Source organism: Tardiphaga robiniae (genome assembly GCF_001618955.1).
GTDB lineage: Bacteria > Pseudomonadota > Alphaproteobacteria > Rhizobiales > Xanthobacteraceae > Tardiphaga > Tardiphaga robiniae_A.
The window spans coordinates 227,268-284,441 of the sequence record NZ_LVYV01000045.1; the positions used below are offsets into that span (position 1 = coordinate 227,268).

Genomic DNA, 57,174 nt, shown 5'->3' on the forward strand with positions numbered 1-57,174 from the left:
CGACCGCTTCCAGTATGGCTACTGGCACCTTGAACCGATCCTCGCGCTGATCAACGGCACGGTGCTCAGCTTCGCCTGCGCCTATGCCTTCATCGACGGCCTTAACGGACTGATCACCGGCGGGCGCGCCATCGAATTCGGCCCCGGCGCGATCTTCGCTGCGGTGGCGGGCGCGATCAGCTTCGGCATGAGCATCTATATCCGCCGCTCGGCCGGCGAACACGGCTCGCAACTGCTCGACATCGATGCCCGTGCCTGGCTGATGGGCGGCGTACTCAGTCTGGCGGTCTGCATCAGCTTCCTGCTCGGAGCGGTGATGGCGAAGACTCCGGCAGCGGCCTATGCGCCGCTGGTCGATCCGCTGATCCTGCTGGTGGTTGCGATCTGCCTGCTGCCGTTTCCGCTTTCGACTATCTGGAATGCCGGCCGTGACATCCTGCAGGTCGCGCCGAGCGATCTCGACGAAGAGGTTCGCGAACTCGCGCAATCGATCGCGCACAAGCATGGCTTCAGCGACTACAGCTCGCACGTGATGCGCTCCGGCCGCCAGCAATTCATCGAGATCGGGCTGGTCGCGCCGTCAGGCGAGATCAGCAAGAGTTTCGCCGAACTCGATGCTATCCGTGCCGAGATTGCTCTAGCCATGGGCGGGCTCAGCCCGGGCTACTGGTTGACGGTGGATTTCACCGCCGACAAACGCTGGGTGTAAATTACGCCCGCCCCTTGCGCTTGGTACGCCAGACAATGCCGACGGCGAGTAGCAACGCGAGCACCGCGCCCAGCGTGATCGCGCCGGCGCGGAGCCGGCCGCCGGGACGATCGATGTAGAGCGATCGCAGCGATGGCGCCTCACCGTCGCGCGCAAGACGAAATGCCACAACGCTGTCGCCGATCGAGGTGCCGGATTCTGAATGGCCACCGGCAGCGATGACCACGTACTGCTCTCCACCGATGGCGTAAGTCATGGGATTGGCGATGCCCGGCACCGGCAGCCGCCCCTGCCAGAGTTCAGAGCCGGTCTTCGCATCATATGCACGCAGGTAGGCATCCATCGCGCCGGTGAAGATCACGCCGCCGCGCGTCGCCAGCAAGCCGTTGACCAGCGGCGTACCGGTGGCCAGTGCGAGACCCAATGGCGCGATGTCCTCGGTGGTGCCGACTTTCGACTCCCACAGCACTTTGCCGGCCTTGAGGTCCACAGCAACCATAGCGCCCCAGGGCGGCTTGTTGCAGGGCATGCCGAGCGGCGACGTCACGAGCGCCCGCCTCATGGCAAAAGGCGCGCCGCGCTGCGCGCCAAAATCGGTACCGGCCGGCGGCTTGTAGTTCTGCGCCTTGGCGCGCGGGATCAGCGTGACCCGATGCACCGCGCGGCTCGTATTGGCATAGAGCACCTGCCGGACGGGATCGAAGGCAACACCGCCCCAGTTGACGCCGCCGCCGGTCATCGGAAACAGCAGCGTGCCGGCCCCCGTGGCAGGTGGCGTGTAGAGGCCTTCGTTGCGTCCACTCGCCAGTTCATCCCGGCACTTGCCGCGATCCCAGAATGTCACGCCGAACGCCTCATCCGGGATTACCCGCTGCGGCACCAGTGTCGGAAGATGCGTCGGAAATGGCTGCGTCGGCGACAGCGCTTCGCCCTCGACGCCGCCTTGCGGAACAACTCTCTCCTCCACCGGCCAGATCGGTTGCCCGGTCGCACGATCCAGCACGAACAGGAAGCCCTGCTTGGTAGCCTGGATGACGACGTCGCGCGGACCGCTTGCAAGATCGATGCGGGCAAGCGTCGGCTGCGCCGGCACGTCGTAGTCCCAGACATCGTGATGCACGGTCTGGAACGACCAGACCATCTCGCCGGTGCCGATCTTCAGCGCAACAACCGAATTGGCATACACATTGTTGCCGGGCCGCTTGCCGCCCCAAAAATCGGGACTCGGCGAAGACGTCGGCAAGAACAGCAATCCGCGTTCGTCATCCACCGACATCGGCGCCCAGACATTGGCGTGGCCGGCTTCGATACCGTCATGGACCAGCGGATCCCACGACCATCGCGGCGCGCCACTGCGCACATCGAAAGCGCGGACGGTCCCCTTGGGCGCGCTCACACGCCGATTGTCGGCGAGTGCAGAACCGACCACGACGACGTCGCGCCCGACCACCGGCGGCGATGTGATCTGAAATTCACCGGGGCCATCAAGCGGCATTCCCGGGTCGAGCTTGACCTCACCCTGCGCGCCGAAGTCGGCACATGGCAGTCCGGTCGCAGCATCCAGCGCAACGATACGGGCATCGTTGGTGCCCATGAAGATGCGGCTGCGACAGGTCGCGCCGGATGTTGCGCGATCATCACGCCAATAGGTCACGCCGCGGCAAACCCAGCGGTTGGCGGGGCGCACATCTGGCGCGACCCGCGGATCGAACCGCCACTTCTGCCGGCCGCTGGCGGGATCGAGCGCGATTACCTCGTTGAACGGCGTGCAGAAGATCAGGCTGTCTTCAACGAACAACGGCGTCGCTTCGAACTTGGTGCGCGCCATCTGCGCAGGTGTGCGACGCAGGAGATCGCCGGTCTGGAAGCGCCAAGCCTCGATCAGACGGCCAGTGTTGTCAGGGTTGATCTGGTCCAGCGGCGTAAAGCGTGAGCCGCCACGGTCGGCGCCCCAATGCTCCCATCCAAGAGCAGGTGCTACCGACAGGGCTATGAGCGCCAGGATCCCTCCAATCCAGTTCCTCATCGAAGCACAGCTCCGCAAATCCCGACTGACATGACCTGATGTTAGTCGTTGAGCCCGCCCTGTCCATGTCGCACGCATAGTATCGAACGCATAGTGAAAAGGCCGGCTGCGTAACAGCCGGCCTCTTTGAAACCTGAAAATGTTATAACGATAGTTACGCGATGTCCTCGACTGCCGTCTCGCCGTCATCCGGGCGCTGCTCAAAGCGCGACAGCTTGTTTGCTGTATTCTCCAGCACGCCGGCGACAAAATCGGACACTGAATTCTCGATCGGCGCCGCATCCGCGATCTTCTGAACGATCATCTCCACAAAGGCTGGTATTGCATTTTCCTTATTCGATGGTGCAATGCACGTGCTGCCATTTCGTTCCGGCTGAGACCTTCTTCATTCCATTTCCGACTTAGGAACATCCCCAACGGTGGTGGATTGCCCTTTTTGGAGGAGGAGAAAGAGCAATGCCAAAATATCATTTCGAGATTGTCGATGGTTTCCGGCTTGAGGACCCCGTAGGTCTGGACTGTAGCGACGACACGCAGGCCAAGGATGTGGCCAAGAATATTGCTCATCAAATCGCGGTTGATATAGCAGGCGACCGTGACCGGAAGGTCGTTGTCATCGATGACAACGGCGATGAAGTCTACAAGACGAAGGTCAAGCCCTGACGCGGCGTGACGTATGCTCATAACAAAAGCAATGGAACTACATTTCTCAGGAACATCCCTCCACCAGTGTCGTTGTACGGCGGGCAATGCATCGCGAGGAGAACCAAGATGAACAACCGTTTATTGATGAGCGTCGCCGCCGCTGCACTGATTGCAGGTTCGGGTTTCGCTAGCGCGCAAAATCCCGGCGGCGCAGGAGCCGCAACGTCGGGTGGTGGCGCCGGAGGTGCCGGAATGACCCGTGAAGCACCGGCGGGCGGTGCTGCGCGTAGCGGCGCAACGAGTGCGCCCGCAGGCGGTGCCTCTGCGGACCGCGCTGCGCCGACGGAACGCAGTGCGCCTGTCAACAAGGACGAAGCGACCGACACCACCAACAAGTCCGAGCAGAAGCCGGCGGTGAAGTCTACACAGTCCGACGACAAGATGCAGCGTGACGACAAGCGTGCGACCGACTCGACCCGCGACAACGAAAAGGCCGGCAAGGACATGAAGGCCGATTCCAAGTCGACCGATTCCAAGTCGGGTGCCGACACCAAGTCGACATCGACGGAGACCAAGTCAACCACCACCACCGGTCAGGCCGGCGCGGGCGCCAAGCTCACCACCGAGCAGCGCACCAAGGTCACCACGGTCATCAAGCAGCAGAACATCCAGCCGGTGACCAATGTGAACTTCTCGATCTCGGTCGGCACCCGCGTGCCGCGTGAAGTTCGCTTCCACCCGCTTCCGGCCGAGATCATCACCGTCTATCCGGATTGGCGCGGCTATGAGTTCTTCCTGGTTCGCAACGAGATTATCGTCGTGAACCCGCGGACACTCGAGATCGTCGCAGTCCTCGATGCCTAAGGCGGCGCATCTGATGTGACACCCGGGCGGGCTCGAAAGGGTCCGCCCGTTTGCTATCCGGCACGCTCCGCCCCTGTCGTGAGCCGGCAGATTGCCGGAAATGGCGTCAGTGGCTTTAACCTTGGTTAATAAGCACTTTCCATAGGTTACATCGGGCTTTTTATGAATTGGGTGAGGTATTTGGCTGGGGGAACCGGGGGTCTAGAGGCTTCCCCTCAGCGGTTTGGTTACCTATAACCCCCGGCAGAACGGCGCCCGCCCGCGCCCATTGCTGATACGCCCGGGATGTCCGATGGCCAACACCACGACCAACACCATCTACGTGCTCAACGGCCCCAACCTCAACCTGCTCGGAATCCGCGAGCCGGAGACCTATGGCCACGCGACTTTGGCCGATGTCGAAAAGCTCTGCGCAGCCGCCGCCGCGCAATATGGCCTGACCGCAGATTGCCGGCAGTCCAACAGCGAAGGCGAGTTGATCGGTTACATCCATCAGGCCCGCGAGAAACACGTGGTCGGCATCGTGATCAACGGTGGCGCATACTCGCACACCTCGATCGCCTTGCACGACGCCATTGTCGGCGTGCGCATTCCCACCGTGGAAGTGCATGTCAGCAACGTCTACACCCGCGAAAGTTTCCGCCACCATTCCTTCATCGCCAAGGCGGCCTTTGCCAGCCTCTGCGGCTTCGGCATCGAAGGCTATCGCCTTGCCATCAGCGGCCTCGCCGCCAAAATCGGTGCCAACGCCATCGCGTGACGCGCCCGCTTCGCTCTTTATTCGTCTTTCACTTCAGACATTGGATTGCCCATGGCCCGCAAGCCTGACGACACGCAGAACGCAACGCCGAAAGCCAGCAACGATAGCGGCATGATCCGCGAACTGGCGCTGCTGCTGGATGAAACCAACCTCACCGAGATCGAAGTCGAGCGCGCCGGTCTGCGCGTGCGCGTCGCGCGTAACATCAGCGTCGCTGCCGCCGTACCCGCCTACGCGCCGGCGCCTGTCGCCGCCCCCGCGCCGGTCGCGGCGGCTACCGCGCCGGTCGCCGACATGGCCAAGCATCCGGGCGCTGTGCCCTCGCCGATGGTCGGCACCGTCTACCGTGCCCCGGAGCCCGGCAAGCCGGCCTTCGTCGAAGTCGGCACCAAGGTTGCTGCCGGCCAGACGCTGCTCATCATCGAGGCGATGAAGACCATGAACCAGATCCCGGCGCCGCGTGCCGGCACTGTGACGCAGATCCTGGTCGAAGACGGTTCGCCGGTCGAATACGGCGAAGCGCTCGTCATCATCGAGTAACACCACAACGTCCTCTGACTTCGGAACGCCATGTTCGAGAAAATCCTGATCGCCAACCGCGGCGAGATCGCATTGCGCATCCTGCGGGCCTGCAAGGAGCTTGGCATCGCGACCGTGGCCGTGCATTCGACTGCGGACGCCGACGCCATGCATGTGCGCCTTGCCGACGAGAGCGTCTGCATCGGCCCACCGGCGTCGAAAGACAGCTATCTCAACGTCCCCTCATTACTCGCCGCCTGCGAGATCACCGGCGCAGATGCGGTGCATCCCGGCTACGGCTTCCTGTCCGAGAATGCGCGGTTCGCCGAGATCCTCGCCGACCATAATCTAAAGTTCATCGGCCCCAAGGCCGAGCACATCCGCCTGATGGGCGACAAGATCGAAGCCAAGAAGACCGCCAAGCGGCTTGGCATTCCCGTGGTACCCGGCTCCGACGGCGGCGTCGGCCCCGAAGACGATGCCATAGCGATCGCCCGCGAGATCGGTTTCCCGGTCCTCGTCAAGGCAGCCGCCGGCGGCGGCGGCCGCGGCATGAAGGTCGCGCAGACCGAAGCCGATCTGCTGATGGCGCTCTCGACCGCTGCAACCGAAGCCAAGGCGGCTTTCGGCGATGCGTCGGTCTATCTCGAAAAGTACCTGCAGAAGCCGCGCCACATCGAAATCCAGGTGCTGGGCGATGGCCGTGGCGGTGCGCTGCATCTCGGCGAACGCGACTGCTCGCTGCAGCGCCGGCACCAGAAGGTCTGGGAGGAAGGCCCCTCGCCGATCCTGTCACCGGAAGCGCGCGCCAGGATCGGCGGCATCTGCGCCAAGGCGATGCAGGACATGCAGTATCTCGGCGTCGGCACCATCGAATTCCTCTACGAGGACGGTGAGTTCTATTTCATCGAGATGAACACCCGCATCCAGGTCGAGCATCCCGTCACCGAGATGATTACCGACATCGATCTTGTGCTGGAGCAGATCCGCATCGCCGCCGGCGGCGACCTGCCCTGCACTCAGGATGAGGTCAACATCATCGGCCATTCCATCGAGTGCCGTATCAATGCCGAGAACCCGGAGACCTTCCGGCCCTCGCCCGGCACGATCACCCAGTATCACGCCCCCGGCGGCCTCGGCGTCCGCATCGATTCAGCGGTCTATCAGGGTTACAAGATCCCGCCTTATTACGACTCGCTGGTGGGCAAGCTGATCGTCCACGGCAAGAACCGGCCGGAATGCCTGATGCGACTGCGACGGGCCTTGGACGAGATCGTAGTGGACGGCGTCGAGACGACCCTGCCGCTGTTCCGGGCCCTGGCCCGGGAAAGCGACATTATCGAGGGCGACTACCACATCCACTGGCTGGAGCAGTATCTGGCCGGCAAGGCTCCCAAGACCTGAAACATTTGGGATCAGTCTGGAACCAATCGCCTCGATCCGCGTTTTTTGTGCTGCCGGGAGACGTACGGCGGCGGGGGCCATATTGAAGTTCAGTCTGCAATCCAAGCGAGTATTACGTGACCGCTGACGCCGCCCGGAGGCGAGCGCTCTGGCAAATCCTGCTGCTCTTGGCGGGATTGCTCGTGCTTGCCGCCATCAGCGCGGCCTCCGTCATCCTGGTGAACCAGGCGCGCGACGATTCCAGGTGGGTTGTCCACACCGTCGAAGTCCAGAACCAGATATCGAACCTGCTGTTGGAAATCCGCCGTACCGAAAGCGCCACCCGGGCCTATCTGCTATCCGGCGGTTCGCAGTTCCTGACCGAGTACGAGACCTCGTCGGCCACTATCCTGCCCGCGGTCAACAAGCTGGTCGCGCTGACGAGCGATAATCCGGTGCAGGTCGAAAACGGCCCCAAACTGCGCAAGGCTGTCGAACAGCGACTGGCGGAATTCGCCAACGGCGTCAATCGTATCAAGAACAACGACGTGCAGTCGAGCATCGAGATCCTGCGCCGCGGCGATGCCAATCAGGCAGTGCAGGACATTGCCAACGTCACCCGCGCCATGCGCGCCGAGGAAGGCCGCCTGTTCGTCGAACGGACCCGAACGGCGGACCAGAGCCAGCAATGGGCCTCATGGGTCACCGTGGCCGGCTCCGGCTTGGTGGTGCTCCTGGCGGCGCTGTCGATCTTCCTCGTGCGCCGCTCGTCAAACGCCCGCGATGAGGCCGAGGCCAGTTTGCGCGACAGCAACATCAACCTCGAAGCCGCCGTTGAGGAACGCACCGCCGACCTGCGCGAGGCCAACGAAGAGCTGCAGCGCTTCTCCTATATCGTCAGCCACGACCTGCGCTCGCCGCTGGTCAACATCATGGGCTTCACCAGCGAACTTGAGGAGCTGCGCGGCGACATCTTCAAACGTATCGCGACGCTCGCCAATGCAGAGCCCGTCGTGCCCGATGTGAACGGCGAATTGCCGGAGCCGGCGCTGCCCGAACAGGACAAGCAACTCTCCGCCGATTTCACCGAAGCGCTCGGCTTCATCAAGTCGTCGATCGGGAAGATGGATCGCTTGATCAGCGCCATTCTCAATCTGACCCGCGAGGGCCGGCGGGAGTTCAAGCCGGTGAAGATCGACACCCGCGAACTCATCGAAGGCATTGCTTCCACCGTGGCGCATCAGGCAGCCGAGACCGAAACCCAGATCCGCATCGAGCCATTGCCAAGCATCGAGAGTGATCGCCTCGCAATGGAACAGATCTTCGGCAACCTGATCGACAATGCGCTGAAATATCTCAAGCCCGGCATCCCCGGTGATATCCTCGTCAAGGGCCGCACCAAGATGGGCTTTGCGATCTTCGAGATCATCGACAACGGTCGCGGCATAGATCCCCGGGACCATCAGCGCATCTTTGATCTTTTCCGCCGTGCGGGTACACAGGACAAGCCGGGCCAGGGCATCGGACTGGCCCATGTGCGCGCTTTGGTGCGACGAATGGGTGGCACCATGTCGGTGTCATCGGAACTCGGCAACGGCAGCAACTTCACCGTCACGCTGCCGGCCAGATGGACGGGGCATAACCGGGATAAACAAACATGAGCAAGCCAGTCACCATCATTATGATCGAGGATGACGAGGGTCACGCCCGTCTGATCGAACGCAATATCAGGCGCTCGGGTGTCAATAATGAGATCATCCCGTTCACCAACGGTACAGACGCCGTCAACTATCTGTTCGGCAAGGATAGCACTGGCCTCGATCACAAGGGCGAAGCGCTGCTGCTCCTGCTCGACCTCAATCTGCCCGACATGACCGGGATCGATATCCTGAAGCGTGTCAAAGAGAACGAATTTCTCAAATGCGCGCCCGTCGTGGTCCTCACCACCACCGACGACGCGCAGGAAATCAAACGCTGCTACGAATTGGGCTGTAACGTCTACATCACCAAACCTGTGAACTACGAGAGCTTCGCCAACGCGATCCGCCAACTCGGTCTGTTTTTCTCCGTCATTCAGGTTCCGCAAGCGTCCACATGACATCTGCGACGACGCCTACGCTGCTGTATATCGACGACGACGCAGGACTTGCGCGGCTGGTGTCGCGCGGCCTGACGCGGCAGGGCTTTGGCGTCGAGCATTGCGACAACGGCGAAAAGGGCATCGAGCGGATCAAGCAGGGTGGCATCGACGTCATCGCGCTCGATCAGTACATGCCGGGCCTCGACGGGCTGGAAACGCTTGAGCAGATTCAGAAGCTGCCCTCGCCGCCCCCTGTGGTGTTCGTCACGGCGTCGCAGGACAGCAAGATCGCCGTCACCGCCCTCAAGGCGGGTGCCGCCGACTATCTGGTGAAGGACACCCAGGGCGACTTCCTGCCGCTGCTGCATGTCGCCTGCACAACCGCCATCAAACAGGCCCTGATATCGAAGGCACGCGACGACGCCGAAGCCGAAGTCCACGCGTCACGCGACCGCTATGCGGCCCTCGCGGCCGAGCGCGAAGTGCTACTGCGCGAAGTCAATCACCGCGTTGGTAACTCATTGCAGATCATCGCTTCGCTGCTCCATCTGCAGGCCAATTCAACCAGCGAAGATCACGTCAAGGTGGCGCTGACCAATGCCATGGGCCGTGTCGCCGCCGTGGCGCAGGTCCATCGCCGGCTGTACACCTCGCACGACCTCAACAGCGTGCTGCTCAATCAGTATCTCGAAGCGCTGCTGGAAGATCTTCGTCGTTCCGCCGAAGGCAACCGGATGTCGCGCCTTACGTTGAAGGCCGAATCCGTCGAGATCGATCCGGACCGCGCCGTGGCTATCGGCATCATCGTCAATGAGCTGGTGATGAACGCCGTCAAATACGCCTATCCCGACGGCGCCGGCCCGATCCATGTCGTGCTCACCGCGCAGGGTGACCAGCTCGAACTGTCGATCACCGACGATGGCGTCGGCCTCAATGTGAAGGTCGATCCGCGCTCCACCGGCATGGGCCAGCGCATCGTCAATGCCATGGCCAGCAAGCTCGAAGCTTCCGTCGAGCGCGATCCCGACCATAGCGGCACGCGCATCGTCCTGCGCTTCTGTGCCGTGACCAAGCCGGCAGCAAAGCCGCCCGTGAGCGCTGCGGGCTAGGCGCGCCGCGGACTGACTATCAGGACGCGTTGGTATTCTGAACAGTCTCGACCAACTGCCGGAGCGACGTGATGTCGGTATCGCGGCGGGCTGCCGATGCTTCCGCAATGCGCAAGCGTTCACGCACGTGATCGACGAGGACCCGCTTCTGTTCGGCTGAAATTCCCGAGGGACGAAACGCGCCGACATAGCCGCTCAGACGTTCATTCGGAACATCCGCCATCCGCCCCATCAGACGTTGCACGTCACTCACGGTCCACCGTGTTGGCATGCTTCGTGCCCACACATCGCTTCCGCCATATCCAATTGCAAATACCGCGTCTTCAAACCGGCTTCCTTGCAGCTCAAACAACGTGTCGATGGCGTTACGCCGCATCGCATCTCCGCCCCGCACCATGATCATGAATAACAATTCCACACGCCCCCGGCCGAGCGCCGGCTCGCCAACGAAAAACGCTCTTGCCCGTTGCCTTATCGCATCTGGAAAGTCGTCGATTTGCACGAGGTGCCCCTTCAACGGGCTCGGCAAGAGAGCTTCAGGTGCATCCACCAATGGGTTGAATGCGAGTTCGATGATGCGGTCCCTCGCAAAATGCCGATCCACCTCTGGAAAGCCGAACAATGCTGCGAGTCCAGCCGCAATGCGGTTTGCACTCCCGCTTGCGAGCAAGCGATCGATACGCGGTTTCAGGACGTCGGCATGATCTTTGGAGTTGGTGAAGGCGATACGTGCCCACGCATTTATGGCAAGATTGGAAACTTGCGGGCGATCGAAGAAGCGCTCGAGATCGTCCATGATGGTCGCGGGCGGAAACGCGTGGAAAGCGTAGAGCTCCGCCTCAGGGATACCAGTGGCAGCCGATAGGAAGGTCTTGATGTCGATCGTCTGCCCCGCACTAATCGACATTTCTCCTCCGAATGCGAGAATCGCGACGGCATCGGGAACTGGAAACCTGATAGTCCCGCGAACCATCCGACCCAGCAGCCGCTCTCGCCCATCCATGCGTTCGCTGATCTCATGGATCACACCGTGGAATAGCCTCGGCAATACAGTTAAGCGGCCAGAGGTGAGGCGCTCGCGGATTATTAGCGCGTCGGAAAGCTCGGGAACAGGCCTGTCCGTCGCGCAACTATTCAAGAAACCCGCCCGAAGAAATTCAAGTTTGCTGGGCCATCGATCCGCGGTTTCGCACTCATCGCCCGTGCCGCGCCGATACAGTCTCCACTCCTTCGTCGTATCTCGTCTAAACGCGAGCGTGTGGGTCGATGTCGCCAGAATACGAACGCAGGCGACATCGCAATCCGCGCTTCCTTCGAAGCCGAGCACGACATGAGGACGGCTTGGTGGGTCGAGGCCCGATGTTGCGTAGGCGTTCACGGCCGTCAGGGCAGCGGTGACTGAAACATGTGTAGCGGTCACGACGACGCCGGCAAGCAACAGCGGACCGAGCACGAAGCCGAGGCGGAGTTTGACCAATCCGTATACGACGATCGAGGCTGGTATGCCAAAGATCAGCAACGGAATGATCCTGCCGAAAGGCACGAGCAACCACAGCGATGGGCCATGGAAAGCCCCCAGAAATCCCCACAGCACTGATGACAACGCAAAGGTCAGGATTGCCGAAACCAACACGTCCTTCGCGACACGCGACAAGCGGTTATGAGGATCGGGGACAACGTTGGCACCGTTCGCATTGGCTGCCACCACGGTTTCGCTCCTTCAGCTGCTCAATGAGGCACTACCTATAATTGCTCATTGTTAATCAAACAATTACTCGATAATCACTGCATGCCGTCGCCATCGACAGTGGCCATCGCGCGCGAACTCAGAAACGCGCGAGCTTTCGGCCGTCGTGCTGCACAAATATGCCGCACCAGCTCGTCTTGCGCGGTTCCATTGCGGGCCTAAACTGCATCCTTCAGTCTATCGATATTTTACTTCATTTCCGGCCCCCGGATTTCATATGCGCTGCCTCGTCGTGGCCGATTTGCATTATTCGCTGCCCCAGTTCGACTGGCTGCTCAGCGTCGCAGCACAATTCGACCTCGTGATCTTTGCCGGCGATGCGCTCGACATCGCATCAGTCGTGGATTTCCGTGCACAAATTCTGGTGGTTAAGAAGTATCTCGCTTTGCTCGCCGTGAATACGAAAGTGATCCTGTGTTCGGGCAATCACGATCTCGACGAACGTAATGCCGAGGGCGAGAAGATCGCGCGATGGGTTGGCGATGCCCGGGCCCTCGGTATAGCCTGTGACGGCGACAGCCTGATCATTGGCGACACGCTCTTTACAGTATGTCCGTGGTGGGATGGACCGCTTGTCCGCCAGCGTATCGAGCAACAGTTGCAGGCAGCGGCCACCGAGCGTGCCCGGCGCTGGATCTGGGTGCATCACGCGCCGCCAACCAACTCACCGACGAGCTGGGGCGGCAAGCGTTACTTCGGCGATGTCGAACTGGTGCAATGGATCGAGGCGCATCGGCCCGGGATGGTGATCTCAGGCCATGTGCATGAATCTCCGTTTGTCAAAGACGGCTCATGGTACGATCGGATTGGTGAGACCTGGGTGTTCAATGCCGGCCGCCAGTTCGGTCGACCACCGACTTACATCGTGCTCGACCTCGATGACGGCACAGCGTTCTGGCTATCGGCGGAAGGCGCTGACCATATCGATCTGAACGCTCCGCTGCAGCGTCCGGCGTTGCCGATCAAGACCGCACCGCCATGGCTCAGATCCTTGGATCGCCTTGACGATCCGAGTGTCGATCAGAACCCGGCGACACCTTCGTCGGCGACAGGTTGACCATGTTCTCCAGGAGTTCACCGACCATCGACAGATGCGTCCCGTGGCCGGCATACTGCTGCTTGATATCAGCGAGATAGCTCGTCGCCACATTGAGACGTTGCGCAAGCAACCGCGCGATCATCAGCGCGACGGTCGGGTGGTCCCGCAGGAAATCGTTCGCATTCTCAAATTCGTAAACCGATGTATCAGTGGCAGCACGTACCGTGGCCGTGTGCGGCTGCTCGAGGAGCACCGACATTTCACCCACCACAGCACCGGGTTCGGTCAAACTCGCAACCACAGTGTCGCCCTTGACGATATCGAGCTGCCCTTCGATCAGCACGAACAAATGCCCGCTGGTCTGTCCTTCCCGGATGATCGTATCGCCCGCTGCAACGCTGTGCTTCACGCCATCGCTGCAATGATCCAGAACGGCGCGCATATCAGGCACTCCAACATGGTTGATGAAGCGTATGCTCGCCGTGACGATCGCGTGACACAAGGCCCGAATGCGCTGAAATTGTCGGCAACGGGCGCATATTGGGGGCGGCGAAGCTTGTGGGACATCCCGTGCCGGCTACCGCATCTTTCGCCCTGTTGCATTTGTTTGAGAGATAGTTATAGTTAGTTGCTTCCTTAGCAATAAGGCCCGTCCTTTCAGGCGGGCCGTTGCCATTTTAGGAGGCCTTTGCGATGAGCCGTTCCAACCGGATCGATCATATTCGCCTGACGTCGCATCCTGCGCCGGGCGCCAAGCATCACTTCCCGATCCAGTGGGGCGCAGCCTCCGCACGCGAACGCGGGCCGATCATTGGCACCGTTTCCCGCCCGCAGGACCGCAACGTCATTGGCACCCATGGCGGCTCCTATTCGGTCTATCGCGCGCTCGCGGTCTCATCTGGCGCGCTTGATCCGCTGAAGCGTCCCGACCTCACAAACACCCATCCTGCTGCTATCGTCGGGCCTTTCGGACAATGGACCGATCCCGAGAAGATCGTCTCGCTCGATCCCTGGGGTCATCTCGTTGCCGAGAACTTTGCGCCCGAGATCGCCGAAGGCATCGATATCCGCCCGAGCATTGCGATCACCAAGGCGCGGCTCGATCTGCCCGAGCTGCAGGCCGCGATCGCTGGCGGTCGCCTCAAATACGACGGCGACGTCGTGCATGCCAATGGCAGCGTCTCCGTCGTCAAGATTGCCATCGATCCCGTGTGGTATCTGCCCGGTCTCGCCAAACGCTTTGATACCAGCGAGAACAATCTGCGCCGCCAGCTGTTCGAACAGACCGCCGGCATGTTTCCCGAACTCGTCACGCGGCCTGACCTGCAGGTGTTCCTGCCGCCCATCGGCGGGACTACCGCCTATCTGTTCGGCGACGTCAGCAAGCTGCCGGATCACACGACCAAGATCACCTGCCGCGTCCATGACGAGTGCAACGGCTCCGACGTGTTCGGCTCCGATATCTGCACCTGTCGCCCCTATCTCATTCACGGAATCGAGGAATGCGCACGCGCCGGGCAATCCGGCGGGCTCGGCATCATCATCTACAACCGCAAGGAAGGCCGCGCGCTCGGCGAGGTCACCAAGTTTCTGGTCTACAATGCGCGCAAGCGTCAGGAAGGCGGCGACGCCGCTGCGCAATATTTTGAACGCACCGAATGCGTCGCCGGCGTGCAGGACGCGCGCTTCCAGCAGTTGATGCCGGACGTCGTGCACTGGCTTGGCCTCAAGCGGATCGATCGCTTCATTTCCATGAGCGACATGAAGCATGATGCGCTGACCAGCCAGGGCGTCGAGATCGTGGAACGCGTGCCGATTCCCGACGACATGATCCCGGCCGATGCGCATGTGGAGATCGCCGCCAAGAAGGCGGCCGGCTACTTTACGCCGGACCCGGTGACACCGCAGGATCTGATCGACTCCGTCGGTCGCGGGCTTGAGAAGTATTGAGATATCAGCAGTGAATCCCCAGACCCCGGAAGCCTCTGCCGCCCTCTCCTTGCTGTCAGCTCACGCCGTGCGCACCCGTGCGCAACGCATGCTGACCCTCGGCCTCGACGACAAGCTGCCGAACTTCCGCATCGATCTCACGCGCATGGACGACGTGATCAACCTGGTGCTGGACACGACGCGCGCCTCCTATCCGTCGCTCAACGTCCCGTTCCATTCGCGCTGGCGTCACTTCGTCAATGCCGGCGACAATCGCTGGGCCGACGTCGCGGGTGGCATTTCATGGCCTGATCGCGCAGCACGCGGGCGCGCGGAATTCGATCTCGCCATCACCAGTGTGTTCCTCGACGCGGGGGCCGGTCCGACCTGGCGCTATACCGATCCCCAAACCGGCGCGGCCATCGGCCGTTCCGAAGGTCTCGGTCTCGCGAGCCTCGCGATGTTCGCCAGCGGCACGTTCTCTGCCGATCCCGCGCAGCCACTGCGCGCCGATGCCAGCAAGCTCGCAGAGCTCGACGTCAACGATCTCAAGCGCGGCATGCAGGTCTCCGACACCAATCCAATGGTCGGCATCGACGGCCGTGCCGATCTGCTGCGCCGGCTTGGCGAACACGTAGCGTCGAAGCCCGATGTGTTCGGCACGAAGGATACGCCGCGGCCCGGCGGATTGTTCGATCGCCTGGCCTCGCTGGCTGACAATGGCCGCCTGCCCGCCCCCACCATCCTCTCGGAACTGCTGCTGCAACTCGGCCCGATCTGGCCGTCACGGCTGACGCTGGACGGCATCGCACTCGGTGATTGCTGGAAGCATCCAGCGATGACGACCTCGGATGCGACGAGCGGCCTTGTGCCCCTGCACAAGCTGTCGCAATGGCTGGCCTATTCGCTGATCGAACCACTGCAGACAGCAGGCATCGATGTGATCGATATCGACGGCCTCACGGGATTGGCCGAATATCGCAATGGTGGCCTTTTCGTTGATGGTGGCGTCTTGAAATTCCGCGATCCCGCTGACGCCACGCGTGAGCACGACGTATCGTCGCCGCTGGTGGTGGAATGGCGGGCACTGACCGTGGCGCTACTTGACCGCGTCGCCGGCGGCCTGCGACAAAGACTGAAGCTCGACGCGACGTCGCTGCCGCTGGCCAAGGTGCTCGAAGGAGGCACATGGGCCGCCGGTCGCATCCTCGCGCGCGAGCGCCGCGAGGATCATTCGCCGCCGGTGAAGGTCATCAGCGACGGTACGGTGTTCTAGCTCAAAGACGGTTTTACACTCTCGCAACGGATGAGGTTCATGGACGGCGTCACGATCGTTAATCACCCGCTGGTGCAGCACAAGCTGACGCTGATCCGCGACAAGAACCGCTCGACCAAGGGCTTTCGCGAACTGCTCAACGAAATCGGCATGCTGCTGTGCTACGAGGTGACGCGCGACCTTCCGCTCACCGATGTTGAGATCGAAACGCCGATCATGAAGATGACCGGCAAGGAAATCGCCGGCAAGAAGCTAGTCTTCGCACCGATCCTTCGCGCGGGCCTCTCTTTCGTCGAAGGCATGATCGGCCTCGTCCCGTCAGCGCGTATCGCGCATATCGGCCTGTACCGCGATCCCGAAACATTTGTGGCCGTGGAATACTTCTTCAAGGCGCCGACCAATCTCGACGAACGCCTCGTCATCGTGATCGATCCGATGCTGGCCACGGCGAATACGGCGGTGGCTGCCATCGATCGCATCAAGGAGCGCGGCGCCAAGGATATCCGCTTCGTTTGCCTGCTGGCAGCGCCGGAAGGCATTGAACGTCTGCGCGGCTATCATCCGGACGTCCCGATCTGGACCGCGGCGATCGATGATCGGCTGAACGACCACGCCTATATCGAGCCGGGTCTCGGTGACGCCGGTGACCGTGCTTACGGCACCAGGTAACGAGGCGTAGCAAAAAGCGGCGCCTCCCACCACGCGACGCTTCCTTGGACAGTGGCTCAGTTGATCATCAGCAGCCAAGGCATCACGACCAGCAGCAAGCCGGTGAAATAGATCAGCCCGAAGATCAGGCCGAACTTCCAGAAGTCGGCCTTGCCGATATAGCCGCTGCTAAAATACATCGGCGCTGGTCCGGTGGCATAGGGCGAGATCACGCCCATCAGGCCAAGCGAATAGATGCAGAGCAATGTCAGAGTCGACATCGGGATTCCGGGAATGCTCGACCCCACCGCCAGCACGACAGGCAGCATCGCCGCCGCGTGCGCCGTAATGCTCGAGAAAAAATAGTGGATCCAGAAGAAGATCGAGACCAGCAGGATCATCGCGATGGTCGGGCTGAATGTGGCGAGCGGAGCCGCCAGGCCGGCGGCAGCCCATTTGATGAAGCCGATGTCGTTGAGGCCGGATGACAGCGTCAGCAGCGATGTGAAGTAGAAAAACACCTCCCACGCTGCTTTCTCGGCGATGATGTCGGAAAACGTGATGACGCCGGTGACGAGCATCAGCGAGATCACAACGAACACCACCATGGTCGCATTGATGAAGTTCGAACCGAGGCCAGGCAGCGAGATGTCGGGATTGGATCCGGTGATCCACAGGAACATCGCAAGCACGACCAGTCCGGCCATGATCCATTCACTGCGCGACAACGCCCCCATCGATGCGAGTTCGCTCGCGCTCCACGCCACGATCTCCGGGCTTTCTTTCACCTCCGGTCGGCAAATAGCGTAGCTCAGCAGTGGCAGAAGCAAAATCAGCGGCACGCCGAGCGGCGCGAAGCCGATGAACCACTGTGACCAGCCAACGTCCACGTTCACGATCTTCTTGGCGATGCTCAGTGCAGCCGCATTGGGCGCAAGCGCGGTGAGGAACATCGAACTCGTCACCGCGGTCGCCGCGAATGCGGTCCACATCACGTAGGTTCCGATCCTGCCGGCTGTCGGACCCGGCTCCGATCCGTAGATCTTCGGGATGTTGCTGACAATCGGATAGACCGTGCCGCCACTGCGCGCGGTGTTAGATGGCGTCGCCGGCGCGAGAACAAGATCGGACAGCGCAACGGCGTAACCCAGTCCCACCGTGTTGCGCCCGAGGCCGCGAACCAGCAGCAATGCCAGACGCCTGCCAAGGCCGCTCTTGCGATAGCCGATCGAGAATACGAAGGCGCCGACGATCAGCCACACCGTGCTTTCGGAGAATCCGCTCAACATCCAGCGCAGCGACTTGTTAGGATCATGTTCGACATATCCCATCACGCCCGCAAAGGTCAGACCGATCAGACCGACCGCGCCAACAGGCATAGATTCCAGGATTAGGCCGGTAATCACCGCAGCGAAAACGGCAAAATAGTGCCACTGATTGGCGACAAGCCCCGCTGGGATTGGGGTGACGTAGAGCACCAGCCAGACAGCGAGAGGTGCAATCTTCTTCCAGCTCAGCGACACAGCATCTCCTCCGGCGAGCCGAGCCGCCGTACCTGCGACAATACGTCCGGCAACGTAACACCAGTTGTTGCCCGGCGAGCAACCGCCAACGCGATCTGCGCCGCATGTATCACCATCTTAGAGCGCGCCTCTCTTGCCTTTCGCATCCGCAACAAACGTCGCGCTGGCATGCAGCCGGGTCACGCACGGCGTTGCGCCGGCAGCCCCGAACGCGACATGGAGCGGCAGGAAATGCTCGTCTATCGGATGGTATTCTTCACCGCATGGGGAGCAAGCCGAGGACAGATCATGCGTGAAGCTGCCACAGCCGGTCATCGGCACATTACGTGCGCGTAGCTCGCCGGTGCGTACAGTCAGGCGACGCTCTCACGCTGGATCAGCCGCCGCCCACGCTTGGCGGCATCCATGGCGTCTTTTTTGCCAAGCCACCCTGGCAATCGTCCCGGGATTTCAGCGCGCCGAACTGACGCGCTTCTCCTCGCCGCTATGCGACGGCACGGATTGGCTGTCGACTACGGCACGCCCCTGCGTGATTAGCCGCGCGCCGCGCTGATCCAGCGTGTGGATCCACAGCCAGTTGATCGCAACCGCAAGACGATTACGCAGCCCGATCAGGAAGTAGATATGGGCGATGCCCCAGATCCACCACGCCAGCGCGCCGCGCAGCCTGATGCGTCCGAAGTCGATCACGGCGAGCTTCTTGCCGATCTGTGCGAGACTGCCGTCGTGCGAATAGCGAAACGGTGCGGGCGTCTGACCACGCAAACGTTGTTTGATTGCTGACGCCACATAGCGCCCTTCCTGCTTTGCTGCCGGGGCAATGCCAGGTACCGGCTTGCCATCAGGTGCAGCAATGGTCACGGTGTCACCGACAGCAAATATCTCGGGATGACCCGGCACTGTAAGATCCGGGTTGACCTGCAGACGTCCGGCACGATCGGCGGCCACATTCAGCCATTCGGCAGCCGGCGACGCGCGCACGCCTGCCGCCCAGATGATCGTCCTGGCGCCGAGTGCCTTGTCGCCATAGACAACGCCATCGATGTTGCAATCCGACACGGCATGTCCGAGCGCGACTTCGACGCCGAGCTTCTCTAGCGAGCGTTGCGCATAGGCAGACAGTTCTTCGGGAAACCCCGCAAGCACCCGCGATCCCGCTTCGATCAGTACCACGCGGGTCTCGCGCGTATCGATATTGCGGAAGTCCTCCGGCAACGTCACGCGCGCCAGTTCGGCGATCGTACCGGCGAGTTCGACACCGGTCGGCCCGGCGCCGATGATCACGAAGGTGAGCAGCGCTGCACGCTTCACGGGATCGCTCTCGCGTTCGGCACGCTCGAAGGCTGTCAGGATACGGCGACGGATGGTCGTGGCATCTTCCAGCGTCTTGAGGCCCGGCGCGAACGGCTCCCATTCATCATGGCCGAAATAGGCATGGCCGGCACCCGTGGCGAGCACCAGCGTGTCATAGGGCAGCGTCTGCCCGTCATCGAGCAATACCCGGCGCGCCGCCGCATCCACGCCCGTCACGGTGCCGAGCAGTGTCGTCACATCCTTGCGTCCACGCAACAGATAACGGATAGGCCAGGCGATCTCGGACGTCGCCAGCGACGCGGTCGCGACCTGATACAACAACGGCTGAAACAGATGATGGTTGCGGCGATCGACAATGGTGATGCTGACATCGGCACCGGTCAGCCGATACACAGTCTCCAGGCCGCCGAAGCCAGCGCCGACAACGACCACGCGATGAGGCGTTGTCGTTCTGGTCGATGCCTTGCCGTCGATTGTCACGATATTCGTCATGGTGAACAGGCTCCCTGCCTGCATCCTGATAACTATGCCCGTCGCCCGAACAATCAAGCAACAATCGGGCGCGCCAGGCCGGTTGTTGAGCGGTTCCAGATTGATCAGCCCGCGTTGGCGTCAGTGTGGCCTGCGCGGCCAGGACCGATCCAATAAGTAAGCCAAATGCCGGGCATAAGCATTGCTTGGTTCGTGCCTCAATCCGCTCAGCGCCTGCTCAGCGCCGAGACCGTCGCCCGCGCCGCCTCCGCCTGCTATGCTGGCCGCATGAGCTCACGCGACTCTGCCTCGTCCGAGGTCACGCCCGAACTGCTGCTGCGCGCCTATGCCTGCGGCATCTTCCCGATGTCGGAAAGCGCCGACGATCCCGGCCTGTTCTGGGTCGAGCCCGAGCAGCGCGGCGTCATTCCGCTGGATGGGTTTCGCATCAGTTCGCGCCTCGCCCGCACGGTGCGCTCCGACGTTTTCACCGTGACCGTCAACACCGCCTTCAAGCGCGTGATGGCCGAATGCGCCGCGCCGAAGCCGGGCCGCGAGGACACCTGGATCAACACGCGGATTCGCGACCTCTATGGCGAGTTGCACGAGATGGGCCATGCCCACAGCGTCGAGGTCTGGCAGGACGATACTTTGGCCGGTGGGCTCTATGGCGTCTCGCTCGGCCGTGCCTTCTTCGGCGAGAGCATGTTTCATCATGCGCGCGACGCCTCGAAAGTGGCGCTGGTGCATCTTGTCGCGCGGCTGATCGCCGGCGATTTCAAGCTGCTCGACACCCAATATGTCACCGATCACCTGCTGAGCTTCGGCGCACGGGAAGTGCCACGCGCCCGTTATCGTAAGCTGCTCGACGCATCGCTCGATGGCATCGCAGAGTTCGACAAACTGCCGACGGATTTCCCGCTGAGGGGTGCAACGATGCTGGACATCATCGCAGGACGGAACGGCGCCTCTTAAGACGCGCCGTAACGCTTACTGCCGGAACGCCGGGAAGCCCGGTGGCGGCTGCAGGGGCTGCTGCTGGGCACGCGGCTGCTGCTTCGGCGGGGCGCGCTTCTGAGCCGGCGGCGGAGCGCGTGGCGCTTCGGGTTGTGTCGTCGCAACCGTGGCTTCCGGCTGCTTACAATCGGTCAGCCAGATATCGTAGATCGGATGCTCGACGCCGTGCAGGCCCGGACTGGCCGCAAACATCCAGCCGGAGAAGATGCGCTTCACTTCGCCCTGCAGGGTGATTTCGTCGACCTCGACGAAGGCGTCTGTATTCGCGGCCTCAGTGGCCGGACGCGTGTAGCAGGCGTCCGTCTTCACCCGCAGCGCACCGAACTGCACAGTCTCGCCAATGTCAGCGTCGAAATTGATGATGCGGCCGGTGATCTTGTCGAGACCCGAGAAGCTGGCCTTCTTGTTGACGATCTTCTGCGCCGGCGGCTCGGTGACGACCTCATCGCCGGGCTGCAGCGTGGCAGGCGTCGGCGGCGCCACCTTCGGTGGCTGACGGCCACCGGGAGTGGCGGCAGGCGGCGCGTTGGCGACGCCGGGCTGTTGCTGCCCTGGCGCGGCCGGCTGCTGGGCCTGTCCCTGCCCCGGCGCATTCTGCGGAACGATGGTGGTGTTGCTGCCCGGCGGCGGCGCAAGCGGCTGCGACTGGACGGCCCCAGGCGGCGGTGCGCCCATGCCGGGACGTGTCGGCAGCAGGCGGCCCTGCGGCAGTTCCGGCACCTCTTCCTCGTCGTCCATGGGCGGCGGGGGTTGCTGGCCACGCGGCACAGCGCCCGGCGGGCGCGGCGGCGGATCGCCGAACAGCGGACCGAACTGCGCCTGCACAGGTGCAGGCGACAGTGAGGTGGCGGCCAGAAGGGCCGCAAATCCGGCAATGGTCAGGGTTCGCAACATGCGGCGCGGCTCAATCGAGAATCAGGCTCGCGACATTGTAGGAGAATGGCCGCGTAATCGCCTCCGGTTAACACGCCGAATGCGGCGGCGAAAGGGCACCCTGCTCCCCATACCGCCCGACTGGTCAGGTCATTCTCCCCGTGAAATAGTCCACATCAGGCAGGCGCGCGATGCGCGACCGGCCATCAATCCGGAACAAACCGGAGCATGGGGAGAACGTTCAAGATGACTGACGGAATCCGTCTGGACGGCCGAATTGCCGTCGTCACCGGCGCGGCCGGGGTGATCGGCACCGAGACCATCCAGTTGCTGGCGGCGCGCGGCGCCAAAATCGTCGCGGTGGATCGCGATGCCGGCGCCTTGAAACGCGCCGTCGCAGAACTCCCCGCTTCCGCCGAAGCACTGGCGCTCACCGCCGACGTCACCAGCGAGGAAGACGTCATCGGCTATGTCGCCGCCGCCGTGAAGCGCTTCGGCACCATCGACATCTTCTACAACAATGCCGGGATCGAGGGCACGATCACGCCCATCGTGAAGATGTCGCTCACCGACTTCCGGCGAGTGCTCGACGTCAATGTGGTCGGCGTCTTTCTCGGCATGAAGCACGTGCTGCCAGTGATGCTGAAGGCCAACAAGGGCTCGATCATCAACACCGCGTCCATCGCCGGCGTGATCGGCTCGGCCGAAGTCGCCGTCTACAGCGCCAGCAAACACGCCGTGATCGGCCTCACCAAGAGCGCGGCGCAGGAATGCACCGGCACCAATGTGCGCGTGAACTGCGTTTGCCCCGGCCTGATCGACAGTCGCATGCTGAGTGCGATCGTGGACGCACGCGTCGGCCGCGGCGCGCCTGCCCCAGTAGAGAAGGTTGTCGATCGCGTGCCGCAGCGCCGGCTCGGTCTCGCCAGGGAAGTCGCACCGATCGTGGCCTTCCTGGCCTCAGACGATGCGAGCTACGTCACCGGCTCCGCCTACACCGTCGATGGCGGTCGCACCTCCGCCTAAACATCCAAAAACCAAGAGCAGATCACATGCCCGTTGTTCTCGATCCCGATGCCGCTGCCGTTCTCAACGTCTTCCGCGATGCCGGGCGACCACCCTATGAGACGATCTCGCCGCAGGAGGCGCGCGAGTGGTATTTGAAAGCGCGCCCGGTCGCCAATCCCGAACCGCCGGAACTGGCGTCGGTGACCTCCATGACGGTGCCGGGCCCGGCCGGCGCTATTCCTGTGCGCGTCTACACGCCGAAGACCCTGCGCAAAAAGGACGGCATGTCGCCGTGCCTGGTGTTCTTCCATGGCGGCGGCTGGGTGATCGGCGATCTCGACTCCCATGACGTGGTGTGTCGCATTCTCGCCTATGAAGGCGAGATGATCGTCATCTCGGTCGACTATCGCCTCGCGCCCGAGCACAAATTTCCCGCCGCCATCGACGACGCCATCGCCGCAACGCGCTGGATCTCCGACAATGCCGCGCAGCTCAATGTCGATGCCAACAGGATCAGCGTCGGCGGTGACAGTGCCGGAGGCAATCTCGCCGCGATCGTCGCCATCGACGCGCGCGATAATCGCGGACCGAAACTCGCCGGCCAGTTGCTGATCTATCCCGCCACCGACTTCCGCATGAGCCATCCCTCCCACAGCGAGCCGGAAACCAGCTGCCTGTTGACGCACAATGTCATCCGCTGGTTCGCCGACCACTATCTCACGGGCAAGGCCGACGTCGACAACTGGCGCGCCTCGCCTGCCCGCATGGACAAGCTCGCGGGCCTGCCGCCGGCCTATGTCATGACCGCCGGCGCCGATCCGCTGCGCGACGAAGGCGATGAATATGCCAAGCGCCTGTCCGACGCGGGCGTGGCCGTGGAATACAAAACCTATCCCGGCCAGTTTCACGGCTTCATCACCATGGGCAAGATCCTGCCCAAGGCGAATACGGCGCTGCACGAGATCGGCAATTGGCTGAAAGGGTTGGGCTAACGCTCGCGGCGCCCGAGGAGCGATCACGATGAAAAAACCGGAGGCGATCGCAACCGGCGCAGCGGTGAAGGGCCAATGCCTTTGCGGTACGGTCCAATTCGAAATCGATTTCCCCGCCCGCTGGGCCTGGCACGATCATACGCGCGCGACGCGACGCGCCCATGGCGCGGCCTATGCGACTTATGTCGGAAGCTGGCGCAAACGTTTTCATATCACGAAGGGAGCGACCGGAATTACGCGCTTCGAAGACACTGCATCAGGCAGCGCGCGAAGCTTCTGCACACAATGCGGCACGCCGGTGTTTTACGAGCGCGCCCGCTCGCCGCATATGGTCAACATTCCCCGCGCGCTGTTCGGCAGCCGCACCGGCCGACAGCCGCTTTATCATATCGGAATCGAGGAGTTGCAGGAGTGGACCTACACCGGCGAACCGCTGGTTCCGCTCAAGGGCTTTCCAGGCGTCGTCTGGGAACGTCCGGGAAGAAAGAAGAAACGGACTCCCAGCGACGAGCCATTCTAGGTTTTCGGTTTTCTGCGCTGCTGGATGGTCTGCTGCCGCGACGGAGCCGGTCTCAGCCAGTCCGAATTGCCAAGCGCATGCTTCACGCAGTCATGGATGTGGGTGTGCAGCAGTTTTCGCGCCTTCGCGGAATCCCGTGCCAGCGCGGCGTTCATCAGTTCGCGATGCTCGACCGCAGCGACCTCGCCGCGAAATACCACAGCCAGCATCTGATAGCGCAGATATTTGTCGTAGGCCGCTGACAGCGCATCGAGCAGCACCTGCGATCCGCAAGCCGCGATCAGCGCGCGGTGAAATTGCCAGTCGCACTGTTTCCAGGCCTCGGTCTTCGACTTGTCGCCGGCCAGCATGGCCTTTTCCATGGCGGATAGTTTGTGATGCGCGGAGACAACCAGCGCCTCCCAGTCGAGATCGCCTGATTTGAAAGACTGCTCGATGGCATGGCCTTCCAGCAGTTCGCGCAATTCGGCGATCTGCTGGAATTCGGTTGCCGAGATCGACGTAACCTCGAAGCCGCGCTGGCCTTCGGCGACGACGAAGCCTTCCGAGCACAAACGGTTCAGCGTCTCGCGCAGCGTCGAGACGCTGGTGCCATAGGCGACGCTCATCTTTTCCAGCTTCAGCTTCTGGCCGGGCTCGAGAGTGCCGAAAATCACGTCGTTGCGGATGCGCCGATAGGCGCTGTCGCCGACGGTCTCTCCGGCGCGATCCGCAATGGGGGTATCCAGCATGAAAGGTCCTGGTGACGAGGAATGGTCGCGTTGCGCCACCATACATCACCCCGCGCCTCAGACACAAATCATCATAGATAATATAAAATATAGGTTGATTTTTGTTTTATCGTAGATGACGGTGGCGCCAAGAAGTAAAAATACCATCCAAGGGAGCTTCAACATGTCCGTACACTCGAAGTCCGCCGTCTGGCTTGCCGCCATCGCCGCCACCCTCGCCATCGCGGGCGGCCCTACATCCGCACAGGTGCAGGAGCGCACGATCCGCTGGGGTCATCTCAACAACACCGATCATCCCGTCAGCAAGGGCGTGCAGAAGTTCACCGAACTCGTTGCGGCCAAGAGCGGCGGCAAGATGAAGGTGCGCGAATATCCCGCCAACCAGCTCGGCTCCGAGATGCAGCAGCAATCCGCACTGCGCGCCGGCACGCAGGAGATGCAGTCGCCAGCGACGACTTCGCTGGTCGGCATCGTCAAGGATTACGGGCTGATCGATTTCCCGTTCATCGTCTCGACGCCGACACAGGCCGACGCACTGCTCGATGGCCCGTTGGGTTCAGCCCTGCTTGCCAAGCTGCCGGAGAAGGGTCTGATCGGTCTGGGCTACTGGGATCTCGGCTTCCGCAACGTCACCAACAGCCGCCGCCCGATCACCAAGGGCGAAGACCTCGACGGCATCAAGATCCGCGTGATCCCGAACCCGGTCTATCTCGAGACCTTCAAGGCGTTCAACGCCAATCCGGTGCCGATGAGCTTCTCCGAGCTCTACACCGCGCTGGAAACACGCACGGTGGACGGCCAGGAAAATCCGTTCTCGGTGATCCTGTCGAACAAGTTCTATGAGGTGCAGAAATATCTCAGCGTCACCAACCACACCTATTCGACCAACATCATCCTGGTCAGCAAGGTGTTCTGGGACAAGTTGTCCAAGGACGAGCAGAAGATCCTGCAGGATGCCGCCAACGAGGCCCGCGACTATCAGCGCAAGGTCAGTCGCGAACAGGCCACCGCAGCGATCGAGGAGCTGAAGACGAAGGGCATGGAAGTGAACGCCATCGCTCCGACCGAGCTTGCGAAGATGCGCGACAAGACCAAGCCGATCGCGGCAAAATTCTCCGCCGACTACGATCAGGAGATCGTCAAGCTGTTCAACAGTGAACTTGAGCGCGTTCACAAGGACTGAGCTTCGTACTGTCCGACGACCAACTAACGGACGATCCCACGCTCATATGCGAAAGCGCCCAATGCTTCCTACTTCTTTCCCTGCGACGCGCAGGATCGTGGATGCCTATTTCTGGACGATCAAGCTCACCATGGCCGTCCTTCTGGCGACCATGGTGGTCCTCGTCTTTGGCAATGTCGTGCTGCGTTATGTCTTCAACTCCGGCATCGCCATCTCCGAGGAACTGTCGCGCTGGCTGTTTGTCTGGATGGTGTTCCTCGGCGCCATCGTCGGCCTCCGCGAACACGCCCATCTCGGCGTCGACAGTTTCGTGAAGCTGCTGTCGCCGATGGGCCGCAAGATCTGCTACGCACTCAGTCACGCGCTGATGCTCTACGCTTCTGTATTGCTCACCGAAGGCTCGTGGAAACAGACGGTGCTGAACTGGGACACGACAGCGCCCGCCTCCGGTCTCTCCGTCGGCCTGTTCTACGCCGCAGGTCTCGTCTTCGGCGTCGCCTCAATCCCGATCCTGCTGCATGACCTCTATCGCCTGCTCACCGGCCAACTCGCCACATCGGAGCTGATCGCCATCAGCGAGTCCGAGGAACAGGTCCCGGCAACGTCGTCTCACGCCAACGGGAACGACCGCCGATGACCATCAGCATCTTCACGTTCTCGCTGCTCGGCGCGATGGCCATCGGCATGCCGATCGCATTCGCCCTGATCATCTGCGGCGTCGCGCTGATGACCTATCTGGATATATTCGACTCCCAGATCATCGCGCAGAACGTCATCAATGGCGTCGATTCCTTCCCGCTGATGGCGGTACCGTTTTTCATCCTGGCCGGCGAGATCATGAACACCGGTGGCCTCGCCCGCCGCATCCTGAACTTCGCCATCGCTCTTGTCGGCCATCTGCGCGGCGGCCTCGGCTATGTCGCGATCCTGACCTCCTGCATCCTGGCATCGCTGTCCGGGTCTGCCGTTGCCGACGCCGCCGCGCTCGGCGCATTGCTGGTCCCGATGATGGTTGCGGCCGGGCATAACCGCGCCTCCGCAGCCGGCCTCGTCGCCGCCGGCGGCATCATCGCGCCGGTAATCCCGCCTTCGATCGGATTCGTGATCTTCGGCGTTGCCGCCGGCGTTTCCATCTCAAAACTGTTTCTCGCCGGCGTGGTGCCGGGCCTGATGCTCGGTGGCAGCCTGTGCTTTGCCTGGTGGTGGGTTGCACGCAACGAGAACTCGGTGAGTCCGCCGCGCCAGAGCCTGGCGCAGATCTTTCGCGCGCTGATCGACGGCTTCTGGGCCTTGATGCTGCCGATGATCATCATCGTCGGCCTCCGCTTCGGCATCTTCACGCCGACTGAGGCGGCCGTCGTTGTTGCGGTCTACTCCTTCATCGTGGCAACGTTCGTCTATCGCGAGCTGACGCTGGCGCAGCTGATGAACATCCTGATCAGCTCGGCACAGATCACCGCCGTGGTGATGTTTCTGGTCGCCGCGGCGCTGGTGTCGTCGTGGCTGATCACAGTGGCCGAAATCTCCGGCCAGATCGTCGAGCTGGCCCGCCCCTTTATGGGCAACCAGACGCTGCTCATGATCGTGTTGATGATCATCGTCGTTATCGTCGGCACCGCACTCGACATGACGCCGACCATCCTGATCCTTACACCGGTGTTGATGCCGATCGTCCGCGAGGCCGGCATAGACCCGGTCTATTTCGGGGTGCTGTTCATCATCAACAACGCGATCGGACTGATCACGCCGCCTGTCGGCGTGGTGCTCAATGTGGTGTGCGGCGTGGCGAAGGTGAGCATGGACGAGATCATGCGCGGCGTCTGGCCGTTCATGATCGCACAATTGGTGGTGCTGGCGCTGCTGACGCTGTTTCCGTCGCTCGTGATGGTGCCGGCGAAGTGGCTCGGCGGCTAGAAGGAAGTTCGATAATGAAACGCGTGATGATCCTGAACGGTCCCAATCTCAACCTGCTCGGCGTGCGGGAGCCGCATATCTACGGAACCACCACGCTCGACCAGATCAAGGCCAGCTGCGAGGAACAGGCCAAAGAATTGAGGCTGGCTCTGTCGTTCCACCAGTCGAACCACGAAGGCGTATTGGTCGACCTCATCCAGTCGGCCCGTCAGGATGCCGACGCCATCATCATCAATCCCGCGGGCTATTCGTTCACCTCGATCGCCATGCTGGACGCCATGAAGGCGTTCGAGGGACCGATCGTGGAGCTGCACATTTCGAACATCCACGCGCGCGACAAGTATCATCGCCATTCTGTGCTCTCGCAGGCTGCCACCGCTGTGATCTGCGGTCTCGGACCGTACGGCTATGTCGCAGCGATGCTGGCAGTCGCGCAGATGCCCACGCATTGATCTCGCCGGGCCGATGCGGCCTTCATTCGCGGATCAACATGCTCTGGGGCTTGGTGAGTACGTCGGGGTGGAGAATGGCGGCAAGGGTCGCTGCAGGTAGCAGACCTTTTTCCAGCACGAGATCGTAGACGCTGCGGCCGGTTTCATGGGCCTCGACCGCAACGGCGGTGGCATTGGCGTAGCCGATATAGGGATTGAGCGCGGTGACGAGACCGATCGAATTCTCGACATAGGCGCGGAGGCGTTCACGGTTCGCCGTGATGCCGGACACACAGCGTTTCTCGAGGGTCAGACAAGCCTCCCGCAGATGGCTGACGCTCTTGAACAGGCTGTGCGCAATAATCGGCTCGAACGCGTTGAGCTGAAGCTGGCCGGCCTCGGCGGCGAAGGTCACCGTAAGATCGTTACCGATCACCTCGAAGGCGACCTGGTTCACGACCTCGGGAATGACGGGGTTCACCTTGCCCGGCATGATCGAGGAGCCTGCCTGTACCGCCGGGAGATTGATCTCGTTGAGACCGGCGCGCGGGCCGCTCGACAGCAGCCGGAGGTCGTTGCAGATCTTGGAAATCTTGACGGCCACCCGCTTGAGCACGCCGGACAACTGCACGAACGCACCGCAATCCTGCGTGGCCTCGATCAGGTTTACAGCGGTGACCAGCGGCATTCCCGTGATGGCGACGAGATGCTTGCAGACCAGCCGCGCATAGTCCGGATGCGACGCGATTCCGGTGCCGATGGCTGTCGCACCCATGTTGATCTCGCAAATCAGCAGTGCTGCCTCGCGCAACCGGTCCTCGTCTTCGCCGATCATGACGCCGTAAGTGCTGAACTCCTGACCGAGCGTCATGGGCACCGCATCCTGCAACTGGGTGCGGCCCATTTTCAGGACATCCTTGAACTCGTCGGCCTTGCGCTCGAAGCCCTTGCGCAGCACGGCCATCGCGTCGATCAGGTGAAACACGCCGTGATAGGTCGCGATCTTCAACGCCGTGGGATACACGTCGTTGGTGCTCTGGCTCATATTGACCTGTTCGTTCGGGTGCAGATGCCCGTAGTCGCCTTTGCCATGACCGAGAATTTCGAGGGCGCGATTGGCGATCACCTCATTTGCATTCATGTTGGTGGAGGTCCCGGCGCCGCCCTGGATGACGTCCACCACGAACTGGTCATGCAGGCGACCGGCGCGAATTTCCTCGCAGGCAGCGTTGATCGCATCGCCGCGTATCTTGTCGAGCAGCCCCAGCTCCATATTCGACAGTGCCGCCGCCTGCTTGATCGCGGCGAGCGCACTGATGAGTTCGGGATAGATGGAAATCGGAATCCCGGTGATCGGAAAATTTTCGACGGCCCTCAGCGTATGAACGCCGTAATAGGCGTCGGCCGGAACATCGCGGTTGCCCAACAGGTCGTGCTCACTGCGCGTGTCGTTGGTCATGTCGGATCTTCCTGAGTTGTCGCTGTGAGCAGACGATTGATCTCGTCAGCTGTCCCCGTCCCCGATCATGCCCAGTGAGCTTTCGAAACCTAACATCTCGAACTCACATGTTACGGCTATATCGTATCCGCCCCAGCCCAGTCGATCGAGTACAATCCGGCGCCGCCCTGCACAAGGCGGGCTCATCCGAGACAGCGCCGCCGGAGCTGGTGGCCTATCTGACCGCAAAAGCCGATGGCTGGAAACGACGCGCGGCCAAGGTCGAGCGCGCCGCAGAGCGGCCCGCACAACCGGTCGTCCAGAACGGATGAGTCGTTACGAGCCCGGCGTCCAGGCCTGGTAGTCGCCGGTCGCCTTGGGACGCCGGCCGCTGGCCAGTGTCGAACCCGACGGACGATAGGCTGCGGGCGTGCCGGTCAGGTTCGGCTGATGCGGCTTCTGCCATTCGCGCGGCGTGTAGGTCTCTTCAGTCGGCGGCACGTCCACCGTGTGGTGCATCCAGCCATGCCAGTCCGGCGGGATCTTGGTGGCTTCGGCATAGCCGTTATAAATCACCCAGCGGCGCTCGAAGCCCAGCGTCGGGTCGATCTTGCCGCCCTTGGTGCGGTAATATGTGTTGCCCTGCTCGTCGGTGCCAACCAGTTCGCCGAATCGCGACGTCCACAGGTTCGTCCCGAAGGTCGTCCCGCTCCACCACGTGAAGAATTTCAGCAGAAACTGTTTCATATTTTGAACCGTTCGAAGGTTTTCGTCGGCTGTTGATGCCATCCGGGCCGCCAAATGTCCAGTTACCGCCGCGACCGATCGCCGCCTGCAACTGATTGTGACATGCCTCGTATCGGCCTCCCCCGAACCCTACCTCCAAAGTACCTGCAGTCGCAGAAACGGCGCAATCCATTCATGCCGCATACAGTTCCGGACCATCATTCTGTCGTTGCGCAATAACCGCGTGGCGGCAGGGAACGGCAGTCCCTTCAGGGGGTTGAACATGCATCCCAGACAGGAGCAAACGATGACGAATTTGAAAATCTTGAGCGTCGCAGCAGCCGTCGCTGTGGCCATCCCCGCCTTCACAGTGACCCCCAGCTACGCACAGAACACCAAGGTGGTGGGCGTCGGCCCCGGCGGTGCGCGGACGATCGGCACGTTCTCTGGCGGCGGTCAGCGCTTTGGTGGCGGAGGTGGCGGCTGGCATGGCGGCCAGCGCCCCGGCGGCGGTGGCTGGAATCACGGCGGCGGCTGGCGCGGTGGTGGCTGGCGTGGCGGCGGTTACGGCCCGGGCTTCGCAGCCGGCGCCATTATTGGCAGCGGTCTGGCCGCCAGCAGCTATTACGGGAATTCCTACGGCTATTACGGCGGCAGCCCGTATTACGGCAGCAGCTATTATGACGACGCGCCGGATGTGGTCGAAGTCGCTCCTGACACCGGCGGCGGCGACGTTGACTACTGCATCCGCACCTACAAGTCGTACAATGTCCGCACGGGCACCTATCTCGGTTATGACGGCCTGCGTCACGCCTGCCCGTAACACGACGATCTAAGCGTTACGCAAAAGACGGTGCCTCGCGGCATCGTCTTTTGTCGTTTCTGGTTTGCGCCTGCTGTCTCAAGGTCTAAGAACGTGGGTGCAGCGTACGGGGGACATTCAGGGAACTCGCGCGTAGTGTTGGTAGACATGTGGACCTATCTACCGGTTCGATGGGTCGACGTCGGGTGTGAGCAGGTTCAGTGGACGCGTCAGACAAGCCGAAGATCGCCAGGCTCCATCCCAATGAAGCCGAACGCCTCAAGGCGCTGCGCTCCTACGGCATTCTCGACACCGCCATTGAGCCATCCTTCGACGACATCACCAAGATCGCCAGCTATGTCTGCCAGACGCCGATCTCGATCATTAGCCTCGTCGATGACGGCCGGCAGTGGTTCAAGTCGGAGATCGGTCTTGGCGTGCGGCAGACGCCGATGGATCAATCGATTTGCGCGCACGCGATCCTCGAACACAGTTTTCTCGAAGTCGAGGACGTCACCAAGGATCCAAGATTCGACTGCAATCCGCTGGTGACCGGCGAGCCCCATTTGCGCTTCTATGCCGGCGCACTGCTGCGCACACCGGACGGCCTGCCGCTCGGCACCGTCTGCGTGCTCGATGACAAGCCGCGCGTGCTGTCGACCGAACAGCGCGAGGTGCTGGCCGCCCTCGCCCGCCAGGTCATGGCGCAGATGGAATTCCGCCGCGCGCTGCATCTGTCGGATCGGCTTCAGCGCAATATCAGCCGGCTGATGGCGGTGGCAGGCCACGACCTGAAGCAGCCATTGCAGGTCATGATCATGGCGATCGACCGCATCCGCAACAAGCTGACCGACGAGAAGGACCGCGAGCGGCTCGGCTATGCCATCGATGCTGGCATGCGGATGGCGGAAGAGCTTGACCGTCTCGCCGAGACATCCGTGCTGGATGCCGGCTTCGGGATTCCGAACCTGCGATCGTTCCCGATCTCCGACGTCTTCGAGTCGATCATCGCCAACTGGCGTCTGCATGCCGAAGCCAAGGGCCTCGACCTCGTCATTGTGCCGAGTAAGGCGCAAGTCGTCAGCGATCCCGGCATGTTGCGCGCGATCCTCGGCAATCTCGTCGGCAATGCCATCAAATATACCGAGCGCGGTCGCGTGCTCGTCGGCTGTCGCAAGCACGCCAACGCGGTGACCATCGAGGTGCTGGACTCCGGCACGGGCATTCCCGCCGAACAGCTCACTGCGATCTTCGACGCCTTCCACCAGATCAATCCAGCCAGCGAAGGCCTCGGCCTCGGCCTGTCGATCGTTCGGCGCACGGCCGAAGCGCTCGGCCATGTGATCGAGGTGAAGTCTGACCTCACCCACGGTTCGCATTTCACTGTGAAAGTGCCGTTGGCGGCGAAACCGGCCTAGCGACTACTCGCCCGCGTTGGGCGCCTGACGTGGGGGCAATGTAACAGGCGCAAACCCCCATTCGTTATTGCCACGCAGGAACGCGATCCAGCCCCACGCCGCACCGGCGTGACGCAGCAGCTGAAAACTGAACGGTTCGAGGATCGCGGCGAACACCGCTGCGGCGAAACTCGTGCGCGTGCGGCCGCCTGTCAGGCGCTGATAGAGATGCACGGTCCAGAGATAGACCAGGAAATCCGCGACGATCTTCGCGGTGATCAGGCCGAACACTGGCACGGCGATGGCGATCTTGCCGGTGACGAGCAAAGCCAGCAGCAATGCGAAGGCCGTGAGGCCGTAGATCGGCTGCAGCGTATCCAGCGCCTTGATCGGCAGCATGCGCAGGCCGAGCCGGCCATAGCGGCGATTGCCGGTCATATCGCGATTCCAGTACTGCGTCTGCAGGAAGCCCGCGAACCAGCGCCGGCGCTGCCGCAGGAACGTCATGATGTGAGACGGCGCTTCAGTGTGCGCCAGCGACGTGCCAACCATTCGCAACTGCCAATCCAATCCGTGATCGACGGCATGGCGATGCATGCGGTGGGTCAGCTCATAATCCTCGACAAGACACTCCGCATCGAAGCCACCGACGGCCACCAGCGCCTCCCTGCGGAAGCCGGCAAAGGCGCCGGAGATCAGCAGCAGGCTGTTGCCGCGCATCCAGGCGAAGCGTGAGATAATGTTGCGGATATATTCGTAGGTCTGGAACCACTGCATGACGCGGCCGCTGGCGCTGTCGTCACAGACCGGCACGAGGATGCCGCCGGCCGCGACCAGTGCGGGATCCGCAGCAAAGGCCGCGCGCATTTCGGCGATGGCATCGTCAGCCAGAAACGTATCGGCATCCAGCGTGATGACGATGTCGGTATCGGCCTTGAGGATCGCCGTGTTCAGCGCTCGCGCCTTGCCCTGATGCGGCAGGCGCAGCCATTGCAATCTCGAGCTGCCGAACTGACCGATGCTGCTCTGGCCGACGGCAGGAATGGCGAGACCGTAACGGTCGCGGAGGAGCGTATCAGTTGCATCGCGCGAGCCGTCATCCGCGATCAGTATCAGATCCGGCGCATCGGACTGGCGTGCGATGGCCGCCAGCGCCTCCGGCAGATTCAGCGCCTCGTTATGCGCGGCTATCAGAATCCCCACCGATGGACGCGATTCCGCGGCAACCGCTGCAGATGGACCACGCGCGGACACTGCCAACGGCAGCGTCTGCCACACCACATAGAGCATCAGCACCGTGTCATAGGCGATATAGACCATGCCCGCCGACCACGCCCAGATGCTGGTGAGGAAGAACGCGCGGCCGAACAGCAGCGCCCATAGCGCGAGCACGGCGAGATAGATCATCAGGCTGATGAACGGCATCCGGCGCGGTGTGATACGCGGCGATGCGGCGGCGAAGGCCGCTTGAAGGGATATTGTCATGCCGTCAATTCAATCGCGCGTTCGAGCAAACGGGTCTTGCGAGAGCTACGCGTGAATCGTGATCGAGTTGCGGAGCCGCGATCAAATAGCGCGTGATTGCGGTCACGACGAACACACAAAGTCGTCATGCCTCAAAAGACAAATCCTGTTTAAACTTATTCCATGCACGCACAGAAAATGCCGATTCAACGTTACAGCCGCATCGCCATGATCCTGCATTGGCTGATTGCCGTTCTGATTGCACTCAACGTCGCGCTGATCTGGAGCGTGAACCTCATTCCCGAGGATAACATCCGGTTCGTCATCGATGCGCACAAGTCGTTCGGCATCACCGTGCTCGGCCTCGTGCTGATGCGCCTGCTGTGGCGCGCGGCGAACAGGCCACCCGATCTGCCCGAGACCTATCCGCCCGCCGAGAGGACTGCCGCACATGGCGCGCATCTCGCGCTCTATGTGCTGATGATCGGATTGCCGCTGTCCGGCTGGATGCACGATTCCGCCTGGAAGGCCGCCGGCGAGATTCCAATGTACCTGTTCGGCCTGTTCCAGTGGCCACGCATTGGCTGGATCATGTCGATCGAGCCGGCCTTCAAGGAACGCCTGCACGACATCTTCGGCGGCATTCACGTGTGGCTGTCCTATGCGCTCTATGCACTCGTGACCCTGCATATCGCCGCCGCGCTGAAGCATCAGTTCTGGGACGGCCATCCCGAACTGCAGCGGATGTGGCCCGGTGGCGACGCGCCCGCGCCTAGCCCCTTGTCGCCAGCGCAACGCCCGCCAGCGTAAATACCAGGGCCGCGATCTGCATGGCGCCGAGCGGTTCCCGCAGGGCGATGGCCGAGCTGACCACGCCGATCACGGGCACCGCCATGGTCCCGATTGCGGCCACCGAGGCCGGCAACTGCTTGAGCGCCGCGAACCAGCAAACATAAGCGATGCAGAACCCCACCAGCACGACATAGGCGAGCAGCCCCCAGCCCAGCGGCGTCAGTGCTGCAAAATGCGGGCTTTCGAAGATCAGACCCAGCAACAGCACCGGCACACAACCGATCCCGATCTGCCAGGCGGATGACGTCACCAGTGGCAGCGTGAGCCCGAACTTCTTGGCCAGCACCGTGCCGAGCGCAAAGCCGAACCCGCCCAGCAGCGCCAGAGCGATTCCCGGGAGCTTCTCCGCGCTCGCGGCCAGACCACCGCCCCCCATCAACGCGGCGATGCCGGCAAAGGCCATCAGCATGGCCACGATCCGCTGCATCGACAGGCGCTCGCCGAGGATCAGCCAGGCCAGTCCGGCAGCCCAGACCGGCATGGTGAACGCAATCACCGCGGCCTCGCCGGCCGGCAGCCACAGCAGTGACAAGCCGACGAAAGCCATCCAGCCGAACACGTTCAGGCCCGCCAGCACGACCAGATGCAACCATTGATGATGCGGCACGCGAAGACTCTCGCCGCGCCAGACGGCGATCCCGGCCAGCAGCAATGCCCCGACGATGCCGGTGCTGCCGCGCGCCGACAGCGGTGGCCATTCCGACAGCAGCGCTTTCGACACCGGCCAGTTCAGACCCCAGGCGATCGACGCGATGGCGAGCAACACGAGACCGAAGGGAGCGATTCGCGCGCGCGAAACGGGGGGACTGGGCATTGTCATGGAGGGAACCGGCTGAGGAATCGGCGGGACCATGCGCGCAGTTGGAGGGTCTGACCACTGCCGGTGGCGGGAACCTGCCCGGCGATCATCTGCTCGGCCTGAGTCCACCAAACGCAATCCCTGGATGACAAAATAAAGTTGGGCTGTGAACAGCGGGCGCAGCTCGGATTCCGGACAGTTTTAGAAATATTTTTGACTTCCGAATCCATGAGGACTCACTGATACTTGACTTCAATCGAGGCGCGCTCTGCCCCCTTGGTTATCCACCCTTTCCACCATATTTAGTATTTGATTCAGGAACCCCGACTACTCCTTGACGGGCGAGATCGGTTTGGCCTAGTTTTCGAACTGTTCGGCGCGGGTCGTTTTTTGTCCCGCCGGACGCTCCCAAACGGGTTCCAGATTGACCGCTCCGTCCTCCAGTCGAGGCTACGGGATCGGGGATTTGCGTCCTGGAATCCGGGCCGGAAAGTCGGCGTTTGGAGCACTAAAAAACGGGCCGGAAACCGGCTCAAACAGCGTGGTGAGGCGTTAGGATCGGGTCGACCTGCAGTTGCAAGGAAAGCCAGATCCGGGAAGCATGACCCCGGCAGTCCCGGGTGGCCGAGATGACGGCCAGCACATGCTCCACAGAGACAAACAGGACCGGTTCACCCGGCCAAGCTGCGGCGAATTTGGGGCAACCCGGACGTCGCTAACAGAAATCGCCGATGCCGCCAGATGGGGTGTCGGGCTTAAGACGGGGCACGACCACGATGCAGATTCAACGCCGCTACACCACCGAAGGACAGTCGCCCTATGCCGGGATCGACTTCCGCCACACCACGTCCGAGATCCGTAATCCGGATGGCTCCGTGGTGTTCAAGCTTGAAGGCGTTGAAGTGCCCGACTCATGGTCGCAGGTCGCCTCCGACGTGCTGGCCCAGAAGTATTTCCGTAAAGCGGGCGTCGCCGCGAAATTGAAGAAGGTCGAGGAAGAGACCGTGCCGTCGTGGCTGTGGCGCTCGGTGCCCGACACCGAGGCCCTCGCCGCTTTGCCCGAGAAAGAGCGCTTCGTCAGCGAGCTCTCGTCCAAGCAGGTGTTCGACCGCCTCGCCGGCTGCTGGACCTATTGGGGCTGGAAGGGTGGCTACTTCACCAGTGAAGCCGACGCCCACGCGTTCCATGACGAGCTGCGCTTCATGCTCGCCAAGCAGATGGTCGCGCCGAATTCGCCGCAGTGGTTCAACACCGGCCTTCATTGGGCCTACGGCGTCGATGGTCCCGGCCAGGGCCACTACTATGTGGACTGGAAGACCGGCAAGCTAACCAAGTCGAAGTCGGCTTACGAACATCCGCAGCCGCATGCCTGCTTCATCCAGGGCGTCGAGGACGATCTGGTCAATGAAGGCGGCATCATGGACCTGTGGGTGCGTGAAGCCCGTCTGTTCAAATATGGCTCGGGCACTGGCTCGAATTTCTCGAAATTGCGTGGCGAAGGCGAGAAGCTGTCGGGCGGCGGACGCTCAAGCGGCCTGATGTCGTTCCTCAAGATCGGCGACCGCGCCGCAGGCGCCATCAAGTCGGGCGGCACCACGCGCCGCGCGGCCAAGATGGTCGTGGTCGATGCCGACCATCCGGATATCGAGACCTATATCGACTGGAAGGTGAAGGAAGAGCAGAAGGTCGCGGCCCTTGTCACCGGGTCGAAGATGAACCAGAAGCACCTCAAGGCCATCCTGAAGGCTTGCGTCAATTGCGAAGGCTCGGGCGACGACTGCTTCGATCCCGAGAAGAACCCGGCGCTGCGCCGCGAGATCAAGCTCGCGCGCCGCTCGCTGGTCAATGACAACGTCATCAAGCGCGTCATCCAGTATGCCAAGCAGGGCTACAAGGACATCGACTTCCCGATCTACGATACCGATTGGGATAGCGAGGCCTACCTCACCGTTGCCGGCCAGAACTCCAACAACTCCGTCTCGCTGAAGGACGATTTCCTGCGCGCCGTCGAGACCGATGGCAACTGGGACCTGATCGCCCGCAAGGACGGCAAGGTCATGAAGACCATTCGGGCACGCGACCTCTGGGAGAAAATTGGCTACGCCGCCTGGGCGTCAGCCGATCCCGGCCTGCACTTCAACACCACCATGAACGACTGGCACACCTGCAAATCCTCCGGCGATATCCGCGCGTCGAATCCGTGCTCGGAATACATGTTCCTGGATGACACCGCGTGTAACCTCGCCTCGGCCAACCTGCTGACCTTCTACGAGACCACCACCAGCACGTTCGACATCCACGCCTACGAGCATCTCTGCCGTCTGTGGACCATGGTGCTCGAAATCTCGGTGATGATGGCGCAGTTCCCGTCGAAGCCGATCGCCGAACTCTCCTACGAGTTCCGCACGCTCGGTCTGGGCTATGCCAATATCGGCGGTCTCTTGATGACCATGGGTCTGTCCTATGACTCCAAGGAAGGCCGCGCGCTGTGCGGCGCCCTCACCGCTGTCATGACCGGCGTCAGCTACGCCACCTCGGCCGAGATGGCCAAGGAGCTCGGCCCGTTCCCCGGCTACAAGAAGAACAGCGCGCATATGCTTCGCGTCATCCGCAACCACCGCCGTGCGGCGCATGGCGAAACCCGCGGCTATGAAGGCCTCGCCGTGGCACCCGTGGCGCTGGACCATGCCTCCTGCCCGCAGGCCGACATCGTCACCCGCGCCAAGGTGGCGTGGGATCTCGCCCTCGAACTCGGCGAACTCCACGGCTACCGCAACGCCCAGACCACCGTCGTGGCGCCGACCGGCACCATCGGTCTCGTCATGGATTGCGACACCACCGGCATCGAGCCTGACTTCGCGCTGGTGAAATTCAAGAAGCTCGCCGGTGGCGGCTACTGGAAGATCATCAACCGCGCCGTCCCCGCCGCCTTGCGCAAGCTCGGCTACAGCGAGGCCAGCATTGCCGAGATCGAAGCCTATGCCGTCGGCCACGGCTCGCTGAGCAATTCGCCCGGCATCAACGTTTCGACCCTGAAAGCCAAGGGCTTCACCGACGAATCGCTGAAGCAGGTCGAGGCCGCATTGCCGACCGCCTTCGACATCAAGTTCGCCTTCAACAAGTGGACTTTTGGCGAGGACTTCCTGCGCGACACCCTGAAGATCGAAGCTGAAGCCATTGCGGCGCCGGGCTTCGACCTCTTGGCTGCCATCGGCTTCACCAAGCGCGAGATCGAAGCCGCCAACGTGCACATCTGCGGCGCGATGACGGTGGAAGGTGCTCCGCATCTGAAGGCCGAGCACTACAACGTGTTCGACTGCGCCAATCCCTGCGGCAAGGTCGGCAAGCGTTATCTCTCGGTGGAAAGCCACATCCACATGATGGCGGCGTCGCAGCCCTTCATCTCGGGTGCGATCTCCAAGACCATCAACATGCCGAACGACGCCACGGTGGAGGACTGCAAGTCCGCTTACCTGCTGTCGTGGAAGCTGGCACTGAAGGCCAACGCGCTGTATCGCGATGGCTCCAAGCTCTCGCAGCCCCTGAACTCGCAGCTCATCAGCGATGATGACGAGGATGACGATGCGCTGGAGAACCTGATGGAGAAGCCGATGGCGGCCCGCACCGCCGCGATCTCCGAGAAGGTGGTCGAGCGTCTGGTCGAGCGCATCGTGGTGATGCGCGACCGCGAGAAGATGCCCGATCGCCGCAAGGGCTACACCCAGAAGGCCGTCGTCGGCGGTCACAAGGTCTATCTGCGCACCGGCGAATATGACGACGGCCGCCTCGGCGAGATCTTCATCGACATGCACAAGGAAGGCGCGGCGCTCCGCTCCTTCATCAACAACTTCGCCATCGCCGTCTCGCTGGGTCTCCAGTATGGCGTGCCGCTGGAAGAATATGTCGACGCCTTCACCTTCACCCGCTTCGAGCCCGCGGGTCCGGTGCAGGGCAACGACAGCATCAAGTTCGCGACCTCGATCCTCGACTACGTGTTCCGCGAACTCGCGGTCTCCTACATGTCGCGCTTCGATCTCGGCCATGTCGATGTCTCGGAAGCGGGTTTCGACGCGCTCGGCAAGGGCGAGGACGAAGGCAAGGCTCCGGCCGGCGCCAACAAGTATGTCTCGAAGGGCCTGACCCGCTCGCGCAGCGACAACCTCGTCGTCATGCGCGCGCCGGCTCCTGCCGACGCCGACGCCCGCGCTACCGGCAACGTAACGTCCATGGCGGCGGCTGGCGCCACCGCCCGCCACGGCAGCGGAGATGCCGCAGTGGCCCTCAAGACCGCCGAGCCCGAGCATCAGCTCTCGCCGACCGAAAAGCTCGAGGCGCAAGCCTGGAGCAAAGCGGGAAGCGCCGCAGCCGCCGCGCCCAGCAAGGCCGAACGCCGCGCCGAAGCCAAGGCCAAGGGCTACGAAGGCGACATGTGCGGCGAGTGCTCGAACTTCACGCTGGTGCGGAATGGGACGTGCATGAAGTGCGATACGTGCGGAAGCACGACGGGGTGCAGCTGATATTAGAACACAACGTAAAAAGGCCGCTCTTTGAGCGGCCTTTTTTGGAGTTTGAAACACAACCTCTCGCAACATTGACCGCCTCGATCACCCACAAATCGAATACCAAGCGCCCCACCTACAGAAACAAACACAAGCGGCAAAGCGCTATTCTAGCGAACCGCACAGGAGCGGCAATGTCTGGAGAGGCGAAAACAAAGCTAGATATTGGCGACCTATTCTTTGTCAGAGCTTCAGTTTTGGCGCAGACACCCGAATCATTACGAGCTTGGTCAACGATCGCCGCCAGCGGTCTTCTTCTTTCACTCACTCTGCTAACTCCACTCACACTGTTTATTCTGTTTCGACTGGCGTGGGACGCAGTTTGGCTGCCAGCCCCCGAATATCAGGAGTTTGCTCGCAACTTTGTACTAACCGGAATTGGGTTATTTGGAGCCCCGTTCTTAGTATGGCGCACGTGGGTCGCTCACCAACAAGCAAGAGCAGCGTCCGAGCAAGCAAGAGTTGCGCTGGAAAACCATATTACTGGCATTTTTTCCAAGTCTATCGAACTACTGGGCAACGTGCGCGATATCAAAACTATTACAAAAGAAGAGTGAGCAAGCGTAGGGTGAACCAGCCAAACGCAATCCGCCGTCTCGTTCTCTGCCGTTGGCGCAGTACGCTTCGCTATTGCGCCAACTAGTAAGACCAACAGTCGGCATTGCTATAGCTTGCAGCCTCATTACGCGCAAAGGTCATTTTTCAAATGAAAGACTTGGTACTTCTAATTTCCGGCTTCGCTCTGGGTATCTGTGGCTCAATGATAGCAACTATCCTAATTGGTCCAATTGCAGACAGGATCACGGGTTTTCGATCGAGAAAATGGCTCAGCCAACGATTACCCAGTTTCTTGCAAGATAGTGCTCTCTCTGTTGACTGGAAGCAGACTTGGTATGTCGATGAGAACGGCAAAGAAAGACCCTATTCCAGCAACATCAAAATTTACAAATTTCTCAATTTGGTCGCATGCGAATTCACCTATGAAGCAAAGAACGGCCAAAATGTTGACGCTCAAATTGTCGGCTTAATCGACAACGGACGTTTCATAACCGGGCGCTGGTTCAATGCGAACGACCCAAGCGGCTATCATGGCGCGCTGCAGCTTCGACGATCCGGCGACTCACAACGTTTCGAGGGTGCTTGGATCGGCTTGTCCGACACAAGTGGCGTTAAGAGCGGCAGTTGGCTTTGGGAACGCAATCCGCATTCTCCAAGCCTGCAATAAACAACAAGCAAGCTTAGGGCGGGTTAACGCAGCGTAATCCGCCATCGTCGTATCGGCGGAATACGCTTCCGCCTTCGCTCTGCGAGCTACGGCGGACAGGTCGCACTTGCGCCCCACGCGTTGACGTCGGACGTTGCGCCCCTTGGGAGGCGACCGCGCGTCGACCTCCGTCATTGACGAGTCCTGCGATGCTCTATCTAGTTGCCGCAGTGCCGCCACGCGGCAGCCCGATGACCGGAATATCAATATGCGCTTTCAAATGGCTCGCTGCCTCACGCGTCTCACCATCGCAACCCTGCTGTCCGCCGCACTGTCGCTGCCCGCTCACGCTGAAACCGGCAAAGTCCGCTTCAAGTTCTTCAAGGCCGGATGGTTCATCGGAGCGCAGGCAGGGAGCGGAATCCTCAGCTTCCGTGGTGAGATGTATCCGTTTCGCATCGGCGGCGTGAGCGCGGGCCTGACATTTGGGGGCTCCTCGACCGATCTGGTCGGCGCGGCGCAAAATATGCATCAGGCTTCGGACATCGAAGGCATTTATACGGCGCTCGGCGCAGGTTTGGCGGTCGGTGCAGGCAGGCGCGCCATCCAGATGCGCAACGCCAAGGGCGTCGTCCTGACGCTGGAAGGCGAGCAACTGGGCCTCCAGTTCGATTTCGACCTGAGCGGAATGAGCGTCTCCATCCAGAACCAGTAATCGGATGCACCAGCGTCGAGATGTTTGCCGCCGGTGAAACCACCGTAACCCGCGCATCACGAAACCCGGCCGCTCGCCGTCCGGCGCTGTGAAGCCGGGCGACTGCGTATCGCGAAAGCAAGCGTAGCCCGGATTACGCGGAGTTTATCATCGGGCGCGCTACGCGCGACCCGTTGGCTTCATCCGGGCTACAGACTATTATAAGTTCTCATGAAACTAAGCCAGAAATCCGACGCTGTCTGGACCTCACAGCAGGACGAAGAATTGCGGCGGCAATTGTCGGTCGGTCGCAGCGTCAACGAGATCGCGATCCGGTTGAAGCGGTCACCGCTATCAGTCCGCACCCGCGTCAAGAAGCTCGGCATCAGCCAGCCGCAGGCGGATTAGCGCGCTGCCATCAGCCATGACGAAGGGCCCATTCATCTTCAGCGCCAAACGCCGTCGCCGCTGGCGGCGCAGCCTGCGCTCGGCGCAACGGAAGCTCGCGAAACTGCCGCGCGCCATTCAAATCACTGGCGCCGTCGCAATCGTGCTTGTCACCCTCGTGCTGTCCAACCTCATCTATCACGTGATCCACAAGCCGACCGAGTTGTTCTTCTTTGTCGGCCACAGGCTGGACAAGGAGCCGGCCGAGACGTGGCGGCATTACGGGCCGCTGTTTCGCGCCTTTTCGACGCGGTCGATCACGCCCGAATTGCTCGCTGCGCTGGCGCAGGTCGAGAGTTCCGGCAATCCCTTGGATCGCACCTATTGGCGCTGGCGGTTCAGCTTCAATCCGTTCGCGATCTATCGGCCCGCATCCAGCGCCGTCGGTCTCTTTCAAATGACCGATCCGGCCTATGCCGAAGTTTCGCGCTTCTGCATCCGGGCCAACGCGGTTCAGGATACGGGCTGCGGCTTCGGCCCCTATATTCGTGCCATCCCGAGCCATGCCACCGAGCTCGCATCGATCTATCTGGACCGCAATGTCGCCGCGGTCCTCGCGCGCGCCGGCGGCGTGGCGCCGACCCCGCAACAGGTGCAGGATCTCGCCGCCTTCATCCATCTGTGCGGTGGAGGACCCGCCACCGCTTATGCACGCCGTCGCTTCCAGATGACGGCCAATGAGCGATGCGGCGACCATTCCGTTGCGGGTTATGTCTCCAGGGTCAACGCGCTGAAGCGCAAGTTCCTGCTGATGGCATCCGATAGCGATAAATAGCGCGTAGTTTGGGTCGAGCAAGCGCAGCCGGGATGAAGCTCTTGCGTCATCCGGGATTGATCCCTCAGTTCTTGAATCTGGTCTGGCCGGACTTGCCCGCGGGTGTTTTCAGCGTGACGCTCACCGACGCGCCCTTGGCGATGTCGCTTTTCGCTTCCGCCTTCAATACAGTCCCGGAGGTGACGAGCGGCAGCGTCTCGCGGTCGCTTCCGGATGTCAGCAGCACGGCGCCGGAATAGCCGCTGGCCGGGAGCGGCTTGTTGGCCTCGTCGAGGATGTTGAAGGTCAGCACCTTCCCCGCAGCGATCATCTCGACATGCACGCCCGCGACATCCTCCATGGGTCCGCCATTCGGCCCTTCTGATGGGCATGCTGCGCCATCGCCGGAGCCGCCAGCAACAGCGCGGATAGGACGAGCAGGATTGTCTTCATCAATGGTTTCCCTGGGTAGCGTGAACAGGCGTCGCCTCCACATCGGCAGGCGACGGGTCCCGGCGGAACAGGATGTAGAGCGCCGGAAGAACGAGCAGCGTGAGGATGGTCGACGAGACGATGCCGCCGATGACGACCGTCGCGAGCGGGCGCTGCACCTCGGCTCCCGCCCCCGTCGCGATCGCCATCGGAACGAAGCCGAGCGAGGCCACCAGCGCCGTCATCAGCACAGGCCGGAGGCGGGTCAGCGCGCCTTCGCGTACAGCCTCCACCACCTTTTTTCCGTCGAGGCGAAGCCGCGCGATGAAGGTGATGATGACGAGACCGTTGAGCACCGCAACGCCCGAGAGCGCGACGAATCCGATGCCCGCGCTGATCGACAGCGGAATGTCACGCAACAGCAGCGCGAAGATGCCGCCCGTGAGCGCCAGCGGCACGCCGCTGAAGACGAGCAGTGCGTCGGCCACGGATCCGAGGCTGATGAACAGCAGCAGGAAGATCAGCAGCAGCGCGATCGGAACCACGATGGTCAGACGCTGCGTCGCCGAGACGAGCTGCTCGAACTGGCCGCCCCAGCCGATCCAGTAGCCTGCCGGCAATTTGACCTTCTGCGCGATCTGCTGCTGCGCCTCGCCGACGAAGGAGCCGAGATCGCGTCCGCGCACATTGGCGGAGACGACGATACGGCGCTTGCCGTCCTCGCGGCTGATCTGGTTCGGGCCCGGCGAGACCGAGATCTCCGCCAGTTCCGACAGCGGCGCGTAACGCATCTGGGCCAGCGGCGAGGTGCCGAACACCGCCGGCATCGCCTTGTTCTGGCTCGGGTGGCCCTCCAGCGGCGGCAGCGGGATCGGCAGTGCCTTGATCGCCTCGATATCCGTCCGGAGTTCGTCCGGCAGGCGCACGACGAGGTCGAAGCGGCGGTCGCCCTCGAACACCAGACCGGCGGTCTTGCCGCCCACCGCGATCTCGACCAGGTTCTGCACGTCCGACACGCTGATGCCGAAGCGCGCCAGCGCCTTGCGGTCCAGCTTGACCGTCAGCACCGGAAGCCCTGCGACCTGCTCGGTCTTGACGTCCGCGGCGCCCTGGATGTTCTGCAATGCCGACTGCACCTGCCCCGCGATCCCTGCGAGCACGCCAAGGTCGTCGCCGAAGATCTTGACGCCAACGTCGCTGCGCACACCCGAGATCAGCTCATTGAAGCGAAGCTGGATCGGCTGCGAGAGTTCGTAAAGGCTGCCTGCGACTTCCTCGGATGCGGCCTCGATCTCCTTCATCACATCGAGTTTCGGCTTCTTCGGATCGGGCCACTGGTCACGCGGCTTGAGCATGACATAGCCGTCCGAGATCGACGGCGGCATCGAATCTGTTGCCACCTCCGCGGTACCGGTGCGGGCGAAGGATTCCTTTACCTCCGGAATCTTCAATAGCCGCCTCTCCAGCGCCATCTGCATCTCGAGCGATTGCGTGAGGCTGGTTCCGGGGATCCGCATCGCCTGGATCGCGACATCGCCCTCGTCGAGGCTCGGGATGAACTCGCCGCCCATCCGCGTCGCGGCGTATCCGCTCACGACAACGAGCGCCACGGCCGCGGCCGCCACGACGACGCGCAGGCGGATCGCGATATCGAGCAACGGCACGTAGGTCCGGCGCGCGGCGCGCATGAACCAGTTCTCCTTCTCGGAGACCTTGCCGGTCACGAACAGCGCGACAGCGGCCGGAACGAAGGTCATCGACAGGATGCTGGCGCCCAGCAACGCCATCAGCACGGTCAGCGCCATCGGCGTGAACATCTTGCCTTCGACACCAGTCAGCGTGAGCACCGGCAGATAAACCACAGCGATGATCAGCGTGCCGAACAGGCTGGGCTTGATGACCTCGCGCGACGCTTCGATGATCGTCTCGAAGCGTTCCTCGCGGCTGAGCAGGCGGCCTCGCTTTGCCTGTTCATGGGCGAGCAGACGCAGGCAGTTCTCCACGATGATGACGGCGCCATCGATGATGATGCCGAAATCGATGGCGCCGAGACTCATCAGGTTGGCGCTGACCTTGTTCTCGAACATGCCCGTGATGGTGAACAGCATGGACAGCGGAATGACGAGCGCGGTGGCGAAGGCCGCCTTGAAGTTCCCGAGGATGAGGAACAGGATCACGATGACGAGCAGCGCGCCCTCGACCAGGTTCTTCTCGACGGTCGCGATGGTCGCGTCGATCAGATGGGTCCGGTCGTAGATCGCGCGCAGAGAGATGCCCTCCGGCAGCGACTTCTGGATCTGCTCCAGCTTCTTTCCGACACGCTGCGCGACGGTCCGGCCGTTCTCGCCGATCAGCAGCATCGCCGTGCCAAGCACGACTTCCTTGCCGTCGACGGTCGCCGCACCGGTTCGCAGGTCGGTGCCTTCCTTGACCTCCGCGATGTCGAGGATGCGGACCGGGACGCCGTTCCGGGAGCCGATGACGATCTGCCTGATTTCCTCGACATCGGCGACCTGTCCTGGCGTGCGCACCAGATACTGTTCGCCGTTCTTCTCGATGTAGCCGGCGCCGACATTCGCGTTGTTGTTGGCGAGCGATGTCATGACATCGCGGAAGCTGAGACGATAGGCCATCAGTCTGGCCGGATCCGGAAGCACGTGAAACTGCTTCTCGAAGCCGCCGATGGTGTTGACCTCGTTGACCCCCTGCACGTTGCGAAGCTGGGGCTTGATGATCCAGTCCTGCACGGTCCGCAGGTCGCTCGGCGTATAGGGCTTGCCTTCGGCGTTCGTTGCCCCCTCCTTCGCCTCGACCGTGTACATGTAGATCTCGCCGAGGCCGGTGGAGACCGGTCCCATCGCCGTCTCGATGCCGGTCGGCAGCGAGTCCTTCACCCGCTGGACGCGTTCGTTGACGAGCTGACGCGCGAAATAAATGTCCGTGCCGTCCTTGAACACGACCGTGACCTGGCTGAGTCCGTAGCGCGACAACGAGCGCGTGTTCACGAGGTGCGGCAGGCCGGCCATCCCCGTCTCGATCGGGAACGTGATGCGCTGCTCGACCTCCAGTGGCGAGAAGCCCGGCGCGTTGGTATTGATCTGAACCTGGACATTCGTGATGTCAGGGACGGCGTCGATCGGCAGGCGCGTGAAGTTCCAGACGCCGAAGGCGCCCATCATCAGCACGGCGATCATGACCAGCCAGCGCTGGTGCACGGAGAATGCGAGAAGCCTGTCGATCATGACCTAATTCCCGGCATGACGATCCCTGACGGGGACCGCTGGAGACGTGAGCGGACGCGGTCCCGCCGCGCCCGAGCGAGCTCAGTGTTCATGGGACGCCGATCCCTTTCCGAGCTCCGCTTTCACGATGAAGCTGTTCTTCGCTGCGTATTTGTCGCCGTCGAGCAGTCCGAACAGGATCTCGACATTGTCGGAGTCGCGCGCGCCGAGTTCGACGTCGCGCGCCTCGAACTTGTCGCCGTTACGGACGAACACGACGCTGCGGTTCTCGACCGTCTGAATCGCCGACGCCCGAACGGCGATCGCGACCGGCTTGGCTGACAGGATCAGGCGTGCCGAAACGAACAGGCCGGTACGCAGGCGCATATCGATATTCGGCACGACGGCGCGCGCAAGCGCGCTCTGCGTGTCGCTGCTGCCAACCGGCGAGATGTAGGACAGGCTCGCCTCGATCGGCTTTCCGCCATCGCCGACGTCGATCAGGATCCTGTCGCCGATCCGGACGCGCGGCAGGTTGCGACGGTAGACGGACAGATCCACCCACACCGTCGAGATGTCGGCAACGATGAAGGCCGGCTTCTGCTCGGAGGCATATTCGCCGAGCGAGATCTGGCGATCGATCACCGTGCCCGAGATCGGCGCCCGCATCTCATAGACGCTCAGGCTCTGGTTGCTCTCGATCTTTGCGAGGAGCTCACCCTTCTCGACGGTGTCGCCGATGCGCTTCTTGATCTCGCGCACGACGCCCGGGAAACGCGGGGTGACCTGCACCAGCGTCTCCTGATTGGGCTGCAGAATGCCGTTCAGCACCAGAGAGTCGTGCAGCGTTTCGCTTTTGGCGGCGAGAATCTCGATGTTGGACGAGGCGACGCGCGCATCGCTCATTTCCACGACGCCCTCTTCACCGTGGCCTTTCTCGTCGTGGCCTTTCTCACCCTTCGCCTTTTCACCTTTGGCCTTGTCACCCTGTCTGGCGGCCTTGGAGGTGGCCGCGGTCTGCGTGTCGGACTTGCTCGGTGCGGTGGCGTAGACGCCGGCGCCGAGCGCGAAGATCGCGGCGGCGGCCACCAGGAACATGATTGGCTTGTTCATCGTGCGCTCCCCCGCGCCAGTGCAAACGGATTGCCGACGAGCCCTTCGATAGTGGCGACGGCGACGTGGAAATTCTGCTGGGCTTCCTGCTCGCGCAGGCGCGCCTGCGCGACGCTGGCCTGTGCGTCGAGCACTTCGAGCAGCGAGTAACGTCCCTGCCCGTAGCCTTCGGAAATCGCGTCGGCCGCGTCCCTGGACTTGGGGATCGCGGTCTCGCGCAGGATGGTGAGTTCGCGCAGCGAGCCCTGCAGCGAGTCGTAGGCGCGGCCCGCCACCACGATCAGCGTGTTGCGGTTGCCCTGGCGTTCGGCGGCGGTCTTGGCGAGGCTTTCCTGCGCGGAGAGGATGTTGCCCTGGTTCTGGTCGAACACCGGGATCGGCACCGACAGCGAAAGCCGAACCGCGTTGTCGCCGGTCTCATTGAAGCGGCGCCATCCGGCGGATACCGTGACGTCCGGATAGGGCTTCAACCGGGCGAGCAGCAGTTCGGCGTTGCGCTGCGCGTAGATCGCCTTCCAGCGGACGAGCTGCGGGTTGGCATCAATCGCCGCGACCACCGACTGGAAGGTCGGCGGCTTGCCGGTCACCTCCAGCCGTCCGGAGACAGCCGCGAATTTCGGCGCGCCATCGCCCATCAGGATCGCCAGTTCACGGCGCGCGCTCGCGAGCGACGACCTGGTGCGCTCACGGTCGGCCTTGACCAGTGCCGATGCAACCTCGGCGCGCCCGGTCTCTGCGATGGATGATGCGCCGGCCTCGACGCGCCGCTGCAGCAGCGGCGAGATCTTGTCGATCGCCTCGATCTGTTCGTCGAGGATCTGGATCCGCCGCTGCAGGCCGAGCACGCTCACGAAGGCGATCGCGGTCTCTGACAGCACTTCGAGGCGGACGGCCTGGCGTCCGATACCCGCGGCATCGAAGCCCGCTTGACCGGCGGCGATGCGCGCGTCGCGCTTGCCCCAAAGCTCGAACATCTGGCTGACCTGCAGCGTGGTCTCCGCCGAGCGGGTTCCCCTGTAGGCGCCCGAACCGAACGAATTGTCCTGTTCGTACGAAATCTCCGGATTGATCAGCGCGCCGGACTGGATGCGCTGACCGCGCGCGATCCCGACGTCACGCTCGGCGGCTGTCAGACGCGGGCTGGCGGCGAGCGCGCGTTGCAGCGCGGCCCCCATGGTGAGGGTTTGCGAATGAGCTTCCCCCGTCAGCGACGAACTGACGAACAGCACAGACGCGCACGCAAAACGCGTGGCGATCTTCGAGAACATGATTGAAACCTGACGAATGACGGAGTCTGGGCGCGATGCGCCCGGCGATAATGGTCAGGTCAGGAATTTGGGTGGGGGAGGATCGATTCCGCGCGGCAGGCTGCGACGTTCGACATCATGGAAAACCGCAGTCCGGGTCTCGATGGAGACAGGCACTGCCGTGAAGACAAGCGGCTGTGCTGTTACGGAGAAGCAGCCGTGGCAGTGATTGTCCGCGACGACTCCCTTGTCGGAATGGCCGATCGCCTTCTCCGCGAGCGAGACGATCGTCGCTCCGGACGGATTGGTCACATCGCACTCGCAGAGACCGTGCACGGCGCCGGCAAAGACGTACGTCGCCAGCACGACCATCACCAACGCCCTGCGCGAGATGCGCAGCAGGCCATGGCGAAGAATGCGGGCGAAATTCGTCACTTTGAGCGTCTCTTTCAAACTCTGCGAGCGAGGTAGCACGGATCGGCGATTCATGTCGATCCACAATAATATAACAACGTTGCAGTTCGCTGGTCGATTTGGGCTTCTTTGCGGCCTTTCCCCGGCCGGTCGTTCAACGCAGGCCGTTCTATGACCATCCACGAAAGAAATGCGAGTGATGACACACCGACGAGCAACCAGATCGCAAATGTGGCAAGCGCGACGTCTGGCCACAGACGTCATGATCGCTTGCTGCACTTGCAAGGTCCCGAAATAGTGACTGCCTGCGACGATCTACGACCGGTCCCTGAATCGGTTCGACACCACTTGCGCGATGGCCGCCGGCGCGTCATCCGGAATCGCGAAAACCGAGCTCACATTAATCTCGCACAGGACGAAGGTGTCCGCGCCCGCCCCTGTCCTCGGACCATAGAGGAAATCGGCATCCCAGATCACGGGAAGTATACGGCGGTCCAATTCTAACGCGGCAATCATTTGCGGTACCCATAGGTCTTCGACTTCCCGGCGCAGCAACGCGAACGCCTGCTCATCGGGAGCCAACATACGCTTCTCAGCGTGAGGCCGGACGTGGCCCGGCGGCAGTAAACCTTTCGGATATTGGTGTGCGAACCCGGCGACCTTTTCGGCGGCCATGTAACACCTGACCATTCCCTCACCGAGCCGCTCCTGGAACGGCTGATCGACGATGAACCCGTCGCCCACCATGTACCCTTCACAGCGCGTAAGGAAATCGTCCAACGACATCTCTTCGACCACCCCCTCGACAGCCGCCTCCATTACACGAACGCGCTGCGCGCCTGATGAAACTGGTTCGACCTTCCATACGCCATGACCGTCGTTGCCACGCGCCTGCTTCAGAACGCGCGCGCCCCTAGCAGCGAGCACGCCCGGAAACTCGTCCCGCAATTGGGCACGCGACCCATAGAGCTTTGTATCAGTCCCCCAACCAAGATGCTTCGTGCGGAATAGTATTTCCTTGGTGCCCATGGCTTGGATCGCGTCCGGGTGCGCGCTGACCCACGGCCCAACAGCGGCGACGTCTGCAAGCAGGTTATTGAGAGAACGCCGAGATTTTCCATCCTGAAGCGGGTTTACCCACACCAGGACGCCATCCGTTCCCAGCAATTGGCTCCAGACATCGTCAGCGAAAGCTTCATCGTAGACCGCCGGAACCGCTTCGATACCTACCGCTTCGAGCTCTTCGAAGATGCGATGGAAGCGATTGTTCTGCGACGTCGCAGTCTGTCGCGTCTCCGCGTCTCCGCGCCACACAATTGCGACCTTGGGTGGATTCATCGCAGTCTCCGTGATCTGTAGCTGGCGCCGGCTCGGCTCCTCCCGGCGGCAATGAGGCATGGCCGCAACACGGCGTATGCCGCGCCGCAAGGCATATGACGGTTATCTACATTTTGCCGCTAGCCGTCCTATCGAGAGCCGCCCGCAGACCTTTCGCCAGCGCGATCGTATCGGCGTTGGCCCAGAAGTGCATGAAGTACAAGCGCGGGTTCTCGTCCAGCATGTGGCTGTGGAGTGCGGTGACGTCGATGCCGTGCGCCTTAAGCGCTCGGACGACCGGATTGACCTCCTCTCCCGTGAGGACGAAGTCACCGGTGATCGCCGCCTTCCCGCCGCCCGTTGGCTGAAAGTTGATACCGATGGCAACTCCCATGGGGCCCGGTGGGGTGAGCGCCACGCCCCCCTCATTGACGGGATCCTTGCGGGGAACGTTGAACTGGTAGACTCCTCCTGTCGATTGGCCCTTGGAGCCGATGATCTCATCGAGCTTGGCGGTGTCCAAATCGACTGCCGGTGCCGGCGACGTCTGAGCCGCAACAGTAAGCGGCGTTTTGCTTTCCGCGAGCGCGTCGCGGACTGCTGTGGCGAGCTTCATCGGATCGCCATGACCGGCGACATGCATGTAGAACGTCGCCGGTGTGGCCCGGAGCAGATGATTATGGACCGCGGTTATGTCGATTCCGTTCGCGATCATCTTGGTCATGACCGGATTAATCTCGGACTCGAGAAGAACCAGGTCGCCCATGATCATGGTGCTGCCGTGAGCTGGTTTGAAGGCCACCCAACCGCCAAGTGCCAAGGCAGACTTGATGGCTATTCCGTCAAGCGTCACCGAAAGGTCCGATCGCGGGAAACCGTAGCGTCGCACGTCGTCAGTGACCGTCGGCTTCCTGCCGAGGATTTCATCGACTTTCGTCCACTCGGTGTCCTTCATCTGACTGGTGTCCGCTGCCCGCGCCGAGCAGATGAAAGAGCTTGCCAGAGCCTCCCATTCGTCGATCGGCGCGTTGGTTCCGATCGTCAGCACGGATGTTGCGACGAGTGCTGTCCACAATGCCTTGCGCATTCCCATCTCCTCCCTGATCATCTGCATTTCACGCCTCGCGGCGATCATTCTCTGATGAGGTCGACGATTTCCTTTGCACCACCGACGATTCTGACCGTCACGCGGACGGCATCACCGTAGCGCAGAGCATCGAACAGGAGGCCATCGACAACCTTCAGGTCGATCGTTTCGTCGGATGGCAAACGGACCGTCACCTTGTTGTTACGCTCGTCGACCAAGGCAACTATGCCGTATAGCGTTTCCTCGTTCGAGGATGTTGCTGCGGCTGAAGAAGTCGTTGCCGAACGTAGATGAGCTTGAATATCGGCGTTGGCCGCGACCTTAGATGCTCCAGCAACAGAGAGCATGGTGACGAAGGCCAAGCATACGGCCATTCTTTCGCTTCGTGTTCCACCATGTCGGCGGATAATCACGACCGAACGTCCCGCGACTTCCGGCGCCCAATCGTTCACACCTGCGTGCGGCCGTCGTCGTGCCCCCGGAAGCAATGTTGGATCCGCATCGAAATCCTCGTCAGTCCGCACATCAACGAGCGTCAGCACGCTGGCAGTTCCAACGAGACGAGACAGTTTATCGGGAGAAATTGAGGTGTAAGAAGACATGCTGCGCCCTTGGTGAATTCAGGACGCGATACTTGGGCATGTCGCCTCGCGGGGGGATCGCCACCCCCGTGTTTCGGATTAAAGCACCATTGAACCGAGTGTCAACACGGCTTCCATCGCATTTACTTGAACTCAGCGCCGAGGACGGATTAGCGCATGATGGGTTGAGCGCGGTCCCGCCCAGTCTCACCGAGACGTGGAAAATTCGTTGCCCTGCATGCCGTCCGTCCTGATCTGTCCGAGCAGGCCGTAGATGTCACCGAGTACCCAGAGGTCGCGCACCTTCGGCCCGTCGAACGAAAAGATCGGTGCTCCAAGCCAACCGACGAGCTTTCCTGTCGGCGGATTGCCGAATATCGCTTCGCGTTGAACGCCATGGAAGTAGACCTTGCCGGCAACGCGATTACCCTCCTCGATCATCAGGAGAATGTCCGTCGTGTAATTCTGCAGCACGCCGGTAACCCAGCGGACGTAGTCGGCGAACTGGCCATGTCCGACCAGCACCGGTCCGAGCGATCCCCTGAAGGTGAAATCCTCGTGGAAAATTTGCGGGATCAAAGTCACATCCGCATGGTCCCACATGTCTTTGTAGAAGGCACGGACCACCTCCTTCTGCGGCGTGAGCATCACGCCATCGAACGTCATTGGCTTCTCAAGATGATCGCTGCGTGTGTTCATCGCCCTCGGTCCGGCATGATGGGATTGAAGAACGACACTAGCAATCACAGCGCGGATTAGCGAAGCGTAATCCGCCACCCTCGTATGGGCGAAACACACCTCCCTGTAGCATGCTATTCATTAGTTCGCGGCGCTCAGCCCGTCCCGCAACCTGCATCGCGCACGAGCTGTAGATAAAGCAAGAACGGATCACGACATTGCTGATCGAACTGCACCGAAGTGTTTACGAACGGACACCAGCCCGATCAGCGTGAGAGCGGCGAACGCCGCGCCCGCGAGAAATGTGCCTTGCGGCCCGGTGATGTCCCACAACGCGCCCGCAACGACGCTGGCGATGAGCAGGGCGACACCAGTCACCAGGTTGAACATGCCGAATGCGGTTCCGCGCAGTTCGGGCGGCGCGGTCTCCGCGATCAAGGTCGCCAGCAACCCTTGGGTGAAGCCCATATGCAGGCCCCAGAACATGACGCCTATCCCAAGCCCAACGATGCCTGTCGTGAAGGCGAGCACGATATCGGCCAGAAAAAGAAGCACGAGACCGACAGCCAGCAGGGTCAGGCGATTAACGCGATCGGACAGCATGCCGACCGGATAGGCTGAGAGCGAATAGGCGAGGCTCATGATGACCAGGACCGTCGGGACCAGCACCAATGGCATACCGACCGACTGTGCACGCAGGATGAGGAAGGCTTCGCTGAAGCGGGCGAGCGTAAAGATTGCGGCGATCGCCACCACCCACCAGTAGGTCGTATCCAGGCGGCGCAGTTCGTCCCGGTGCAGCGGCATCCGAACCCTGCGCAGGTCCTTTGGCCGCTCCGGTTCTTTCACAGCGACGAGGATCAGGCCGACCGACAAGAATGCCGGAATCACGGCGATCCAGAACACCGTCTGGAAATGATCCGCGGTGAGCCACATCAGTCCGATGGCGAGAAGCGGACCAAGGAACGCGCCGATCGTGTCGAGCGACTGACGCAAGCCGAAGCTTGCGCCGCGCAGATGCGGCGGAGCGATGTCGGCGACGAGGGCGTCGCGCGGCGCGCCGCGGATACCCTTGCCGACGCGGTCGATGAAGCGCGCCGCGACTAGCCAATCGATCGAGGACGCCAGCGGAAAGATCGGTTTGGTCAGGGCCGCCAGGCCATAGCCCAAGGCAGCGAGGAACTTGCGTTTGCCGAGCCAGTCGCTGAGCGCGCCGGAAAAGACCTTGGTGATCGAGGCTGTCGCTTCGGCGATGCCCTCAATGATGCCGACGGTCAGAGCCGAGGTTCCGAGCACCGTGACCATGTAGAGGGGCAAAAGCGCATGGATCATCTCCGACGAGATGTCCATGAGCATCGAGACGAAGCCAAGGGCCCAAACGCCGGCTGGAATGCCTCGCCGGGTTGCGGGGCGATCGCTGATCCCGGTGGTCGTGCCTGATCCGTCCATCTTGCCGCCCATGTCACCGGTTCTCGTCATGGGCGTCGAAAACCCGTTGCGCGTAGCTGTCGAGCAGAGCCTCGCAGGCCCGTAGCCGCTCGGCGGCATCCTCGGCCAGCGCCGCGCCGTAGAAGTCGAGCTTCCTGATCTTGTCCAGCCAGCCCTGAAGCTTCTTCAGGTCGGTGTCTTCCTCTTCGAGCTCCGCATAGGTGAATTTGTTGATCGCGATCTCCTTGGCGATCTCGGCCTCGAAATCGGCGCAGCGACCAAGGAATTCGCGGTACTGCTCATCACGATCCGCCTTGAAGCGGGCGACCACCTTGTCCTCCTGCACCCGGTCGAGGGCGACGGTCTGCAGGATGACGGATTCGCCGCCCATCTCGAAAACATCGTTCTCCAGCATCTTCAGCCGGCGGACGTGGTCGTCCGTCTTCGGCAGCAGGCAGACGCCGTTCTGCAGGTAGATCGCGCCCATGCCCTTCAGCCGGCGCCACAAAGCGATGCGCTTGCCGGCCGGTTCAGGCGGCACTTTGTAAGTCAGGAGAAGCCAAGAAGGAGAAACCATGGCGCCCATGTATTGAAACGGCCGTAACAAATCAATCGCAATGATTGACGATTCTGGTTCGTGGGCGTGAGCACCTTGCCGGCGCCTAACATCGGCCCATGCAAATCCGGCCATGCGCCGACATCGTCGAGATTGCACACCGGCCAGTAAACCTCGAATATCCCGCCCAATTCAGAAACGCCCCGGGGAGCTTCCAGGCCTATGAAGTTCGATGACGTCATTCTCGGCCGCCGCAGCATCCGCGGCTACAAACCCGATCCGGTCCCCAAAAAGCTGATCGAGGAAATCATCAATCTGGCGATGCGCGCGCCGTCGTCGATGAACACCCAGCCGTGGAATTTCACTGTCGTGACCGGCGAGCCGCTCGATAAGATCCGCGCCGGCAATACCGAGCGGATGATCGCAGGCATCCCGCAATCGCGCGAATTTCGCACCGGTCAGGCTTTCGCAGGTCACCACCGCGACCGGCAGGTCGGCGTCGCCAAGCAGTTGTTCTCGGCCATGGGGATCGCGCGCGACGACAAGGAGATGCGGCAGGACTGGGTGCTGCGCGGCTTCCGTCAGTTCGACGCGCCGGTCTGCGTGATCGTGACCTATGACCGCGTGCTGGACGGCAGCGACGATACACCGTTCGATTGCGGCGCCGTGGCGACCGCGCTGGTCAATGCCGCCTGGTCGCGCGGCCTCGGCGCCGTGATCAACAGCCAGGGCATCATGCAGTCGCCGGTGGTGCGCGAGCATGCCGGCATTGCCGACGATCAGGTCATCATGAAGAGCATTGCACTCGGATGGCCGGATGACAGCTTTCCTGCGAACGCGGTGGTATCCGAACGCAAGTCGGTCGAGGAAGCCACGGTGTTCGTCGGCTTCGACGGTTAGCAGGCGCAGGGAGGATCGACGTCGCGCACGCACCCCATGCGCGCGGCGCGGTTGACGTCCCTGCCTTTCCCGCGCATCCAGCCCCCAACGAGAAACTTGGGGGCGGAACGTGCTTTACCTGATCTGGGCATTGCCCGCGCTGGCAGTGATCGGCGCTATCGCCAGCGGGCTCGCCAGCACGCTCCCCGCCTCGCTCATCGGCCTCGCCACGGCGCTTGCGGTCGCGCTGGCCACTGCGCCTGATCTGTTCGGGATCGCTGATGCCGGAACGGCGCTGCTGCGCGGCGCATGGATCGGCTGGATCGTCGTACCCTATATCCTCGGCGGATTGCTGTTCTGGCAGATGGCGATCC

55 protein-coding genes and 1 pseudogene (2 of these 56 running past the window's edge) are annotated in these 57,174 nt (G+C 62.0%); 33 read left to right on the forward strand and 23 right to left on the reverse strand.

Going from position 1 to position 57,174, the window contains the following annotated elements; all coding sequences use genetic code 11:
* Positions 1–709, forward strand: the 3' portion of a protein-coding gene (locus A4A58_RS23530; RefSeq protein WP_204378200.1) for a cation diffusion facilitator family transporter. The gene continues 197 nt to the left of window position 1, outside the view; only the last 709 of its 906 coding nucleotides appear in the window; its start codon lies beyond the left edge, outside the window; its stop codon occupies positions 707–709.
* A 1-nt stretch (position 710) separates the two neighbouring features.
* On the opposite strand, the gene A4A58_RS23535 is transcribed toward A4A58_RS23530, so the two are convergent.
* Together A4A58_RS23535 and A4A58_RS30935 are read right to left on the reverse strand one after the other, a co-directional pair.
* Entirely contained in the window at positions 711–2,735 is a 2,025-nt protein-coding gene (locus tag A4A58_RS23535) for a pyrroloquinoline quinone-dependent dehydrogenase (RefSeq protein ID WP_068736681.1), read from the reverse strand.
* A 154-nt stretch (positions 2,736–2,889) separates the two neighbouring features.
* The gene (locus A4A58_RS30935; protein WP_204378201.1) at positions 2,890–3,045 is read right to left on the reverse strand and encodes a hypothetical protein; all 156 of its coding nucleotides are present in this window, start codon (positions 3,043–3,045) and stop codon (positions 2,890–2,892) included.
* Between the two features lie 146 nt (positions 3,046–3,191).
* On the opposite strand from A4A58_RS30935, the gene A4A58_RS23540 reads away from it, so the two are divergent.
* The 8 genes from A4A58_RS23540 to A4A58_RS23575 all read left to right on the forward strand — a co-directional run bounded on the left by A4A58_RS23540 (position 3,192) and on the right by A4A58_RS23575 (position 10,095).
* Positions 3,192–3,398 carry a DUF6894 family protein gene (locus A4A58_RS23540; RefSeq protein ID WP_068736683.1) on the forward strand — a complete coding sequence of 69 codons (207 nt, stop codon included), beginning with the start codon at positions 3,192–3,194 and terminating at the stop codon, positions 3,396–3,398.
* A 108-nt stretch (positions 3,399–3,506) separates the two neighbouring features.
* Complete coding sequence (locus A4A58_RS23545) at positions 3,507–4,244, forward strand: DUF1236 domain-containing protein (RefSeq protein ID WP_068736685.1); 738 nt, start codon at positions 3,507–3,509, stop codon at positions 4,242–4,244.
* Positions 4,245–4,536: 292 nt separating this feature from the next.
* Positions 4,537–5,004, forward strand: a complete 468-nt coding sequence (gene aroQ / locus A4A58_RS23550) for a type II 3-dehydroquinate dehydratase (protein ID WP_068736688.1) — start codon at positions 4,537–4,539, stop codon at positions 5,002–5,004.
* Positions 5,005–5,055: 51 nt separating this feature from the next.
* Positions 5,056–5,544 carry an acetyl-CoA carboxylase biotin carboxyl carrier protein gene (gene accB, locus A4A58_RS23555; protein ID WP_068736690.1) on the forward strand — a complete coding sequence of 163 codons (489 nt, stop codon included), beginning with the start codon at positions 5,056–5,058 and terminating at the stop codon, positions 5,542–5,544.
* A gap of 30 nt (positions 5,545–5,574) precedes the next feature.
* Complete coding sequence (accC, locus tag A4A58_RS23560; protein WP_068736693.1) at positions 5,575–6,927, forward strand: acetyl-CoA carboxylase biotin carboxylase subunit; 1,353 nt, start codon at positions 5,575–5,577, stop codon at positions 6,925–6,927.
* Between the two features lie 116 nt (positions 6,928–7,043).
* Entirely contained in the window at positions 7,044–8,567 is a 1,524-nt protein-coding gene (locus A4A58_RS23565) for a sensor histidine kinase (RefSeq protein WP_068736695.1), read from the forward strand.
* Positions 8,564–9,004, forward strand: a complete 441-nt coding sequence (locus A4A58_RS23570; protein ID WP_068736696.1) for a response regulator — start codon at positions 8,564–8,566, stop codon at positions 9,002–9,004. Before A4A58_RS23565 ends, A4A58_RS23570 begins: the two co-directional genes overlap by 4 nt.
* A complete protein-coding gene (locus tag A4A58_RS23575) occupies positions 9,001–10,095 on the forward strand; it encodes a response regulator (protein ID WP_068736698.1) in 1,095 nt (364 codons plus the stop codon). Before A4A58_RS23570 ends, A4A58_RS23575 begins: the two co-directional genes overlap by 4 nt.
* 19 nt (positions 10,096–10,114) lie before the next feature.
* On the opposite strand, the gene A4A58_RS23580 is transcribed toward A4A58_RS23575, so the two are convergent.
* On the reverse strand, positions 10,115–11,803 hold the full coding sequence (locus A4A58_RS23580; protein WP_139069925.1) for a hypothetical protein: 1,689 nt from the start codon (positions 11,801–11,803) through the stop codon (positions 10,115–10,117).
* A 256-nt stretch (positions 11,804–12,059) separates the two neighbouring features.
* Between A4A58_RS23580 and A4A58_RS23585 the strand changes: the two genes are divergently transcribed.
* Positions 12,060–12,899, forward strand: coding sequence for a metallophosphoesterase family protein (locus A4A58_RS23585; protein WP_068736702.1), 840 nt, complete (start codon positions 12,060–12,062; stop codon positions 12,897–12,899).
* Here A4A58_RS23585 and A4A58_RS23590 read toward each other — a convergent pair.
* Positions 12,826–13,323 carry a Crp/Fnr family transcriptional regulator gene (locus A4A58_RS23590; protein WP_068736704.1) on the reverse strand — a complete coding sequence of 166 codons (498 nt, stop codon included), beginning with the start codon at positions 13,321–13,323 and terminating at the stop codon, positions 12,826–12,828. The genes A4A58_RS23585 and A4A58_RS23590 overlap by 74 nt on opposite strands.
* Positions 13,324–13,574: 251 nt before the next feature.
* Here A4A58_RS23590 and A4A58_RS23595 point away from each other — a divergent pair, with 251 nt between their 5' ends.
* From A4A58_RS23595 to upp, 3 genes are read left to right on the forward strand one after another with little or no spacing between them, the layout of a single operon-like run.
* The gene (locus A4A58_RS23595; RefSeq protein WP_068736706.1) at positions 13,575–14,831 is read left to right on the forward strand and encodes a GTP cyclohydrolase II; all 1,257 of its coding nucleotides are present in this window, start codon (positions 13,575–13,577) and stop codon (positions 14,829–14,831) included.
* A gap of 10 nt (positions 14,832–14,841) precedes the next feature.
* A complete protein-coding gene (locus A4A58_RS23600) occupies positions 14,842–16,086 on the forward strand; it encodes a URC4/urg3 family protein (RefSeq protein ID WP_068736711.1) in 1,245 nt (414 codons plus the stop codon).
* Positions 16,087–16,125: 39 nt separating this feature from the next.
* Positions 16,126–16,755, forward strand: coding sequence for a uracil phosphoribosyltransferase (upp, locus tag A4A58_RS23605; RefSeq protein WP_068736713.1), 630 nt, complete (start codon positions 16,126–16,128; stop codon positions 16,753–16,755).
* Between the two features lie 56 nt (positions 16,756–16,811).
* Here upp and A4A58_RS23610 read toward each other — a convergent pair whose 3' ends face one another.
* Both A4A58_RS23610 and A4A58_RS23620 read right to left on the reverse strand, forming a co-directional pair.
* The gene (locus A4A58_RS23610; RefSeq protein ID WP_068736715.1) at positions 16,812–18,257 is read right to left on the reverse strand and encodes a DASS family sodium-coupled anion symporter; all 1,446 of its coding nucleotides are present in this window, start codon (positions 18,255–18,257) and stop codon (positions 16,812–16,814) included.
* A gap of 450 nt (positions 18,258–18,707) precedes the next feature.
* Positions 18,708–20,063 carry an NAD(P)/FAD-dependent oxidoreductase gene (locus tag A4A58_RS23620; RefSeq protein ID WP_068736924.1) on the reverse strand — a complete coding sequence of 452 codons (1,356 nt, stop codon included), beginning with the start codon at positions 20,061–20,063 and terminating at the stop codon, positions 18,708–18,710.
* A gap of 267 nt (positions 20,064–20,330) precedes the next feature.
* On the opposite strand from A4A58_RS23620, the gene aat reads away from it, so the two are divergent.
* The gene (aat, locus tag A4A58_RS23625; RefSeq protein WP_068736926.1) at positions 20,331–21,017 is read left to right on the forward strand and encodes a leucyl/phenylalanyl-tRNA--protein transferase; all 687 of its coding nucleotides are present in this window, start codon (positions 20,331–20,333) and stop codon (positions 21,015–21,017) included.
* 15 nt (positions 21,018–21,032) lie between these two features.
* Here aat and A4A58_RS23630 read toward each other — a convergent pair whose 3' ends face one another.
* The gene (locus A4A58_RS23630) at positions 21,033–21,953 is read right to left on the reverse strand and encodes a DUF2155 domain-containing protein (protein ID WP_068736719.1); all 921 of its coding nucleotides are present in this window, start codon (positions 21,951–21,953) and stop codon (positions 21,033–21,035) included.
* A 225-nt stretch (positions 21,954–22,178) separates the two neighbouring features.
* On the opposite strand from A4A58_RS23630, the gene A4A58_RS23635 reads away from it, so the two are divergent.
* From A4A58_RS23635 to A4A58_RS23645, 3 genes are read left to right on the forward strand one after another with little or no spacing between them, the layout of a single operon-like run.
* Complete coding sequence (locus tag A4A58_RS23635) at positions 22,179–22,958, forward strand: SDR family NAD(P)-dependent oxidoreductase (RefSeq protein WP_068736721.1); 780 nt, start codon at positions 22,179–22,181, stop codon at positions 22,956–22,958.
* Positions 22,959–22,984: 26 nt separating this feature from the next.
* A complete protein-coding gene (locus tag A4A58_RS23640; RefSeq protein ID WP_068736723.1) occupies positions 22,985–23,932 on the forward strand; it encodes an alpha/beta hydrolase in 948 nt (315 codons plus the stop codon).
* A gap of 28 nt (positions 23,933–23,960) precedes the next feature.
* Positions 23,961–24,452, forward strand: a complete 492-nt coding sequence (locus tag A4A58_RS23645) for a GFA family protein (protein WP_068736725.1) — start codon at positions 23,961–23,963, stop codon at positions 24,450–24,452.
* Here A4A58_RS23645 and A4A58_RS23650 read toward each other — a convergent pair.
* Complete coding sequence (locus A4A58_RS23650; RefSeq protein ID WP_068736727.1) at positions 24,449–25,183, reverse strand: GntR family transcriptional regulator; 735 nt, start codon at positions 25,181–25,183, stop codon at positions 24,449–24,451. The two genes, A4A58_RS23645 and A4A58_RS23650, sit on opposite strands and share 4 nt — an antisense overlap.
* 163 nt (positions 25,184–25,346) lie before the next feature.
* Here A4A58_RS23650 and A4A58_RS23655 point away from each other — a divergent pair, with 163 nt between their 5' ends.
* From A4A58_RS23655 to aroQ (A4A58_RS23670), 4 genes are all read left to right on the forward strand, one after another.
* On the forward strand, positions 25,347–26,366 hold the full coding sequence (locus A4A58_RS23655) for a TRAP transporter substrate-binding protein (protein WP_068736729.1): 1,020 nt from the start codon (positions 25,347–25,349) through the stop codon (positions 26,364–26,366).
* Between the two features lie 61 nt (positions 26,367–26,427).
* Positions 26,428–27,003: a TRAP transporter small permease gene (locus tag A4A58_RS23660; protein WP_068736731.1), complete on the forward strand. Its 576-nt coding sequence runs from the start codon at positions 26,428–26,430 to the stop codon at positions 27,001–27,003.
* Complete coding sequence (locus A4A58_RS23665) at positions 27,000–28,280, forward strand: TRAP transporter large permease subunit (RefSeq protein ID WP_068736733.1); 1,281 nt, start codon at positions 27,000–27,002, stop codon at positions 28,278–28,280. The genes A4A58_RS23660 and A4A58_RS23665 overlap by 4 nt, the downstream gene beginning before the upstream one ends.
* Before the next feature lie 14 nt (positions 28,281–28,294).
* Entirely contained in the window at positions 28,295–28,732 is a 438-nt protein-coding gene (gene aroQ / locus A4A58_RS23670; RefSeq protein ID WP_068736735.1) for a type II 3-dehydroquinate dehydratase, read from the forward strand.
* A gap of 22 nt (positions 28,733–28,754) precedes the next feature.
* Here the strand turns inward: aroQ (A4A58_RS23670) and aspA are convergent, their stop codons facing one another.
* Positions 28,755–30,170 carry an aspartate ammonia-lyase gene (gene aspA / locus A4A58_RS23675; RefSeq protein ID WP_068736737.1) on the reverse strand — a complete coding sequence of 472 codons (1,416 nt, stop codon included), beginning with the start codon at positions 30,168–30,170 and terminating at the stop codon, positions 28,755–28,757.
* Positions 30,171–30,277: 107 nt separating this feature from the next.
* Between aspA and A4A58_RS23680 the strand changes: the two genes are divergently transcribed.
* On the forward strand, positions 30,278–30,481 hold the full coding sequence (locus tag A4A58_RS23680) for a hypothetical protein (RefSeq protein ID WP_068736739.1): 204 nt from the start codon (positions 30,278–30,280) through the stop codon (positions 30,479–30,481).
* 4 nt (positions 30,482–30,485) lie between these two features.
* On the opposite strand, the gene A4A58_RS23685 is transcribed toward A4A58_RS23680, so the two are convergent.
* Positions 30,486–30,896 carry an NADH:ubiquinone oxidoreductase subunit NDUFA12 gene (locus A4A58_RS23685; RefSeq protein WP_068736741.1) on the reverse strand — a complete coding sequence of 137 codons (411 nt, stop codon included), beginning with the start codon at positions 30,894–30,896 and terminating at the stop codon, positions 30,486–30,488.
* A 286-nt stretch (positions 30,897–31,182) separates the two neighbouring features.
* Here A4A58_RS23685 and A4A58_RS23690 point away from each other — a divergent pair, with 286 nt between their 5' ends.
* Both A4A58_RS23690 and A4A58_RS23695 read left to right on the forward strand, forming a co-directional pair.
* Entirely contained in the window at positions 31,183–31,698 is a 516-nt protein-coding gene (locus A4A58_RS23690; protein ID WP_068736743.1) for a BA14K family protein, read from the forward strand.
* Positions 31,699–31,898: 200 nt separating this feature from the next.
* Positions 31,899–33,095 carry a GAF domain-containing sensor histidine kinase gene (locus A4A58_RS23695; RefSeq protein WP_068736744.1) on the forward strand — a complete coding sequence of 399 codons (1,197 nt, stop codon included), beginning with the start codon at positions 31,899–31,901 and terminating at the stop codon, positions 33,093–33,095.
* 3 nt (positions 33,096–33,098) lie between these two features.
* Here the strand turns inward: A4A58_RS23695 and A4A58_RS23700 are convergent, their stop codons facing one another.
* Entirely contained in the window at positions 33,099–34,559 is a 1,461-nt protein-coding gene (locus tag A4A58_RS23700) for a glycosyltransferase family 2 protein (RefSeq protein ID WP_068736746.1), read from the reverse strand.
* Between the two features lie 177 nt (positions 34,560–34,736).
* Between A4A58_RS23700 and A4A58_RS23705 the strand changes: the two genes are divergently transcribed.
* Positions 34,737–35,348 carry a cytochrome b gene (locus A4A58_RS23705; protein WP_081422032.1) on the forward strand — a complete coding sequence of 204 codons (612 nt, stop codon included), beginning with the start codon at positions 34,737–34,739 and terminating at the stop codon, positions 35,346–35,348.
* Here A4A58_RS23705 and A4A58_RS23710 read toward each other — a convergent pair.
* Positions 35,311–36,210 (reverse strand): DMT family transporter, encoded by a 900-nt coding sequence (locus A4A58_RS23710; RefSeq protein WP_068736749.1) that lies wholly within the window; start codon positions 36,208–36,210, stop codon positions 35,311–35,313. The genes A4A58_RS23705 and A4A58_RS23710 overlap by 38 nt on opposite strands.
* Positions 36,211–36,965: 755 nt before the next feature.
* On the opposite strand from A4A58_RS23710, the gene A4A58_RS23715 reads away from it, so the two are divergent.
* The 6 genes from A4A58_RS23715 to A4A58_RS23730 all read left to right on the forward strand — a co-directional run bounded on the left by A4A58_RS23715 (position 36,966) and on the right by A4A58_RS23730 (position 43,868).
* Positions 36,966–40,706, forward strand: coding sequence for a vitamin B12-dependent ribonucleotide reductase (locus A4A58_RS23715; RefSeq protein ID WP_068736751.1), 3,741 nt, complete (start codon positions 36,966–36,968; stop codon positions 40,704–40,706).
* Positions 40,697–41,305 carry a hypothetical protein gene (locus tag A4A58_RS30470; RefSeq protein WP_139069926.1) on the forward strand — a complete coding sequence of 203 codons (609 nt, stop codon included), beginning with the start codon at positions 40,697–40,699 and terminating at the stop codon, positions 41,303–41,305. The genes A4A58_RS23715 and A4A58_RS30470 overlap by 10 nt, the downstream gene beginning before the upstream one ends.
* Positions 41,306–41,454: 149 nt before the next feature.
* Entirely contained in the window at positions 41,455–41,973 is a 519-nt protein-coding gene (locus tag A4A58_RS23720; RefSeq protein WP_139069927.1) for a hypothetical protein, read from the forward strand.
* 247 nt (positions 41,974–42,220) lie between these two features.
* On the forward strand, positions 42,221–42,667 hold the full coding sequence (locus A4A58_RS23725) for a hypothetical protein (protein WP_081422023.1): 447 nt from the start codon (positions 42,221–42,223) through the stop codon (positions 42,665–42,667).
* A 210-nt stretch (positions 42,668–42,877) separates the two neighbouring features.
* Positions 42,878–43,054, forward strand: coding sequence for a hypothetical protein (locus A4A58_RS30940; protein ID WP_158005736.1), 177 nt, complete (start codon positions 42,878–42,880; stop codon positions 43,052–43,054).
* Positions 43,055–43,070: 16 nt separating this feature from the next.
* A complete protein-coding gene (locus A4A58_RS23730) occupies positions 43,071–43,868 on the forward strand; it encodes a transglycosylase SLT domain-containing protein (RefSeq protein WP_068736757.1) in 798 nt (265 codons plus the stop codon).
* 64 nt (positions 43,869–43,932) lie between these two features.
* On the opposite strand, the pseudogene A4A58_RS23735 reads toward A4A58_RS23730, so the two are convergent.
* The 11 genes and pseudogenes from A4A58_RS23735 to A4A58_RS23780 all read right to left on the reverse strand — a co-directional run bounded on the left by A4A58_RS23735 (position 43,933) and on the right by A4A58_RS23780 (position 55,942).
* Positions 43,933–44,300, reverse strand: a pseudogene (locus A4A58_RS23735) (hypothetical protein).
* Positions 44,300–47,521 (reverse strand): efflux RND transporter permease subunit, encoded by a 3,222-nt coding sequence (locus tag A4A58_RS23740; protein WP_068736759.1) that lies wholly within the window; start codon positions 47,519–47,521, stop codon positions 44,300–44,302. The pseudogene A4A58_RS23735 and the gene A4A58_RS23740 overlap by 1 nt, the downstream one beginning before the upstream one ends.
* A gap of 81 nt (positions 47,522–47,602) precedes the next feature.
* The gene (gene ihpB / locus A4A58_RS23745) at positions 47,603–48,613 is read right to left on the reverse strand and encodes a divalent metal ion exporter adaptor subunit IhpB (RefSeq protein ID WP_068736761.1); all 1,011 of its coding nucleotides are present in this window, start codon (positions 48,611–48,613) and stop codon (positions 47,603–47,605) included.
* Positions 48,610–49,881, reverse strand: a complete 1,272-nt coding sequence (ihpA, locus tag A4A58_RS23750; protein ID WP_068736763.1) for a divalent metal ion exporter subunit IhpA — start codon at positions 49,879–49,881, stop codon at positions 48,610–48,612. Before ihpA ends, ihpB begins: the two co-directional genes overlap by 4 nt.
* A 54-nt stretch (positions 49,882–49,935) precedes the next feature.
* Entirely contained in the window at positions 49,936–50,361 is a 426-nt protein-coding gene (locus A4A58_RS23755; protein WP_244499842.1) for a hypothetical protein, read from the reverse strand.
* Positions 50,362–50,589: 228 nt separating this feature from the next.
* Positions 50,590–51,612 carry a Cj0069 family protein gene (locus A4A58_RS23760; protein ID WP_068736765.1) on the reverse strand — a complete coding sequence of 341 codons (1,023 nt, stop codon included), beginning with the start codon at positions 51,610–51,612 and terminating at the stop codon, positions 50,590–50,592.
* A gap of 106 nt (positions 51,613–51,718) precedes the next feature.
* Complete coding sequence (locus A4A58_RS23765; RefSeq protein WP_244499856.1) at positions 51,719–52,546, reverse strand: DUF1259 domain-containing protein; 828 nt, start codon at positions 52,544–52,546, stop codon at positions 51,719–51,721.
* A 176-nt stretch (positions 52,547–52,722) separates the two neighbouring features.
* The gene (locus tag A4A58_RS30480) at positions 52,723–53,220 is read right to left on the reverse strand and encodes a hypothetical protein (RefSeq protein ID WP_204378202.1); all 498 of its coding nucleotides are present in this window, start codon (positions 53,218–53,220) and stop codon (positions 52,723–52,725) included.
* Between the two features lie 246 nt (positions 53,221–53,466).
* Positions 53,467–53,958 (reverse strand): ester cyclase, encoded by a 492-nt coding sequence (locus A4A58_RS23770; protein WP_244499843.1) that lies wholly within the window; start codon positions 53,956–53,958, stop codon positions 53,467–53,469.
* Positions 53,959–54,147: 189 nt separating this feature from the next.
* Positions 54,148–55,398 carry an MFS transporter gene (locus A4A58_RS23775; RefSeq protein ID WP_081422024.1) on the reverse strand — a complete coding sequence of 417 codons (1,251 nt, stop codon included), beginning with the start codon at positions 55,396–55,398 and terminating at the stop codon, positions 54,148–54,150.
* 1 nt (position 55,399) lies between these two features.
* Positions 55,400–55,942 (reverse strand): Chromate resistance protein ChrB, encoded by a 543-nt coding sequence (locus A4A58_RS23780; RefSeq protein WP_068736935.1) that lies wholly within the window; start codon positions 55,940–55,942, stop codon positions 55,400–55,402.
* 201 nt (positions 55,943–56,143) lie between these two features.
* On the opposite strand from A4A58_RS23780, the gene A4A58_RS23785 reads away from it, so the two are divergent.
* On the forward strand, positions 56,144–56,821 hold the full coding sequence (locus tag A4A58_RS23785; RefSeq protein WP_068736767.1) for a nitroreductase: 678 nt from the start codon (positions 56,144–56,146) through the stop codon (positions 56,819–56,821).
* Positions 56,822–56,930: 109 nt separating this feature from the next.
* Positions 56,931–57,174 carry the start of an L-lactate permease gene (locus A4A58_RS23790; protein ID WP_068736769.1) on the forward strand. It continues 1,220 nt past the right edge of the window, so the window shows 244 of its 1,464 coding nt (coding positions 1–244); it begins with the start codon at positions 56,931–56,933; the stop codon falls past the right edge of the window.

Coding starts and splice junctions, on each gene's coding strand:
- A4A58_RS23535 (WP_068736681.1), bottom strand. CDS start 2,735: ATGAGGAACTGGATTGGAGGGATCCTGGCGCTCATAGCCCTGTCGGTA.
- A4A58_RS23540 (WP_068736683.1), top strand. CDS start 3,192: ATGCCAAAATATCATTTCGAGATTGTCGATGGTTTCCGGCTTGAGGAC.
- A4A58_RS23545 (WP_068736685.1), top strand. CDS start 3,507: ATGAACAACCGTTTATTGATGAGCGTCGCCGCCGCTGCACTGATTGCA.
- aroQ (WP_068736688.1), top strand. CDS start 4,537: ATGGCCAACACCACGACCAACACCATCTACGTGCTCAACGGCCCCAAC.
- accB (WP_068736690.1), top strand. CDS start 5,056: ATGGCCCGCAAGCCTGACGACACGCAGAACGCAACGCCGAAAGCCAGC.
- accC (WP_068736693.1), top strand. CDS start 5,575: ATGTTCGAGAAAATCCTGATCGCCAACCGCGGCGAGATCGCATTGCGC.
- A4A58_RS23570 (WP_068736696.1), top strand. CDS start 8,564: ATGAGCAAGCCAGTCACCATCATTATGATCGAGGATGACGAGGGTCAC.
- A4A58_RS23575 (WP_068736698.1), top strand. CDS start 9,001: ATGACATCTGCGACGACGCCTACGCTGCTGTATATCGACGACGACGCA.
- A4A58_RS23585 (WP_068736702.1), top strand. CDS start 12,060: ATGCGCTGCCTCGTCGTGGCCGATTTGCATTATTCGCTGCCCCAGTTC.
- A4A58_RS23590 (WP_068736704.1), bottom strand. CDS start 13,323: ATGCGCGCCGTTCTGGATCATTGCAGCGATGGCGTGAAGCACAGCGTT.
- A4A58_RS23595 (WP_068736706.1), top strand. CDS start 13,575: ATGAGCCGTTCCAACCGGATCGATCATATTCGCCTGACGTCGCATCCT.
- upp (WP_068736713.1), top strand. CDS start 16,126: ATGGACGGCGTCACGATCGTTAATCACCCGCTGGTGCAGCACAAGCTG.
- A4A58_RS23620 (WP_068736924.1), bottom strand. CDS start 20,063: ATGACGAATATCGTGACAATCGACGGCAAGGCATCGACCAGAACGACA.
- aat (WP_068736926.1), top strand. CDS start 20,331: ATGAGCTCACGCGACTCTGCCTCGTCCGAGGTCACGCCCGAACTGCTG.
- A4A58_RS23630 (WP_068736719.1), bottom strand. CDS start 21,953: ATGTTGCGAACCCTGACCATTGCCGGATTTGCGGCCCTTCTGGCCGCC.
- A4A58_RS23635 (WP_068736721.1), top strand. CDS start 22,179: ATGACTGACGGAATCCGTCTGGACGGCCGAATTGCCGTCGTCACCGGC.
- A4A58_RS23640 (WP_068736723.1), top strand. CDS start 22,985: ATGCCCGTTGTTCTCGATCCCGATGCCGCTGCCGTTCTCAACGTCTTC.
- A4A58_RS23645 (WP_068736725.1), top strand. CDS start 23,961: ATGAAAAAACCGGAGGCGATCGCAACCGGCGCAGCGGTGAAGGGCCAA.
- A4A58_RS23650 (WP_068736727.1), bottom strand. CDS start 25,183: ATGCTGGATACCCCCATTGCGGATCGCGCCGGAGAGACCGTCGGCGAC.
- A4A58_RS23655 (WP_068736729.1), top strand. CDS start 25,347: ATGTCCGTACACTCGAAGTCCGCCGTCTGGCTTGCCGCCATCGCCGCC.
- A4A58_RS23660 (WP_068736731.1), top strand. CDS start 26,428: ATGCTTCCTACTTCTTTCCCTGCGACGCGCAGGATCGTGGATGCCTAT.
- A4A58_RS23665 (WP_068736733.1), top strand. CDS start 27,000: ATGACCATCAGCATCTTCACGTTCTCGCTGCTCGGCGCGATGGCCATC.
- aroQ (WP_068736735.1), top strand. CDS start 28,295: ATGAAACGCGTGATGATCCTGAACGGTCCCAATCTCAACCTGCTCGGC.
- aspA (WP_068736737.1), bottom strand. CDS start 30,170: ATGACCAACGACACGCGCAGTGAGCACGACCTGTTGGGCAACCGCGAT.
- A4A58_RS23680 (WP_068736739.1), top strand. CDS start 30,278: ATGTTACGGCTATATCGTATCCGCCCCAGCCCAGTCGATCGAGTACAA.
- A4A58_RS23685 (WP_068736741.1), bottom strand. CDS start 30,896: ATGAAACAGTTTCTGCTGAAATTCTTCACGTGGTGGAGCGGGACGACC.
- A4A58_RS23690 (WP_068736743.1), top strand. CDS start 31,183: ATGACGAATTTGAAAATCTTGAGCGTCGCAGCAGCCGTCGCTGTGGCC.
- A4A58_RS23700 (WP_068736746.1), bottom strand. CDS start 34,559: ATGACAATATCCCTTCAAGCGGCCTTCGCCGCCGCATCGCCGCGTATC.
- A4A58_RS23705 (WP_081422032.1), top strand. CDS start 34,737: ATGCCGATTCAACGTTACAGCCGCATCGCCATGATCCTGCATTGGCTG.
- A4A58_RS23710 (WP_068736749.1), bottom strand. CDS start 36,210: ATGACAATGCCCAGTCCCCCCGTTTCGCGCGCGCGAATCGCTCCCTTC.
- A4A58_RS23715 (WP_068736751.1), top strand. CDS start 36,966: ATGCAGATTCAACGCCGCTACACCACCGAAGGACAGTCGCCCTATGCC.
- A4A58_RS23720 (WP_139069927.1), top strand. CDS start 41,455: ATGAAAGACTTGGTACTTCTAATTTCCGGCTTCGCTCTGGGTATCTGT.
- A4A58_RS23725 (WP_081422023.1), top strand. CDS start 42,221: ATGCGCTTTCAAATGGCTCGCTGCCTCACGCGTCTCACCATCGCAACC.
- A4A58_RS30940 (WP_158005736.1), top strand. CDS start 42,878: ATGAAACTAAGCCAGAAATCCGACGCTGTCTGGACCTCACAGCAGGAC.
- A4A58_RS23730 (WP_068736757.1), top strand. CDS start 43,071: ATGACGAAGGGCCCATTCATCTTCAGCGCCAAACGCCGTCGCCGCTGG.
- A4A58_RS23740 (WP_068736759.1), bottom strand. CDS start 47,521: ATGATCGACAGGCTTCTCGCATTCTCCGTGCACCAGCGCTGGCTGGTC.
- ihpB (WP_068736761.1), bottom strand. CDS start 48,613: ATGAACAAGCCAATCATGTTCCTGGTGGCCGCCGCCGCGATCTTCGCG.
- ihpA (WP_068736763.1), bottom strand. CDS start 49,881: ATGTTCTCGAAGATCGCCACGCGTTTTGCGTGCGCGTCTGTGCTGTTC.
- A4A58_RS23760 (WP_068736765.1), bottom strand. CDS start 51,612: ATGAATCCACCCAAGGTCGCAATTGTGTGGCGCGGAGACGCGGAGACG.
- A4A58_RS23765 (WP_244499856.1), bottom strand. CDS start 52,546: ATGAAGGACACCGAGTGGACGAAAGTCGATGAAATCCTCGGCAGGAAG.
- A4A58_RS23770 (WP_244499843.1), bottom strand. CDS start 53,958: ATGAACACACGCAGCGATCATCTTGAGAAGCCAATGACGTTCGATGGC.
- A4A58_RS23775 (WP_081422024.1), bottom strand. CDS start 55,398: ATGGGCGGCAAGATGGACGGATCAGGCACGACCACCGGGATCAGCGAT.
- A4A58_RS23780 (WP_068736935.1), bottom strand. CDS start 55,942: ATGGTTTCTCCTTCTTGGCTTCTCCTGACTTACAAAGTGCCGCCTGAA.
- A4A58_RS23785 (WP_068736767.1), top strand. CDS start 56,144: ATGAAGTTCGATGACGTCATTCTCGGCCGCCGCAGCATCCGCGGCTAC.